Below are 56,212 nucleotides of genomic sequence, written 5' to 3'. Positions count from 1 at the left end.
CACGCTTTCCGGCAGTTCCAGCAATACCTGCCAGGGCGCGGCATCCGGGATTGGCGTGAACGGGTGGGCAACACGCAGCAGGCCATCGGCTAGCGCCTTGTCCATGGGCTCGCCGAGCTTGCTGTCGTCGCGGCTGTTGCCGGCCAGCAGGCCGGCCGCACTGGCGATACTGACCTGGCCCTGGCCATCGAACAGCTCCCGGCGGCCGTCCAGGCTCAACTGCTGCAGGTTGGCCAGGGCGATGTCCAGGCCGACCACGCCGACCACCTTGCCATGCTCCAGCAGCGGCAGGGCGATGCTGGTCATCAGTACCTGGCGGCCATTTACCTCGTCGAGGTATGGCTCGAGCATGCAGGTTCTGGCGGTGTCCTGCGGGCAGGTCAGCCAGCGGTTCTTTGCCGCGCCGTTGCTGCCGATACTGGCGTCACCGAGCATCGACTCCGGCATGGCTTCAAGCTCCAGGGTGCCGGGGCGGGGTTGTGACCAGTACAGCGAAAAACGCCCGCTTTCATTGCTGCCTAAGGCCTCCTGGCCGAGGTACTGGCTGTCCTGGTCCAGGGCGTTGGGCTGGAACACCAGGTACAGGCCGATCACATCCGGGTTGCCGGCCAGGCTGGCGCGGGCCTGGCGCGTCAGCTCGGCGCGCAGGTCGCTGCCGCCACGGGCCTTGAGCGCCTGGACCAGGCGGGCAAAGCCATTGCCGTATTGGTAGGCGTCCATGAAATAGCGCTGGATGCGCAGGGCCTGGGCTTCGGCATGGGCCTGAAGGCGCAGGCGTGCGCTGTTGTCGAGCATTTCGGTGTTGGCCTGGTTGACCAGTGTCGCGCTGCGCTGCGCCTGGGCCAGCGCCGTGGCCACCAGCAGGGCGACGATGGCCAGCAGGCACAAGCCGGCGAGCAAGGTGATCTTCCACTGGATGGAGAGGCGACGCAGCGGCATGAGGGCTTTCCTTTTCGATCAAATGCAACGCCCGCGATCAGGCGCGGGCGTTGTCGGCAGCGTGGGTCATTCAGCGATGTAGTTGGGCGGGGTGTCCCTGAAGGCTTTGGTCAGCCAGGCCAGGTACAGCAGGCCGAGCAGTGCCCAGACGCCACCGAACAGCAGTGAATGCGCGTTCAGGTCCAGCCACAGCGAGACGATGATGCAGAAGCCAATGGTGGGCGCCACCAGGTACGTCAGCTGGTTGGCCAGGCCCTGGCGCTTGCCTTCGCGCAGGTAGCAATGGTTGATCACCGACAGGTTGACGAAGCTGAACGCGACCAGCGCGCCAAAGTTGATGATCGAGGTGGCGGTGACCAGGTCGAAGAAGATCGCCGACAGCGAAATCAGCCCTACCACTGCAATGTTCAGCACCGGCGTCTTGTAGCGTGAATGCAGGCGGGCGAACAGGCTGGCCGGGATCACGTTGTCGCGGCCCATCACGTACAGCAGGCGCGACACGCTGGTCTGCGAGGCCAGCCCCGAGGCGATGGTGTTGATCACGGTGCAGGCAATGAAAATCGACTGGAACAACTTGCCGCCGACGTACAGAGCGATTTCCGGCAGTGCCGCTTCCTGGTCATGGAAGCGGGACATGGTCGGGAAGTAGGCCTGGATGAAGTACGACACGGTGATGAACACCATGCCGCCGATCAGTGCGGTGAGGAAGATCGCCCGGGGGATGGTCTTGCCCGGGTCGCGGGTTTCTTCGGACAGGCAGGTGACTGCGTCGAAGCCGAGGAACGAGAAACACAGGATGGTCGCACCGGCGGCCAGGGCGCTGAGCTGGGTCTGGTTGTCGGCGAACGGCAGCAGGCTCCAGGCGGTACCCAGCCCTTCGCCTTGGTCCAGGCCGCGCACGCACAGGTAGATGAACACCGCGATGATCGCCACCTGCACAGCCACGAACAGCAGGTTGAAGTGTGCCACCAGGTTTACGCTGCGCATGTTGATCAGGCTGATCAGGGTGACGAAGCCAGCCACCCACATCCACTCCGGTACTTCCGGGAACATGGCCGAAAGGTACAGCTTGGCCAGCAACGCGTTGACCATTGGCAGTAGCAGGTAGTCCAGCAACGATGACCAGCCGACCAGGAAGCCCACGTGCGGGTTGATCGCGCGTTGGGTGTAGGTGTAGGCCGAGCCCGACTGCGGGAAGCGCCTGACCAGGGTGCCGTAGCTCACGGCGGTGAACAGGATCCCGGCCAGCGCCAGGATGTAGGCGCTGGGTACGTGGCCGGCAGTAATCCCGGAAACGATGCCGAAGGTGTCGAACACGGTCATCGGGGTCAGGTAGGCCAGGCCGATGATGATCACGTGCCAGAGGCGCAGGGTTTTGCGGAGTTGGCCGTTGCCGGAGGCGCTGTGGTCAGGCTGCATGCTGGCAGGGCTCCTGCGGCTGGGCGTAAATGGCGGGCACGGGGTACTGCGCATGCGGCAAGGGCGAGCGGGTGGGCTCCATGTTGTTCACCTTTATTGTTGGAGCGGCGGGGGCGCGGGGGAGCGCGCAAAGTGGTGAAAATAAAAAACGATGGGTAGCTGGGTGTCAAGTTAAACATGACAGAATGTTGCTGAATTGAAATATTTATCGATTCAAGTGCGGCGGTATTCGGTTTTTACGCGTTTTTTTGCGGTTGTGATCAATTTCAGTGTTCGTAAAAATTAACGAGTGCCGGTCGCCCTTGGAAAGGGTTTCAGGCGTTACCCAGGAATGGGATTTCTCGACCCCGGCCAGCGCCAGGCCTGGGCTGCAGTGGTACTCTTGGCGTCCTGCGTGGCCCTTGGCCGCCTACGAAGCCCCTACGGACAGCAATCGGTTCTATTCATGAAGAAATCAGTTGGCATCCTTTCCGGCCTGGCTATCGCCATCGCCGTCGCAACCACCGCTGGCGCCTGGTACACCGGCAAGCAACTGCCTGCGGAGCTGGACAACGCCCTTGTGCGCAGTAACGCCGAACTCAAGAAGGCCCTGGTGAGCACCGGTGGCAGCATGAGCATCGAGCGGGTGTCGCTGGAGCAGCATTTCTTCAGCAGTACCGCCCGGTACCGGCTCAAGGCCCGCGATATCAACCTGGGTGAAGGCGAAGTGGTGAATTTCGACGTGGGCGTGACCGACCAGATCGAGCACGGCCCGTTCCCCTGGTCGCGGGTCAAGGCGCTGAAGCTGATGCCGGTCATGGCGGTCAGCAACAGCACACTGCAGAAGGACGACGCCACCGCGCCGTGGTTCGCCGCCGCAGGCGAGCAGGCCCCGGTCAGCGCCCAGACCAGCCTGGGTTACGACGGCAATGTGGTCAGCCAGATCCAGCTGGCGCCGGTCAAGCTCGCCGAGGCCGATGGCAACAGCCTCGACTTTTCGGGCATGCAGGTGCAAGTCAGTGGTGATCAGGAAGGCAAGGCCTCACGCTTTCACGGCCAGGCCGACCGTTTCGTGATGACACTGGTACGCGATGACCAGCCGCCAGCCACCTTCGAGCTCAACGGCCTGAAGGTCGGCGGCCAGCTGGCGGCCACCACGCACGAAGCCATCTATGTGGGCAACGTTGACCTGGCGCTGGGCGAAACCAAGGTCACCCTGGGGCCCAAACAGCAGGTACTGGTGGTCAAGGGCCTGGAGCAGAACGCCCTGCAAACCCTCGACGGCCCGGATACCGTGGGTGGCCGCGTGGAGTACAAGGTCGGGGATATCACCTGGGATGGTCGTGCGGTAGGCAAGGCGCAAATGGCGGTGAGCATCACCTCGGTCAACGCCCCGGCGCTACAGGCGCTGTCGACGTGGTACCAGGCGCACCTGCCGGAGTTCGAAGCCGCAGCTGCCGCCGGCCAGCCGGTGCCGGAAATCCAGATGGACGATGTGGAGAAGGCCAGGTTCCAGGGCGAGCTGCAGAAACTGCTGGCTGCCAAGCCCCGGGTGGCGGTGGAAAACCTGTCGTTCAAGACCGCCAATGGCGAAAGCCGCTTTGACCTGTCGATGGGCTTCGCCGCCCCGGCCAGCTTCGACCTGCCGCCCGATCAGTTGAGCAAGCAACTGATCACCGAGGTAAAGGGCAAGCTGTCGTTGTCCAAGCCGATGATCGGTGACCTGGCAACCTTGCAGGCGCTGCTGGATGGCCAGACCGACGCCCAGGCCATTGCCATGCAATCGAGCCAGGCCGGGGAAATGGTCGGCATGATGGCGCTGCAGAGCGGCATGGCCACCGTGCAGGGCAATGATGTGGTGAGCAGCCTGCACTATGCCGACGGCATGGTCGACTTCAACGGCAAGAAGATGACCGTGGAAGAGTTCGCCATGCTCATGGCGGCGCAGCTGGCGGCCCTGTCGCCGCAGGGTTGATCGAAAGCCTGTACCGGCCTCTTCGCGGGTGAACCCGCTCCCACAGGAGTTTGGCAGACCCTGTGGGAGCGGGTTCACCCGCGAAGAGGCCGGTACAGGCAACACAAAAACCGCTTTAGAAATCGCTGGATTGTCTGTAGCCTTCGGCCTCCGATAATAATCCGCGCCCGCAGAGGGCCGTGGCGGCCTGTGTGCCGTCCGGCGCCCTTGGCCGATCTGCCAGGGCCGGGTGATACACTCGATTTGACGCGCACAAGCGCCTGCAGGTCCAGCGATCATGACCCAGATTTCCGAACGCCTGTTGGTTCAGGCCCACCTCGACGCCAAGCAGCCCAACCCGCTGACAGCCGAGCAGGAGGCCGAATACCGTGCGGCCATCGCTGCCGAGCTCAAGGCCCAGAACGCCGTGCTGGTCGCCCACTATTACTGCGACCCGGTCATCCAGGCGTTGGCCGAAGAAACCGGCGGCTGCGTCTCCGACTCGCTGGAAATGGCCCGTTTCGGCAAGAACCACCCGGCCGAAACCGTGATCGTTGCCGGTGTGCGCTTCATGGGCGAAACAGCGAAAATCCTCACCCCGGAAAAACGCGTGCTGATGCCGACCCTGGAGGCCACCTGCTCGCTCGACCTGGGCTGCCCGGTGGAAGAGTTCTCGGCCTTCTGCGACCAGCACCCCGAGCGTACCGTGGTGGTCTACGCCAACACTTCCGCTGCCGTGAAGGCCCGTGCCGACTGGGTGGTGACCTCGAGCTGCGCACTGGAAATCGTCGAAAGCCTGATGGACAACGGCGAGACCATCATCTGGGGCCCGGACCAGCACCTGGGGCGTTACATCCAGAAGCAGACCGGTGCCGACATGCTGCTGTGGGACGGTGCCTGCATCGTTCACGAAGAGTTCAAGTCGCGCCAGTTGGCCGACATGAAGGCGCTGTACCCGGATGCAGCGATTCTGGTGCATCCCGAGTCGCCGGAGGCGGTGATCGAACTGGCCGACGCGGTGGGCTCCACCAGCCAGCTGATCAAGGCCGCCCAGACCCTGCCGAACAAGACCTTCATCGTCGCCACCGACCGCGGCATCTTCTACAAGATGCAGCAGCTGTGCCCGGACAAGGAGTTCGTCGAAGCCCCCACCGCCGGTAACGGCGCGGCATGCCGCAGCTGCGCGCACTGTCCGTGGATGGCGATGAACACCCTGGAGCGGGTGCTGGATTGCCTGCGTAATGGCACGAACGAGATTTTTGTCGACCCGGCGCTGGTGCCGAAGGCGATCAAGCCGTTGAACCGGATGCTGGACTTTACCCAAGCGGCGCGCCTGAAGTTGTCCGGTAACGCCTGACGTTATACCGCGTCGCTTTCTTCGCGGGTAAACCCGCCCACAGGTACAGCGCAGCGCTCACGGGCGGTGCGGTCCCTGTGGGAGCGGGTTTACCCGCGAAAGGGCCCTCAACGCCCCATCATTTCCTGAACCATGCGCTGCTGCTCCATCACCTCGCGCTGGCGCTGGTCAATCTGTGCTGCCAGCGGGAAGTTGCCGCCCGCCCGGCGCTTGGCGTAATCCAGCTGCTGGATGGCCTGGTCAAAATCGCCCACCAGAGTGAAGTACTCGGCCCGCGCCCGGTGCAAACCAATGGTATTGCCCGAAAGGCCCCGCACTTCGGCCATGTCGTACCACACGTCCGGGTCATCCGGCCGGCTCTTCACCAGCTCGTTCAACACCTTTTCCGCCTCGGCGGGCTTGTTCTGCTTCACCAGCAGATCGGCACGTACCTGTTTCAGCGGGTAGTTGCCCGGGTACAGGCCCTGCATGCGTTCGGCACGCTGCTGCGCGTCGGCCAGGCGGTTGTTGGTGATATCCAGGTCGATCTGCGCCAGGTTGTAGGTAATGTCGTTGGGCGCCTTGGCCAGCAGCGGCTTGAGCAGTTCACGCGCCTCGTTCAGCTGGCCGCCCTTGATCTGCGCCAGGGCCAGGCCGTAACGCGCGGCATCCAGCTTGGGGTCTTCGTCCAGCTGGGCGCGGAAGCGTTTGGCCGCCAGCCCCGGGGTGCCTTCGTAGGTCAGTGCCACACGAGCACGAATCAGCTGGTAGCGCATGCTGTCCTCGACGCCGCCCTTGGGGGCCTGCTCGGCACGGTTGCGGGTGTCGGCGATACGCGACTCGGTTACCGGGTGGGTCAGCAGAAATTCCGGCGGCTTGGCGTCGTAGCGGTACTGCCGGGCCAGGCGCTCGAACATGGTCGGCATGTTGCGCGGGTCGTAGCCGGCCTTTTCCAGGTTCTGGATGCCGATACGGTCGGCTTCCTGTTCGTTCTGCCGCGAGAAGCGCCGCTGTTCCTGGATTGCCGCCGCCTGGGTGCCGGCGATCACGCCGATACCGGCATCGCCGCCACCACCGGCTGCCAACACGATACCGGCCAGCAGCGCCGCCATCATCGGCAGCTGCATGCGCTGCTGGGCCTCGACGCCGCGGGCGAAGTGGCGCTGCGACAAGTGCGCCAGTTCGTGGGCCAGTACCGAGGCGTACTCGCCTTCGGTCTGGGCGTTGAGGAACAGCCCGCCGTTGACCCCGACGATGCCGCCCGGGGCCGCGAAGGCGTTCAGTTCGCGGCTGTCGATGAGGATGAATTCCAGGCGCCGGTCCTGCAACTGGCTGGTTTCGGCCAATCGGTACACGCTGGTTTCAACATAGTCCTTGAGCTGCGGATCGTTGAGCTGGTTGACCTGGCCACGCAACAGGCTCAGCCAGGCGCGGCCAAGCTGGTGTTCCTGTTGTGGCGAGACGATCGCGGAACTGGCGTCGCCCAGTGATGGCAGGTCGTCAGCATGGCCAGGTAGGGCCAACAGGCAGGCCAGCGTCAGCAGGGTAGGGCGCAGTAGATTCATGCATGAAGCTCGCGTCGGTCAAAGATACCTACTGTAGCGGGCTCACACGTTGGCGACCAGTGGCGCTATCCTAACCGGCCCATTCAAGATACAGCCCGGCAATGCCTTTGGAGAGCCCTGCAATGAGTGACACCCTGACCTGTGACGCCGAGCTGGACGCCAGCGGGCTGAATTGCCCTTTGCCGCTGCTCAAGGCAAAGATGGAGCTCAACCGTCTGGCCAGCGGCGCGGTGCTCAAGGTGATCGCCACGGACGCCGGCTCGCAGCGCGACTTCCGCACTTTCGCCCAGCTGGCAGGTCATACCCTGCTGCGGGAAACGGTCGAGGCCGGTACCTACACCTACTGGCTGCGCAAGGCCTGAGTCTTTCCAAGGATCATCAATGTTCAAAGTGCTTCGCGACTGGATGCAGCGTTACTTCTCCGATGAGGAAGCGGTGGTGCTGGCGGTCCTGTTGTTCCTGGCTTTTACTGCGGTACTCACCCTGGGTGGCATGCTGGCGCCGGTGCTGGCGGGCATGGTGCTGGCGTTTCTGATGCAGGGGCTGGTCAATGCCCTGGAGCGCGTGCGGGTACCGACCCGCTTGGCGGTGATGCTGGTGTTCGCCCTGTTCATGGGGGCGCTGGCGGTGTTCATGCTGGTGCTGGTGCCGCTGCTGTGGCACCAGTTGATCACTCTGTTCAACGAACTGCCGGGCATGCTCGGCAAGTGGCAGTCGCTGCTGTTGCTGTTGCCCGAGCGTTACCCGCACCTGGTGTCGGACGAGCAGGTGCTGCATGCCATCGAGTCGGTGCGCGGGGAAATCGGCAAGTTCGGCCAGTGGGCACTGACCTTCTCGCTATCGAGCCTGCCACTGCTGGTCAACGCCATGATTTACCTGGTGCTGGTGCCGATCCTGGTGTTTTTCTTTCTCAAGGACCGCGAACTGATCGGCCGTTGGGTCAGCGGCTACTTGCCACGCCAGCGCAGCCTGCTGAACCGGGTGGGCAACGAGATGAACCGGCAGATCGCCAACTACATCCGCGGCAAGGGCATCGAGATCCTGATCTGCGGCATTGCCACCTACATAGCCTTCATCAGCCTGGGGCTCAACTACGCCGCGTTGCTGGCGCTGTTGGTGGGGCTGTCGGTAGTGGTGCCTTACGTGGGTGCGGTGGTGGTGACCGTGCCGGTGACGCTGATCGCACTGTTCCAGTGGGGCTGGGGTGACCAGTTCATCTACCTGATGACGGTGTACGCGATCATCCAGGCGCTGGACGGTAACGTGCTGGTGCCGCTGCTGTTCTCCGAGGCGGTCAGCCTGCACCCGGTGGCGATCATTTGCGCGGTGTTGCTGTTTGGCGGGTTGTGGGGGTTCTGGGGGATTTTCTTCGCAATCCCGCTGGCGACCTTGATCAAGGCAGTGCTGGATGCCTGGCCCAGACAGGAGCCTAGCGTCTCGCCGATGCTTTAGGAGTTGTGTTGCCTTCTTCGCGGGTAAACCCGCTCCCACAGGTACACCACAGCCCTCAAGGGCAGTGCCGAGCCTGTGGGAGCGGGTTTACCCGCGAAGAAGCCCAAACCGCTCTCAAGCCTTGTTCAGGCCCTGAGCAGCAGCCAGCACGGCATCCACATGCCCCGGCACCTTCACCCCGCGCCATTCCTGGCGCAGCACACCGTCCTTGTCGATCAGGAAGGTGCTGCGGTCAACGCCCAGGTATTCCTTGCCATACAGCTTCTTCAGCTTGATCACGTCGAACAGCTGGCACAGGGCTTCGTCCTTGTCGCTGATCAGCTCGAACGGGAAGCCTTGCTTGGCCTTGAAGTTCTCATGCGACTTGATGCCATCGCGCGACACGCCGAACACCACGGTGTTGGCCGCGGCAAAGGCATCATGCTGGTCGCGGAAGCCCTGGCCTTCGGTAGTGCAGCCCGGAGTGCTGTCCTTCGGGTAGAAGTACACCACCACTTGCCGGCCCTTGAGCCCGGCCAGGCTGACGGTTTGCCCGCTGGTGGCCTGGGCCTGGAAGTCGGCAACGGGTTGGTCGAGTGCTACAGCCATGGTCGGTTTCCTTACATTGGGTTCTGTGGCCGCCATGGCTCGATCAGCGCATCGAGGTTCAGGGCATCGGCAAAGTCCAGGAACTGGTCACGCAGCCAGCTGATCTGGGTGCCGGCCGGCAGAATCACGGTGAACTGGGCGTTGAGCATGCTGCTGCCGGTCTGCGGCGCCAGGTAGGTGTCGCAGGTCATGGCTTCCAGCTCGACGCGGTGGTCGAGGAAGAACTGGCACAGCTCGTTGATGATGTCCGGGCGGTAGGCGGCGCTGACGTAGGCCACGTAGGGCAGGGCCTGCGGGCGCACTTCCTGGTCGGCGCTGCGCACCACGTCCAGGGTCAGACCGTGCTTCTTGCCCAGGCCCGGCAGCATGGCTTCGAGACGCGCCAGGGCGTCCCAGCTGCCGCCCACCTGCAGTACCAGGGCGCTGGTCTCGCCGTGGCGGCTCAGGCGCGAGGTGACCACCGCGCAGCGGTTTTCGAAGGCAGCGCGGCTGAGGACGTTGGCCAGCTCCATGGGGTTGGGGCCCAGGGCACTGATGACAAGGAATTGTTCGCGGACGGTGGGGGTGGACATGCAGCATTCCTAAAGCGATGAGCGGTCGGCACAGGACGGGCGAAAGCCTCCTGTCGGCAGGGCCCGGGGCTCGCATGCGAGGTCGTGGACGCTGGCGGGGAGCAAGGTCGACGGCCCGGCGGGCCGCGCTGCACCGATCAAAGCATCAAGGGTAGCGAAATAAGGCGCCGAGGGGAATGCTCCGCCTGCCTGCTTCGCTTGTGCAAGGCCGATGCCCCCAGTACCATTACCGCTCTCTTTTTCCGGCAGGAGCAGTTACATGATTGCGGGCAGTATGGTGGCATTGGTCACACCCATGGATGCACAAGGGCGTGTGGACTGGGGCAGCCTCGACAAACTTGTAGACTTCCACCTGGAAAACGGCACCCACGCGATTGTCGCTGTCGGCACAACCGGTGAGTCCGCCACGCTGGATGTCGAAGAACACATCCTGGTCATCAAGCATGTGGTCGAGCGCGTCAAGCGCAGCAACAAACCGGTCCCGGTCATCGCCGGCACCGGTGCCAACTCCACTGCCGAAGCCGTGCACCTGACCCAGAACGCCAAGAATGCCGGCGCCGACGCCTGCCTGCTGGTGGTGCCGTACTACAACAAGCCGACGCAAGAAGGCCTGTACCAGCACTTCAAGCACATCGCCGAAGCCGTCGACATCCCGCAGATCCTCTACAACGTACCCGGCCGCACCTCCTGCGACATGCAGGCCGAGACCGTGATCCGCCTGTCGAAAATCAAGAACATCATCGGTATCAAGGAAGCCACCGGCGACCTGGTACGTGCCAAGGCGATCCTCGATGGCGTCGACAGCGACTTCATCGTCCTGTCCGGCGACGACCCGACCGCCGTCGAGCTGATCCTGATGGGCGGCAAGGGCAACATCTCCGTCACCGCCAACGTCGCCCCGCGCGAAATGGCCGATCTGTGCGAGGCCGCCCTTGCGGGCAATGCCGAGAAGGCCCGCGCAATCAACGAAAAACTCATGCCGCTGCACAAAGACCTGTTCTGCGAGTCCAACCCGATCCCGGTGAAATGGGCACTCGTCGAAATGGGCTTGATGCAAAAGGGCATTCGCCTGCCGCTGACCTGGCTGAGCGAAGGCTGCCACGAAAAAGTCCGTACTGCCTTGCGCCAGTCCGGCGTACTGGTTTAAGAGGAAGTACACCGCATGAAGCGACTGGCTGGTCTTTCCGCCCTTGCCCTGATCATCTCCAGCACCAGTGGGTGTGGCTGGCTGTGGGGCGAGGATGGCTATTTCCGCGACCGCGGCAGCGATTACCTGCAGGCGCGCCCGACTGCGCCGATGCAGCTGCCGCCGGACGCCAGCAACGTCAAGCGCCTTGACCCGCTGCTGCCGATCCCGCGTAACGTCGCCGACGACAGCGCCACCGGCGAGTTCGAGGTGCCGCGCCCGCAACCGATGACCGGTGGCGCCGCCCAGGTTACCGACTACAGCTTGCAGCGCAGTGGCAGCAGCCGTTGGGTGCTGGCCCAGCATTCGCCGGCCGAAGTTTGGCCGGTAGCCCGCCAGTTCTTCGAGGACAACGGCTTCCGCATCGCCGAAGAGCGCCCGCAAACCGGCGAATTCAACACGACCTGGCAGCGTTTCGACGAACTGTCGGCATCGCTCGGCCAGCGCCTGGCCAGCACTGCCAGCAGCGCTGACAGCGAAGTGCGTGTGCGTGTGCGCATGGAGCCTGGCGTGCAGCGCAACACCTCCGAAGTGTATGTGGTCAGCGTCGAGCGCCCGGCCGGCAGCACCGCCGAGCCCGATTTCCCGTCCACCTCCAGCAACACCGGTGCCGATGCCCTGCTGGTCGACGAAATGCTTGCCAGCATGAACCGCAGCGCCGAGAAGGGCGGTTCGGTGTCGCTGCTGGCCGCGCGCGATTTCGACGCGCCAAGCCGCGTCAGCCTGAGCGAAGACGGCAGTGGCAACCCGGTGCTGTACCTGGGCGCCGACCTGGACCGCGCCTGGTCCAGCGTGGGCCGTGCCCTGGAGCAGGGTGGCGAGTGGCGTGTCGAGGACATCAACCGCAGCCTGGGCCTGTACTACATCAACCTGTCGGAAAAGCCTGAAGACAAGCAGAACCAGCCTGGCTTCTTCGGCCGCATGTTCGGCAGCGAGCCGACCAAGGAAGAGCGTGAAGCCCGTGCCGAGCGTTACCAGGTTCGCCTGAGCAAGGTAGGCGAGAGCGTGCAGGTCACGGTCGAGAAGAACATCAACACCGTGGCTCCGGCCGATGTCGCCCGCCGCGTGCTGAGCGCCATTCAGGACCACCTGGGTTAAGTGCGCTTCGCGGTACTCGGAAGCGGCAGCCAGGGAAACGGCACGCTGATCGCCAGTGGTGACACGTTCATCCTGGTCGATTGCGGGTTCTCCCTGCGCGAGACCGAGCGGCGCCTGGCGCTGCTCGGCGTGTCGGCGGCCCAGCTCAGTGCGGTACTGGTGACCCATGAACATGCCGACCACGTGCATGGGGTCGGCTTGCTGTCACGGCGCTACAATGTACCGGTCTACCTCAGCCAAGGGACCTTGCGCGGCATGCGCAAGCCGGTGGAGGTGGCCGGTTTTCTCGCTTGTGGCGACAGCCTGCGTATCGGTGCCCTGGAAGTGACCGCGGCGCGGGTCGAGCACGACGCCTACGAGCCGCTGCAGTACGTGGTCAGCGACGGCCAGCGGCGTTTCGGCATGCTGACCGACCTGGGCTCGTACGATGCGCTGCTGCTGGAGCGTTACCAGGGCCTGGATGCACTGCTGATCGAGGCCAACCACTGCCGCGACCTGCTGGCACGTGGTCACTACCCGGCCTTTTTGAAGCTGCGGGTGGGTGGCATGCAAGGGCATTTGAACAATCACCAGGCCGCGCGCCTGGTGCACGAGTTGGGCTGGAACAACCTGCAACACCTGGTGCTGGCCCACCTCAGCAGCAAGAACAACCTGCCACACTTGGCTCGCCAGTGCTTCGTCGACACCCTCGGGTGCGACCCGGACTGGCTCCAGGTGGCGAATCAGGAACACGGGCTCGACTGGCGTGAAATCGCCTAGCCCAACACCTCAAGCAAGCGGAGCCCAATCATGGAAAAACGCGACGAACTCTACCGCGGCAAGGCCAAATCGGTTTACAAGACCGACGACGCCGACCGCTTGATCCTGCTGTTCCGTAACGACACTTCGGCGTTCGACGGCAAGCGCATCGAACAGCTCGACCGCAAAGGCATGGTGAACAACAAGTTCAACGCCTTTATCATGCAGAAACTGGAAGAAGCCGGCGTGCCGACCCAGTTCGACAAGCTGCTGGGCGACAACGAGTGCCTGGTGAAGAAGCTGGACATGATCCCGGTCGAGTGCGTGGTGCGCAACTACGCGGCCGGCAGCCTGGTCAAGCGCCTGGGCGTGGAGGAGGGCATCAAGCTGGAGCCGTCCACCTTCGAGCTGTTCCTGAAGAACGACGAGAAGGGCGACCCCTTCATCAACGAATCGCACGTTGTCGCGTTCGGCTGGGGCACCGCCGAGCAACTGGTCGAAATGAAAAAGCTGTCGCTGAAAGTCAACGAAGTGCTGAGCAAGCTGTTCGATGACGCCGGCCTGCTGCTGGTCGACTTCAAGCTGGAGTTCGGCGTATTCCACGGCCAGATCGTGCTGGGCGACGAGTTCAGCCCGGACGGCTGCCGCCTGTGGGACAAAGAGACCCGCAAGAAGATGGACAAGGACCGCTTCCGCCAGGGCCTGGGCGACGTGATCGAAGCCTACGAAGAAGTTGCCAAGCGCCTGGGCGTGCCGCTGTAAGCGGCACGTTCACGCAAGCGCCTGATACCACGCGGTTTTTTTGAAAAAAGATTTGCGTTTCAAAATAACGCTGGTATGATGCGCGGCATTGGAGAGATGCCGGAGTGGTCGAACGGGACGGATTCGAAATCCGTTGTACTGGCAACAGTACCTAGGGTTCAAATCCCTATCTCTCCGCCATACAAGATGAAGCCCCTGGAAACGAAAGTTTTCAGGGGCTTTTTCGTTGTGCCTTATTTTTTCATCATCCCCAGTTCTGCATCATCCAGCAGCGCCTTGGCCATCGCGCTCAGGTAATGCGAGGCCCAGATCAGTTTCTGGTCGCCTTCCATCAGGCCGGTGATGATCAGGTCGCGGACGTAGCCCATCAGTTCGGATGCCTGTTCACGGGCGTCCTGGCAGGGGATGCCGGGTTCGATGCGGAACAGCGGGTGGCTGTTGTTTTCGCCTTGGTAGAAGCAGGTCTTGCCGACTGTGGTGGGTTGTTTTGTGTCGTCGGTATGCATTGGTGAATCTCCCTGGGATTTCGGGTGCCTGTACCGGCCTCTTCGCGGGTAAACCCGCTCCCACAGGTACGGCGCAGGACTTGAGGGCAATGATTACCCCTGTGGGAGCGGGTTTCCCCGCGAAGAGGCCAGACCTGCTTAGTGCAAGGTGCGCGGCTCAACCGGTAGGTGTGCCTGCATCTGCAATTGCATCAATGCCGACTCGACCAGGCCCTGTACCGCCTCCATTTCATGGATCACGGCCTGCATCACGATCGAACTTGGGGCTGTGGGTTTGAGTTGCACGGATTGGCGGGCCACGAACAGGGCGCAGAGTACGTACTCTGAGGACTGGACCAGGGTGTCTTGCAGCGCCTGGGTGGAGTCGAGGGAGTGGGGTGGATCGGGGACCATCTTGCGCATAGTTAGCTCCAGAGTCAGTCGAGCTGCTACGACTTGCTGTCAAACAAGAGGGTGGCAGCGGTACGCGGGTTGACAGACCGAGGACTCCGGAGACTCGGCGCACACGAGGTGCCCCACGTACTGCCGCCATAACGGGTGTACGTGCACGGAGAAGTTGTCGGCCTGTCAAAGCCGGTCGTTGATTTGCAACGACAAGCCGAGACTAGAGCGCGACCCAATCCGTCGCAACAGTTTGAGCGGTTTGGCAGTATGTTTGGGAAATTGCCTACATGGAAGGGGATTAATCTGAGTTTCAGTTGTAGGACCGGGGCCGCTTTGCGGCCCATCGCAACACAAGGCCGCTCCTGCAACTGCATCCCTGCAACTAGCCAATGCACGTTGCTGCTTGGATCCAATGCCCAGGTTCGGTATCATCCCGCCGCCATCAGACGATGGCCGAAGATGATTCATATAAAGGATTTAGTATGAAAAAGCTGTTCAAGGCTACCGTAGCCGTTGCTGTCGTTTCGGGTGTTGCCCTGCTGTCGGGTTGCACTGGCCAGGTTTACAACCAGCCGAAAAACTGCACCTACGACTACCTGTTCCACCCTTCGGTTTCCATCTCCAAGATCATCGGTGGCTGCGGCCCGATCGATAAACTGCCTCAGCAGCAGTAATCTTGGCGGTACCCTGATCGCGACGCTTGCGGCGTGATCCAAGGCCCCCGGTCATGTACGTGATCGGGGGTTTTTGTTTTTCGGCGTGACAATCTGCCACTGGGGCAACCCGTCGCCTTGACGCTCCGGGCGGTAATTTGTTTGTGCTGGCATTTAAGCTACAATCGGAAAAACGATTCAGCCTTGTCGGTCAATTCGACAAAAGGCCGAGTCGTTTTCTGGTTCTCTGGCTGCTGAATAACGATCAACAACAAGCCTGCGCTGCAGAACACGCTTTACCTGGGCCAGCCACAGGCCCACCCCTGTTCTCCTGACTGGAATCGATCAATGTTCAAGAAAGCTGGCAAGACCTTGCTGGGTCTGGCTGTCGCTGCAAGCGTCATGCAAGCGCACGCCGCAGAAACCAAGAAAGTAGATGTGCTGCTGGTCGGCGGCGGCATCATGAGCTCGACCCTGGCCGTGTGGCTGCATGAGCTGGAGCCAAGCTGGTCGATGGAAATGGTCGAGCGCCTGGACGGCGTGGCCGAAGAAAGCTCCAACGGCTGGAACAACGCCGGTACCGGCCACTCTGCGTTGGCCGAACTGAACTACACCCCGCAAGACAAAGACGGCAACGTCAACATCACCAAGGCGATCGAGATCAACGAAGCCTTCCAGATCTCTCGCCAGTTCTGGGCGTGGCAGGTGCGCCAGGGCGTGCTGAAGAACCCGCACTCGTTCATCAACACCACGCCGCACATGAGCTTCGTCTGGGGCGATGACAACATCAAGTTCCTGAAGAAGCGTTACGACGCGCTGCAGGCCAGCCCGCTGTTCCGCCCGATGCAGTACTCCGAGGACCACGCGCAGATCGCCAAGTGGGTCCCGCTGATGATGGAAGGCCGTGACCCGAACCAGAAGCTGGCCGTGACCTGGACGCCGATCGGCACCGACGTCAACTTCGGCGAAATCACCCGCCAGTTCGTCGGCCACCTGAAAACCCAGGAAAACTTCGACCTGAAGCTGTCCAGCGAAGTGCAGGACATCACCCGCAACAAGGACGGCTCGTGGCACGTCGAGTACAAGAACCTGAAGGACGGTAGCGAATCGGCCACCGACGCCAAGTTCCTGTTCATCGGTGCCGGCGGCGGCGCGCTGAAGCTGCTGCAGAAGTCGGGCATTCCTGAAGCCAAGGAATACGCAGGCTTCCCGGTAGGTGGCTCGTTCCTGGTGACCGAGAACCCGACCGTGGCCATGCAGCACATGGCCAAGGCCTACGGCATTGCCTCGACCGGCGCGCCACCCATGTCGGTACCGCACCTGGACACCCGCGTGCTGGACGGCAAGCGCGTGATCCTGTTTGGCCCATTCGCCACCTTCTCGACCAAGTTCCTGAAGAACGGCTCGTACCTCGACCTGCTGAGCAGCACCACTACCCACAACGTGTGGCCGATGACCAAGGTCGGCATCGACCAGTACCCGCTGGTGGAGTACCTCGCTGGCCAGCTGATGCTGTCTGACGACGACCGCTTCGAAGCCCTGCGCACCTACTTCCCGAACGCCAAGAAGGAAGACTGGCGCCTGTGGCAGGCCGGCCAGCGCGTGCAGATCATCAAGCGTGATGCCGAGAAGGGCGGCGTGCTGAAGCTGGGCACTGAAGTGGTCGCCTCCGAAGACCGCACCATTGCCGGCCTGCTGGGTGCATCGCCAGGTGCTTCGACTGCTGCACCGATCATGCTGAACGTGCTGGAAACCGTGTTCAAGGAGAAGGTCGCTAGCCCTGAGTGGCAGGCCAAGATCAAGCAGATCGTGCCGAGCTATGGCACCAAACTGAACGACTCGGCGGCGGCCACCCAGAAAGAGTGGAACTACACCGCTGAAGTGCTGCAACTGGAGAAACCACCGGTGATCGACGACAGCGTCGGCACCCCGGTTGCACCGAGCCAGCCGGTTGAAAGCAAGCCTGAGAATGACATGGCGCTGTAACTGGCCATTGTTGTGAAAGAAGCCACGGGGGAGACCTCGTGGCTTTTTTGTTGCCTGTTCTGGCCCTTTCGCGGGTAAACCCGCTCCCACAGGGATAGCAAAAAGCCTGAGGCAGCGCATGTCCCTGTGGGAGCGGGTTTACCCGCGAAGAGGCTCGAACAGGAAACCACTAATCGGAAAACCTACGCGGGGCCAATAAAAACATATTTTGATGCTTAAATTAATCTTGTCAGTCGATCCCCCTCCAGGAGGGTGCCGTCATGAACATCAAGATTGCCGCCTTACTGCTGCTCGCCCTGTGCGCCCAGCCGGCATGGAGCCAAAGCTACTCCTATTCCAGCGCAACCCCCGCCGCCAAACCCGCCGAAGCTGCGGCAATGACCACGCGCATGGCCCTGCGCGACCTGTGGGTCGAGCACATCTTCTGGGTGCGCAACTATGCCGTTGCCAACCAGGCCGGCAACGCCAGGCAGGCTGAAGTCGCCGCCAAGGAAGTGGTCACCGACGCCACCAGGATCGCCAACAGCATTGCCCCGCTGTACGGCCAGCCCGCCGCCGATCAGTTGCTGAAGCTGCTGGCCGGCCATTGGGGCGCGATCAAGCACTACAGCGATGCCACCGTGGCCAAGGACAACAAAGGCCAGCAAGCCGCCGTCGACGAGCTGACCAGCAATGCCAAGGCCATCGCCGCGTTCCTGGCCAAGGCCAATCCGAACCTGCCCGAGCCGACCCTGCTGACGTTGCTCAGCGCCCATGGCGGCCACCACGTGGCGCAGGTCGACCAGCTGGCAGCCGCTGACTACGTGGGCGAGGCGCGTACCTGGGCGATGATGCGCGAGCATATCCTGAGCCTGTCCGACGCCCTGGCTGCGGCGTTGGTCAAACAGTTCCCGGACAAATTCTGATGCTCGAAGGCCTGGGCCGTACCCAACAGGACCTGCTCCATGCATTGCTGCTCCAGCCGGCCGGCATGAGCATCGATGACCTGGCGCAGGCCTTGGCCATCACGCGCACGGCAGTGCGCCAGCACCTGGCCGCGCTGGAGCGCGACGGCCTGGTCAAGCGTGGCGCTACCCGGCCCACCGGGCGACGCCCGGAGCAGCTGCACGAGCTGACCGACCACGCCCGCGAACTGTTCCCGCGGCAGTACCCGTTGTTGGCCAACCTGCTGATTGCGGAAGTGGCCGGCTTGCTAGGGCAGGAGGCGTTGCTGGCGTTGATGCGCCAGCTGGGGCGCAAGCTGGCGGCGGACCTGGAGCACGAGGTGGTGGATGAAGCACGCATTGTCGAGCACATGAACAATGCCGGGTACGAGGCGCAGGTGTTCTTCCGCTCGGGGGGGGAGCCGCAGATTGTTGCGCACAATTGCGTGTTCCATCACCTGGCCAAGGCGCACCCGGTGGTGTGCGAGCTGGACCTGGCGCTGATCGGGGCCCTGGGCGGGGCCGAGGTCAGCCATGAGGAGTGCATGCTCAGGGGAGGGCAGGTGTGCCGGTTTGCCCTGGGCAAGAAAGAAGATTGATGTTGCCTGTTCCGGCCTTTTCGCGGGTAAACCCGCTCCCACAGAGATCGCACAGGTCTTGAAGGCAGTGATTATCCTGTGGGAGCGGGTTTACCCGCGAAGAGGCCGGCAAAGGAAAATCACTGCTGCCGCAAAATGCAGTCCAGCAACCCGGGAAACCGCTCGCCCAGCATCTCGCTACGCAACGAATTCATATGCGTAGTCCCCACATTGCGGGTATGCACCAACCCCGCATCACGCAGTACGCGAAAATGGTGGGACATGCTCGACTTCGGCCGGCCGCCGTCCAGCTCGCCGCAGCTGGCTTCGGCCACGCCCGCCAGGTGGCGCACGATATCCAGGCGCACCGGGTCGCTCAGGGCATAGAGCAGGCGTTCCAGGGTCAGGTCTTCAGAATTGGGATGTTGATAGGCTCGCATGGTCGTCATGATAACGGGGCTATCATTAATTGCCATAGTTCGATTATGATCGAACTATCGTAATCAGATAGCTCGGGAGCTTGCCCATGTCCGCCTTGTTCGAACCGTACACCCTCAAGGACGTTACCCTGCGCAACCGCATTGCCATCCCGCCGATGTGCCAGTACATGGCCGAGGACGGCATGATCAACGACTGGCACCACGTGCACCTGGCCGGCCTGGCCCGTGGCGGTGCCGGCCTGCTGGTGGTCGAGGCCACGGCAGTGGCACCGGAAGGGCGCATTACCCCCGGTTGCGCCGGTATCTGGAGCGATGCCCACGCCCAGGCTTTCGTGCCAGTGGTGCAGGCAATCAAGGCCGCCGGTTCCGTGCCGGGTATCCAGATTGCCCATGCCGGGCGCAAGGCCAGTGCCAACCGCCCGTGGGAAGGTGACGACCACATTGCCGCCGATGACCCCCGCGGCTGGGAAACCATCGCCCCGTCCGCCATCGCCTTCGGCGCGCACCTGCCACAAGTGCCGCGTGAGATGACCCTGGGCGACATCGCCCGGGTCAAGCAGGACTTCGTCGATGCCGCCCGCCGTGCGCGTGATGCCGGCTTCGAGTGGATCGAACTGCACTTTGCCCATGGCTACCTGGGCCAGAGCTTCTTCTCCGAACACTCCAACAAGCGTACCGACGCCTACGGTGGCAGCTTCGACAACCGTAGCCGCTTCTTGCTGGAAACCCTGGCAGCGGTGCGCGAGGTATGGCCGGAGAACCTGCCGCTGACCGCGCGTTTTGGGGTGCTGGAATACGATGGCCGCGATGAGCAGACCCTGGAAGAGTCGATCGAACTGGCGCGTCGCTTCAAGGCCGGTGGCCTTGACCTGCTGAGCGTGAGTGTCGGCTTCACCATTCCCGACACCAACATCCCGTGGGGCCCGGCGTTCATGGGGCCGATTGCCGAGCGCGTGCGCCGTGAGGCGAAGCTGCCGGTGACCTCGGCGTGGGGTTTTGGTACGCCGCAACTGGCGGAAGCGGCGCTGCAGGCCAACCAGCTGGATCTGGTGTCGGTAGGGCGTGCACATTTGGCCGACCCGCACTGGGCTTACTTCGCGGCCAAGGAGTTGGGGGTTGAGAAAGCCTCCTGGACCCTGCCGGCGCCGTATGCGCACTGGCTCGAGCGTTATCGCTGAGGCATGGAGGGGCTGCTTTGCAGCCCATTCGCGGGTAAACCCGCTCCCACAGGATCACCGCAGGGTTCAGGCCCTGTGCAATACCTGTGGGAGCGGGTTTACCCGCGAAGAGGCCAGCACAGGCTAGAACCGGTCCAACCGGTAAGCCGCCATATCAGCGCCACTGTCCCTGTCAGCCAACCGCCCCACCCATTCCGCCGTCACCGCCGCCTGGGTCAACCCCAGGTGCTGATGCCCGAACGCCAACAGCACCCGCCCATCACACACCCGGTCAATCACCGGCAACGAGTCCGGCAACGAAGGCCGCAAGCCCATCCACGGCGTCGCGCCCTCCACACTCAAGTCCCGCTGGAACAAGCCCTTGCTCAAGCGGTGCAGCTGCCACGCCCGCTGCATGCTCGGCGGCGCGTCCAGCCCGGCGAATTCCACCGTGCCGGCCAGGCGCAAGCCCTCGGCCATGGGCGTCATGATGAACTTGCGCTCCAGTGATGTGACTGCAAACGGCAAACGCTGATGCTCGCCAGGCAACATCAGGTGGTAGCCGCGTTCGGTGTCCAGTGGCACCTGCTTGCCGGTCAGCGCGCCGGTCAACCGCGCAGAGTGCGCGCCACAACTGATCAGCACCTGGCGGGCATCGAGCGTGCCCTGGTCGCTGGCCAGGCTGACCCCGCCGCTGTGCAGCCGCCCGCCATCGACCTGCGCCTGGACAAAACGTACGCCACTGGCCTTGGCCGCTTCGAACAGTTCGCACACCACCCGGTAGGGGTCGATGAAGTGCCCGGTGCGCGGGAAAAACAGCCCGCCCAGCAATGACGGGCTCAGTTGCGGCGCCGCCGCGCGCACGCTGTCGGCCGACCACAAGTCCACCGGCACCGCCTGCTGTTGCAGACGTGCGCGCAAGGCCTCCAGGGCCTGGCGCGACTCCGGTCGTTCGAACACCAGCAACGAGCCATCGTCCTGAAACAGCTCGCTGCGCCCGATCGAGCCCAGCAGCCGCTGCCAGGCGCCGAGGCTGCCTTCGTTCAGCGCGCGGATACCGGCCACGCTGCGCTGAAACGGGCCCGGGCGCAGGTTGAGCAGCAGGCGGGTGAACCAGGGCATGGCCTTGGGCAGGTACTTCCAGTCCAGGCGCAGCGGGCCCATCGGGTCCAGCAGCATACGCGGCAGGCGTTTGAGGATCGACAGGTCGGCAATCGGGAATACCTGCTCGGTGGCCAGGTGCCCGGCGTTGCCGTACGACGCGCCCTGGCCGGGTGCCTGGCGGTCGACCAGGGTTACCCGGCGGCCCTGGCGGGCCAGTTGCAGGGCGCAGGCGACACCGACAATGCCGGCGCCGACCACGGCGATATCGGTTTCACGGTTCTGGACCATGCTCAGCCTTCCCGTTTACCGTCGAGCAGGCGCCGCAGTTGCAGCGGGTTACTGTGCTTCAGCGCCTGCGGCAGCAGGGCATCGGGGAAGTCCTGATAGCACACCGGGCGCAGGAAGCGCAGGATCGCCGCTGTGCCCACCGAGGTGCTGCGGGCATCGGCGGTGGCCGGGAATGGCCCGCCGTGGACCATCGCATCGCACACCTCGACGCCGGTCGGCCAGCCATTTACCAGGAGGCGCCCGGCCTTGCGCTCAAGCGTCGGCAGCAGGCTGCGGGCGCTGTCGATGTCGGCATCGTCCAGGTGCAGGGTGGCGGTCAGTTGGCCTTCCAGGTGCTCGGCCACCTGGCGGATCTGCTCATCGTTGGCGCAGGCCACCACCAGCGACGCCGCGCCGAAGACTTCGGCTTGCAACGTCGGGTCGGCGAGGAATGCTTCGGCCTGGGTCACGAACAGCTGTGCCTGGCACTGGTTGGGGCCTTGCCCGGGCTGGCCACTGGCGGCGTTTTGAGCATTGGCGTTTGCGGCCAGGGCGCCGACACCGGCCTGGTAGGCACTGAAAATGCCCGGGGTGAGCATGGTCTGTGCAGCAGCCTGGCGCAGGTGTTCGCTGGCGGCGTTGATGAAACGCTGCAACGCCGGCCCCTGGCGGGCAATCACCAGGCCGGGGTTGGTGCAGAACTGGCCGGCGCCCTGGGTCAGCGAGGTGACGAAGCCTTGCGCCAGTGCCTCGGCGCGGGTTTGCAGGGCGGTGTCGAACAGGAACACCGGGTTGATCGAGCTCATTTCGGCGTACACCGGGATCGGCTCCGGGCGGGCCTGGGCCGCCTGGCACAGCGCAATGCCACCGCTGCGCGAGCCGGTAAAGCCAACGGCCTTGATGCGCGGGTCGCTGACCAGCGCAATGCCCACTTCACGACCGGAGCCGTACAACAGCGAAAACACGCCGGCCGGCAAGCCGCATTGCTTCACGGCCTTGGCCACCGCCTGGCCTACCAGCTCGCTGGTGCCCGGGTGGGCGCTGTGGGCCTTGACCACCACCGGGCAACCGGCGGCCAGCGCCGAGGCGGTGTCGCCACCGGCCACCGAGAAGGCCAAGGGGAAATTGCTGGCGCCGAATACGGCCACCGGCCCCAGGGCCACCTGGCGCTGGCGCAGGTCGGCACGCGGCAGCGGCTGGCGCTCGGGCAGGGCGTTGTCGACCCGCACGTCCAGCCATTCGCCGGCCCGCACCACGCGGGCGAAGGTGCGCAGTTGGGTGCAGGTGCGGCCACGTTCGCCCTGGATGCGCGCCCTGGGCAGGCCGCTTTCGGCCACGGCGCGCTCGATCAGGGCATCGCCCAGCGCTTCGATCTGCGTGGCGATGGTTTCGAGAAATTGTGCCCGTTGTGCGAGCGAGGTTTCGCGGTAGCTATCGAATGCCGCCCAGGCCAAGGCGCAGGCCTGGCTTACGTGCTCGCCGGTGCCACCGAGGTAGGCCGGCTCCAGCGTCTGGCCGGTGGCCGGGTCGATGGCACGGATGGCTTCGCGGCTGCCGGGTACCGGCGTATGGCCGATCAGCAGGTTGCCTGTGAGGGTCATGGAGCCTCCTTTGGAATTAATATCAAGGGAGACCGCAGCCCTTGTGGGAGCGGGTTTACCCGCGAAGCAGGCAACTCGGTGCCTGGCACCGGCTTCGCCGGTGTTCGCGGGTGAACCCGCTCCCACAGGGGCTGCGGCTCGGCCTGGAATCAGGCGATCAGGCGATGTTCTGCTCGACCGACCAGCTGGCGTACCAGCTGCGGAACAGCGCGTACTGCTGCTCGGCATAGTTGCGCTGGGCGTCGGTCAGCACGTCGGTTTCGTTGAAGTGCAGGCTGTATTCGCTGTCGCCGTTCAGCACCATCAGGTGCTTGTAGTACAGCACCAGGTCGCAGCCTTCATCGAACGACGACAGCACCGCCAGCGCCGCTTCCAGTTCCCGTGCCAGGCGGCGGGCCTTGGCGTCACCCTTGGCCGCCTGCTTGCTCAGGCTCACCAGGTGCAGCACCTCACGTGGCAGGGCGTTGCCGATGCCGGTGATGGCGCCGGTGGCGTTGCAGTTGACGAAGCCATGCACCACCTGGGTGTCGACGCCGACCATCAGGGTCACGTCGTCATCCTTGGAGGTGATGTGCTCGGCGGCGTAGCGCAGGTCGGCGCCACCGCCGAACTCCTTGAAGCCGATCAGGTTGGGGAACTCGCGGCGCAGTTCGAAGAACAGGTCGGCGCGGGTGGCAAAGCCGTAGTACGGGCTGTTGTAGATCACCGCCGGCAGCTTTGGCGCGGCGGCGAGGATGGCCGAGAAATGGTGCTTCTGGGCAATCAGCGAGGCACCGCGGCTGAGTACGCGGGGGATGACCATCAGGCCGGCGGCGCCGACCTTGGCCGCGTGGGCGGCGTGCGATACCGCTTCACGGGTGTTTACCGCGCCGGTACCGACGATGGTCGGGATGCCGGCGGCCACCAGGCGGGCCACGCCTTCCTGGCGCTCGGCTTCGGTCAGCAGCGGCCAGTCGCCCATCGAGCCACAGTACACCACGGCGCTCATGCCGGCCTCGATCAGCTCGCGGCCCTTGCGCACCAGGGCGTCGAAGTCCGGCTTGCGCTCGGCGGTGCAGGGGGTCATCAGGGCGGGCATGGTGCCGGTGAAGATGTTATTGGTCATTGTTGTCACTCCTCGCGATATTCGATTTTCTGGAAAAAAAGCCGGGGTTAGATGCCCCAGGCGAACGGGTCCTGTTCGTCGATCAGCAGGGTGCTGTCGGCGGTCATGCAGGCGCGGCCGGTGATGAACGGGCGAATGCGTTCGCCGTCGCGCTCATAGCGGCCCTGGAACTGGCTGCCGGTGATGCTGGCTTGTACCCAGGTCTGGCCTTCGTCGAGCTTGCCGTCGGCCGCCAGGCAGGCCAGCTTGGCGCTGGTGCCGGTGCCGCAAGGCGAGCGGTCGTAGGCCTTGCCGGGACACATCACGAAATTGCGGCTGTCGGCGTTGGCGTCGTCGGCGAACAGTTCGACGTGGTCGATGGGGGCGCCGTTTTCACCGGTGATGCCCTGGGTTTGGAGGGCCTTGAGCATCGCCCAGGTGTACTCGGTCAACGCCTCACGGTTGTCCAGTTCGATGCGCTGGCTGTGTTCGCAGACGAGGAAAAACCAGTTGCCACCCCAGGCGATGTCGCCGCGCACCGGGCCATGGCCGGGCACGTCCACCAGCACCTGCTCGCGGTAGCGGTAGGACGGCACGTTGCCGACGGTGACGGCGCCGTCTTCATGCAGGGTGGCACTGACCTGGCCGACCGGGGTGTCGATCTTGTGCACGCCCGGTGCGATCAGGCCCAGGTGCTGCAGCGAGGCGACCAGGCCGATGGTGCCGTGGCCGCACATGTTCAGGTAGCCAGCGTTGTTGAAGAAGATCACCCCGCAAGTGGCGTCGGCCGATACCGGTGGGCAGTACAGCGCACCGACCAGCACATCGTTGCCGCGAGGCTCCAGCAGGCAGGCGCGGCGCCACTGGTCGTGCAGTTCGCGCAGCTCGTCACGTTGCTCGGCCATGCTACGGCCGTGCAGTTGCGGGAACCCTTTGATCACCAGGCGGGTGGGTTCGCCGCCGGTGTGCGAGTCGATGACATGAACGTGTTTCATGGGCATATCCATTGGAGAGTGGGTCAGGAGGCAACGGTGACAGGACGCTGGCCTGGGTGGCTTTCGGCGGAGGCTTCGCTTTCATCCTCACCCTCCAGGCGCACCAGGTGGGCAGGCACGCCGGTGGTCGCGCCCCAGTAGTAGATGCCCAGCGCACAAGCGGCCACGACCGCGGTGTCGAACGGGTGGCCGAGCACGCCCAGGCCACCGAAGCTGCCCAGCCACGACAGCAGGATGGTCACCGCGTAGAAGCCGATCAGCCACGCCGACGAGCGCACTTGCTGGGCCAGCGACAGGTGCTGGGTCGGCACGAAGCGGCCGCACAGCAGGTACAGCACGAACATCACGATCTGCAGGGCCAGCAGCCACGACACGGTCTTCCAGCCCGACCAGTACACGATCAGCGCGGCGATGATGAACGACAGCGGGCCGAGCACGCCCATGCCCTTGACCCGGAACGGGCGCGGCATGTCGGGGGCGTTGCGGCGCAGGGCGGCGACGGTGACCGGGGCCACGGCGTAGCTCAGTACCAGGGCGGCGGAAACCACGTTGATCAGTGCTTCCCACGACGGGAACGGCAGGGTCCAGAACACCGACAGGGCAAAGGTCAGCCACAGCGCCGGGCGCGGGATGCCGGATTCGGCGTCGATGCGGGTGAAGTACTTGAAGAAGGTGCCGGTCTGCGCCCAGCCATAGACCACGCGCGGGGTGGCGTTCATGTAGATGTTGCCGCAGCCACTGGGCGAGATCACTGCGTCGGCCACCACCAGGTAGGCCAGCCAGCCCACACCCAGGGCCAGGGCGATGTCACGGTAGGGTAGGGCCAGTTCCTTGGTCACTGCGGCCCAGCCGTTGCTCAGCATTTCGGTCGGCACACTGCCGAGGAAGGCCAGTTGCAGCAGGGCGTAGATTGCGGTGGACAGCAGTACCGAGAGGATCAGCGCGATCGGGATGGTGCGTTGCGGGTTCTTCACCTCGCTGGCCACCGAAATGATCGGCGTCAGGCCCAGGTAGGCGAAGATGATGCCGCCGGCCGATACCGCCATTTCAACGCCGGATAGGCCGAACGGGGCAAAGCCCTGGACCTCGAAGTTTTCTGGTTTGAAGAAGGTGAACAGTACGCCGATCACCAGCAGCGGCACGATGAACTTGAACACGCTGACCAGGTTGTTGGCCTTGGCGAAGGTTTTCACGCTGCGGTAGTTGAGGAAGAAGAACAGCCCCAGCAGGGCGAACTGCACCAGCCAGCCGAGCACGGTCGGGTCGCTGGAGCCGGCCTTGGTCAGCCCGGGGAACCAGGCCGCGGCGTACTGGCGCGAGGCGACCACTTCGATGGCGATCAGGCTGGAAAAGGCGATCAGGGTGATGAAGCCCATCAGGTAGCCGAGCAGCGGGCCGTGGGAGTAAACCGGGTAGCGCACCACGCCCCCGGCACGCGGCAGGGCAGCGCCCAGTTCGCAATAGACGATGCCCAGCAACAGCACGGCGAAGCCGCCGAGGAACCAGGAGAGGATGCCGGCCGGGCCGGCGATGGCCGAGACGTGGCTGGCGGCGAACAGCCAGCCGGAGCCGAAGATGGCGCCTAGGCCGATGAAGGTGAGGTCCAGCAATGACAACTGTTTTTTGAATTTGCCTGACATGGGTTCGCCTTTTTGTTGGTTATTGGATAGGCAGGTCTGATGTCACCAGATGCGGCTTTTGGGGCCGCGCTCTTGTAGGACTTGGGCGGCTTGCGTGGGGCATAGAGTGGACCGATCGGGGCGGCGGTTCTTGATGGTTTTCTGCAGGAGGGATGACGAAATCGGCACAGTTGCAGAAAAAACTGGCGGTTTGGTGGGGGCGGTGGATAGGCTGTAAGCCATACCGCATAAGGGCTCTAGAGATCCACTCGCTGTGCCGGCCTCTTCGCGGGTAAACCCGCTCCCACAGGTACGGCACAAGGTTGGAAATCTGTGGGCTCTCCGTGGGAGCGGGTTTACCCGCGAAGAGGCCGGCAAAGCCAACAGAGAACCGACAGATGACCGACAACCCCCTGGCAACCCTGTTCCAGTCCCTCGACCAGCATCGCCCCGCCACCCTCGAGGCCCTGCTCGCCGGTGTATCCCTGCTGCTGCCGATTCTCGACGCCATCCCCAACGCCGCGATCTTCATCAAGGACCCGGGCGCCCGCTACGTGCTGGCCAACAACACCCTGGTCCAGCGCTGTGGTCTCAAGCGCCTGCAACCGCTACTAGGCAAGACCAGCGCCGAAGTGTTCCCGGCACAGCTGGGCCCCGGTTACACCGAGCAGGACCGTCGCGTTCTCAAGGACGGCCTGGTGCTGGAAGACCAGCTGGAGCTGCACCTGTACGGCAGCCGCGAGCCTGGTTGGTGCCTGACCCACAAACGCCCGCTGTACAACCAGGCTGGCGAGATCATCGGCCTGGTCGGCATCTCGGTCGATTTGCAATCAGCCGCCGACAGCCACCCCGCGTACCAGCGCCTGGCGGCGGTGGACGAGTACATTCGCCGGCATTTCCACCAGCCTATAAGCATGGGCGAGCTGACCCGTATCGCCGGCATTTCCGTGGCCCAGCTGGAGCGCTATTGCAAGCGGGTGTTCCACCTCACGCCACGGCAGATGATCCACAAGGCGCGCCTGGAGCACGCTCACCGCCTGCTGCACTCGGAACTGCCGATCACTGAAGTGGCGATGTGCTGCGGCTATACCGACCACAGCGCCTTCAGCCGCCAGTTCAAGCAACTGACCGGCTTCACCCCGCGCCAGTACCGTCAGGCGACCAGCGATCAGCTGGCCTGAAACAGCGCCCGCGCCTCATTGAAGCACTGCTCGGCAATGGCCGAACGCGGCTCGCTGCGGCGCAGCAGCAGGCCGACCGGGCTGAGGATGGCGGCGTCGGCCACCGGCAGGATGCGCAGGTGCTCGCTCAGGTCTTCCAGGCCGCAATCCAGCGGCATGACCGCGCAGCACATGCCGGTGTTGATGGCCTGGATCAGCTGGAAGCTCGAGTCGCTTTCCAGCACTGCATTCGGCTCCAGGCCACGGCTGCGGAAACTCAGGTCCAGCGACTGGCGGTAGTGCATGCCCTTGCTCAGCAGGCCCAGCGGGATGTCGCCCAGCTCGTCCCAGCGCAGGATGTCGCTGGTGAACTGGAAGTGCCGGGTATCGTGCAGCAGGCCCATGGTGGTGGTGCCCAGCTCGATCACTTCGAAGAAGCTGGTGTTCACCTGGTCCAGGTAGCAGATGCCCAGGTCGAGCTGGTTGCGGCTGAGCCCGTCGATGATCTGCTCCGAGCTGAGCGAGCTGAGCTGGAAGTGCAGTTCGGGGTACTTTTCACGCAGCGGCAGCAACAGGTGCATGGGGTTGAAACTGGCCAGCGGTACCGTGCCCAGGCGCAGGCTGCCGACTACCTGGCCACGGCAACTGGCGGCCTCGGCCTGCAGGCCGTCGTGGGCGGCGAGCAGGGTGCGGGCCCAGGCCAGGATGCGCTCGCCGGCCTCGGTGAAACCTTCGAAGCGCTGGCCGCGCTTGACCAGAACCAGGTCCAGTTCGTCCTCCAGGTTGCGCAGGCGCATGGACAGCGTCGGCTGGGTGATATGGCACAGCGCCGCCGCCTGGCCGAAGTGGCGGGTCTGGTCGAGGGCGATGAGGAATTTGAGCTGCTTGATGTCCATGGAAGTGCCTGGTATCGGGTTATGCAGACCTTAACCCACGTCTGCGATAGATGTCATTGATCACTCGGTATGCCATATCGATTGGACGCCCCCGGGCCTTGCCTCTAGCGTGGCGGCACTGCCACTCGAGGAGCCCCACCGTGCGCGTCCAGCTCGACGCGGTCTTCGTACCGCTCAATATCGCTGTGCTGACTGTCAGCGACACCCGTACCTACGACAACGACACCTCCGGTGAGCTGCTGGCCAGCCGCGCGGTGGAGATCGGCCACCGCCTGGTGGCGCGGGCGTTGCTCAAGGACGACCTGTACAAGATCCGCGCCCAGGTCGCTACCTGGATTGCCGACGAGCAGGTGCAGGTGGTGCTGATCACTGGCGGCACCGGCTTTACCGGCCGCGACAGCACGCCGGAAGCGGTCGAGTGCCTGCTGGACAAGCGCATCGATGGCTTTGGCGAACTGTTCCGGGCCTTGTCGATTCTCGATATCGGTACCTCGACCGTGCAGAGCCGGGCGCTGGCCGGGCTGTCCAACCGCACGTTGGTGTGCTGCCTGCCGGGCTCAACCGGGGCTTGCCGTACGGCGTGGGAGGGCATCCTGGCGGAGCAACTGGATGCGCGGCACCGGCCGTGCAACTTCGTCAAGCACCTGAAACCGATCGAGGCCTGCGCAAGCCGGGGCTGAGTTTTCACCTGCCCTGGCCCTTTCGCGGGTAAACCCGCTCCCACAGGGACCGCACAGGTTTTAAGGCTGTGGGAGCGGGTTTACCCGCGAAGAGGCCGGCACAGGCAGTAACCAAGGTTCAGTTCAACACATACCCGACCGGCAACAATGCCGGCGGCAACTGCTTTTCTCCCAACCCCGCCAGCACATCGCGCTCCACGGTCCGTACCATGGCATCGGTCGGCAGGTCGTTCTCATCGCGCCCGAACGGGTCTTCCAGTTCGTTGCCAATCGCATCCAGCCCGAAGAACGTGTACCCCACGATGGTGGTGAACAGCGGCGCCAGCCAGCCCAGCGGTTCGGCCAGGGCAAACGGCAGCAGCAGGCAGAAGATGTAGATGGTACGGTGCAGCAACAGCGTATAGGGGAACGGCAACGGTGTGCCCTTGATCCGCTCGCAGGTGGCCTGCACTTCGGTCAGGCCTGCCAGCCGTTGCTCCAGCAGGCTGTAACGCCAATCACTGATCTGCTGCTGTTCAGCCAGCCGCGAGCAGTGCCCGCCGATTTCGCGCAGGATGGCGTCGCACACATTGTGCGGGCTGATCGCCTCGGGCCTGGCCAGCCAGGGCCGGGCGGCGGCCTGTTCGTCTTCGTTGCGCAGATGCGCATTCAGCGCATGGGCAAAGCCGCACAGGTTGCGTAACAGTTCGGCACGCAGGCCTGGGTCGGCAATCACCAGGCTTTCGCGCACGAACGAGCGGGTTTCGATGATCAGCTTGCCCCAGGCCTTGCGCGCTTCCCACCAACGGTCATAGCAGGCGTTGTTGCGAAAGCTCATGAAAATCGACAGCGACAGGCCCAGCAAGGTGAACGGCGTGGCGCTGACCGGGTAGAAAAACGCCGGGAAATGCCGCTCGACCAACACGATCAACGCGGCCAGCAGGGTGATCGCCAGGCAGCGCAGGGCAATGCGCTTTACGATCGAACCCTTGAGGGTGAACAGCACACGCAGCACATCGGGGGTGGGGTGGACGATCATGGAAATCCAGAGACGGCTGGCTAGCCGCCGGTCATGTTCATGAAACGCAGGATCTGCACGTCGCCACCGACTTCGAAGTGATGGCGGTAGGGCTTGAGGTGCAACGAGTCCCGAATGGCCTTTTCCAGGCGTTCGGGGTTGCCGGGGTGGGCGCGCAGCACCTGCTTGAGGTCCACCGAGTGTTCATTGCCCAGGCATAGCAGCAGGCGGCCTTCGACGGTGAGGCGCACGCGGTTGCAGGTGGCGCAGAAGTTGTGGCTGTGTGGCGAAATGAAACCAACCCGAGTGTTGGTGGCTTCGGCCAGGCGCCAGTAGCGGGCCGGGCCCTGGGACGACTCGGTCGACTCGACCAGGGTGAACTGCTCGGCCAGCAGCGCGCGTACTTCGTCGCTGGAGCAGAACGACTCGCCGCGTTCATGTTCGCTGATCACGCCCAAGGGCATTTCTTCGATGAAGGTGATGTCCAGCTCGCGGTCGATGGCAAAGCGCACCAGGTCGACCAGCTCATGGTCGTTGCGGCCCTTGAGGACCACGCAGTTGAGCTTGGTGCGCTTGAAGCCGGCCTGGCGGGCAGCGTCGATGCCGGCGATCACCTGGCGCAGGTCGCCGGTGCGGGTCAGTTGCCTGAAGCGCTCGGCGTCCAGGCTGTCGAGGCTGATGTTCAGGCGCGTGACACCAGCGTCGAACAGCGGCTGGGCCAGGCGCCCGAGTTGCGAGCCGTTGCTGGTCAGGCACAACTCGCGCAGGCCGGGCAGGCCAGCGATGCGCCCGCACAGGTCGACGATGCCCTGGCGCACCAGCGGCTCGCCGCCGGTCAGGCGGATCTTGCGGGTGCCGAGGGCGACGAAGCGCTCGGCAACCGCGAACAGTTCTTCGAGGCTGAGGATTTGCTGGCGCGGCAGGAACTGCATGTCTTCGGCCATGCAGTACACGCAACGGAAGTCGCAGCGGTCGGTGACCGACATCCGCAGGTAGTCGATTTTCCGGTTGAAGCCGTCGATCAGGGCCCGGCTGTTCTGTTCCACGTTCGCGCTCGAATGGTTTGGGACTCAGTCCAAGCTATAACCTGGGCGCAGGGCCGTCAAATTGCTTTGTCCGACCGTTTGATCGATGGCCTCTATCACGGCAGCAGGCCGCGTGTTTCGAAGTGTTGAGCGTGTCGCCCAATTCGCGGGTAAACCCGCTCCCACTGGTGTAGCGCAGGGCTCAAAACCTGTGGGAGCGGGTTCACCCGCGAAGGCCGTGACGCGGTCTCAGCCCATGATCGAAACCGCCTATCACGCTGTAAGATCTTTCGATTGGACGGCTCTACCTCACGCTCCATAGGCTGAAAAAAAGCATCGAAGCGTGAGGATTCATCGCATGAGCCAGGACCAACACATCAGGGACTACAAAGGCGCCGCCGCCGGCTGGGGTGCGCTCAAGAGCGTGACCAAGAGCTGGCTGGGCAGTGACAATGCCTTCAAGAACCTGCGGGCCATGCTCAAGACCAACCAGAATGGCGGCTTCGACTGCCCCGGCTGCGCCTGGGGCGAGTCGCCGGAAAACGACATGGTCAAGTTCTGCGAAAACGGCGCCAAAGCGGTCAACTGGGAGGCCACCGGCCGCTCGGTGGACCCGGCGTTCTTCGCCAGGTACAGCGTCAGTGCGCTGGCCGAGCAGACCGACTACTGGCTGGAGTACCAGGGCCGTCTGACCCACCCGATGCGCTACGACGCGGCCACCGACCACTATGTCGAAACCAGCTGGGAAGAAGCCTTTGCGCTGATTGCCCAGCACTTGCGCGCACTCGCTTCGCCCGATGAGGCCGAGTTCTACACCTCGGGCCGGGCCAGCAACGAAGCGGCGTTCCTCTATCAGCTGTTCGTCCGCGCCTACGGCACCAACAACTTCCCTGACTGCTCGAACATGTGCCATGAGGCCAGCGGCGTGGGCATGTCGGAAACCCTCGGCGTAGGCAAGGGCACCGTGGTGTTCCACGACCTGGAGCTGGCCGACGCCATCTTCGTCATCGGCCAGAACCCCGGTACCAACCACCCGCGCATGCTCGAACCGCTGCGTGAAGCGGTGAAGCGTGGTGCCCAGGTGGTCTGCTTCAACCCGCTCAAAGAACGCGGCCTGGAGCGCTTCCAGCACCCGCAGCACCCGTTCGAGATGCTCAGCAATGGCTCCGAGCCCACCAACACTGCCTACTTCCGCCCGGCCCTGGGCGGCGACATGGCAGTGATGCGCGGCATCGCCAAGTACCTGCTGCAGTGGGAACGCGAGGCTCAAGCCAACGGCGAGCCGGCAGTGTTCGACCATGCCTTCATCGCCGAGCATACCAGTGGCATCGACGCTTACCTGGAATCCGTGGATGCCACGCCTTGGGGGCACATCGTCGAGCAATCGGGCCTGACCCAGGCCGAGATCGAACTGGCCGCGCGCATGTACCGCAAGGCCGAACGGGTAATCATGTGCTGGGCCATGGGCGTCACCCAGCATCGCCACTCGGTGCCGACCGTTCAGGAGATCGTCAACCTGCAGCTGCTGCGCGGTAACGTCGGCAAGCCCGGCGCCGGCCTGTCACCGGTGCGTGGCCACAGCAACGTGCAGGGCGACCGCACCATGGGCATTGACGAGAAGCCCGGGGCGGCACTGCTCGATGCCATTGAAAAACGCTTCAAGTTCCGCGTGCCGCGCGCCCATGGGCACAACGCGGTGCTGGCGATCAAGGCCATGGAGGAGGGGCGGGCCAAGGTGTTCATCGGCCTGGGCGGCAACTTTGCCCAGGCCACGCCGGATACGCCGCGCACCCATGCGGCCATGCGCAATTGCGCGCTGACCGTGCAGATTTCCACCAAGCTCAACCGCTCGCACCTGGTCACCGGCCGCGACGCGTTGATCCTGCCGTGCCTGGGCCGTACCGAAATCGACATGCAGGCCAGCGGGCCGCAAGGCGTGACCGTGGAGGACACCTTCAGCATGGTGCACATTTCCCACGGCCAGCTGCGCCCGCGCTCGCCGCACCTGCGCTCGGAACCGTGGATCATCGCCGGCATGGCCCAGGCGACCCTGGGCAAGCAGCCGATCGACTGGGAATACGCTGTTGCCGACTACGGCCGCATCCGCAGCATGATTGCCGACGTGATCCCCGGCTTTAGCGATTTCAACGAGCGCCTGCAGCACCCGGGCGGCTTCCACCTGGGCAACAACGCCGCCGACCGAACCTGGCGCACGGCCACTGGCAAGGCGCGCTTCAGCCCGCACCTGTTGCCGGAGCAACTGGTGAATGCCAAGGTACTGGCGCGTGGGGACAAGCCCGACCTGATCCTGCAGACCCTGCGTTCGCACGACCAGTACAACACCACCCTGTATGGCCTGGACGACCGCTATCGCGGGGTGTTCGGCCTGCGTGAAGTAGTGTTTGTCAACGAAGTCGACATCCGCCGGATGGGCTTCGAGCCGGGCGAGCATGTGGACCTGGTGTCGCTGTGGGAAGATGGCGTGGAGCGGCGGGTGTCTGGCTTCCGCCTGGTGGCATATGACGTGCCCGAGGGGCAGGCGGCGGCGTACTACCCGGAGACCAACCCGCTGGTGCCGCTGGAAAGCTATGGTGAGGGGACCTATACGCCGACCTCGAAGTTCGTGGCGATCAAGGTCGAGAAGGCCAAGGCGGGGAACCGGATTGCGGCGGTGTTGGCCGCGGATTGACAGGTTGCCTGCGCAAGCCTCTTCGCGGGTGAACCCGCTCCCACAGGGACCTCACAGGCCTTGAGGGCAGCGGTCCATTCAGTGGGGGGGTTTACCCGCGAAGAAGCCAGCACCGATCAGGAGCGATGCACCGGGTAGGCCGTGGTGTATTTCATCTGCTCCATGGCAAAACTGGACGTGATGTTCGACAGCCCGTCAGTACTGGTAATCAGCTTTTTGTAAAACCGGTCATACGCCGCAATATCCGCCACCACCACCCGCAGCATGTAGTCCCAGTCCCCCGACATGCGGTAGAACTCCATCACTTCCTCGAACCCGGTCACGGTCGCGGCAAACTGCTCCAGCCAGGCGCTGTCGTGGCGCTGGGTCTTGAGCTGGACGAACACTGTCAGCCCCAACCCCAGCCGTGCCGGGTCGAGCAGGGCGACACGGCCGACAATGTAGCCATCTTCCTCCAGGCGCTTGACCCGCTTCCAGCACGGCGTGGTAGACAGGTTGACGGCCTCGGCCAGGTCCTTTAGCGAGATCGAGGCGTCGCGCTGAAGCAGGGTGAGAATGTGCTGGTCGAAGCTGTCCATATCGCGCGTGGGCCGTGGAGAAAAATATTTCACAGATTACCCCAAGGCTGGAAGATTTGGGTTGTGCGATAGTGGCTGCTTTCACTCTGCCAATGGGCCTGACCATGTCCGACAAACCGCGCAATTTCGCCACCCGTACCATCCATGCCGGTGAGCAGTTCAGCGTCGCCGATAACGCTATTTTCCCGGCGATCGTCACCGCCAGCTCGTTCACCAAGCGCAGCCTGGACGACAAGCCGGAATACTCCTACAGCCGCGTCGGCAACCCCACCCGGCATGCCTACGAAACCTGTGTCGCCGTCCTGGAAGAAGGGGTTGGCGCGGTCGCCTGTGCCTCGGGCGTGAACGCCACCGCCACCGTGCTGGAGCTGCTACCCAAGGATGCCCATGTGGTGGTGATGAACGGTGTGTACGGTGGTACCTTCCGCATTCTGGAAGACTACCGTAGCCGCAGCTCTGGCCTGACCACCACCTACGTCGATCTCAACGACCTCGAGGCCGTGGCCGCCGCCATCAAGCCGCAAACCCAGCTGATCTGGATCGAATCGCCGACCAACCCCCTGCTGCACCTGGTCGACATCAAGGCGGTGTGCGACCTGGCCAAGGCACGGGGCATTCTCACCTGCATCGACAATACGTTCTGCTCGCCGTGGAACCAGCGCCCGATCACCCTGGGGGTGGACCTGGTGATGCACTCGGCGAGCAAGTACATCGGCGGCCACTCCGACCTGACCGGCGGTGTGGTGGTGGCTGCCAATGAGGCACTGCTGGCGCGTCTGCGTCGTATCAGCATGGCGATTGGTGGGGTGCAGGGACCGTTCGACTGCTACCTGGCTCTGCGCGGTCTGAAGACCCTGGACGTGCGCATGGAGCGCCAGTGTGCCAATGCCCTGCAAGTGGCGCGCTTCCTCGAAAGCCACGCGCAGATCGAGCAGGTGTTTTATCCGGGGCTGGAAAGCCACCCGCAGCATGAGCTGTGCAAACGGCAGATGCGCAGTGGCGGGGCGGTGGTGGCGATGAAGGTCAAAGGTGACCGTGCCGCCCTCAACCGCCTGGTGGAGGCGCTGCAGATCTTCGTGCTGGCCGACTCGCTGGGCGGGGTGGAGAGCATGATCAACCACTCCTGGAGCATGTCGCACTGCTCGCTGAGCCCGGAGCAGAAGGGGGTGATGGGAATCAGCGAGAACCTGCTGCGGCTGTCGGTAGGCATCGAGGATTACCGCGACCTGATCGAAGACCTGAATACCGCGCTCGCGGCCCTGGCTGCGGTGTAAGGCCAAAGACTCCGGCAAGTCCAGCCCCAACGCGACCCGTGTTGGGGCTGCTGGTGCCTGGATAATTGCTCGCCACAACAAACGTATATTTCAGTTTTAATTCGCCATTGGCAGGGATGTCGGTGCGTGTCTCTGTGCGTGTGCAATAGCGTGGAGATTCAATGCAACAAAAATAGTGGCTTGAATAGTGTGGGTTCTCCGTTTAGTATCGCGTTCGTTATAAGTTAATGACTCTATTTCTCTCGGTCGCGCCAGGCAGTGGACTTGGCCGCGCCCGGGAGAACATATGCCTGTCCGGAAGCGGTTGGGCCGCTGTATTTGTCAGGTTCAGCTTCTTGTTGGCTAAGCCGTTGATATTTAAGCGCTTTTTCTGTGTTTTTTTTGGCTATGACGCCAGCTGTGTGGGCTGTTTGCAGCGGGTCTGCGAGTGCTTTTTTACGCGCTAGTTAAACTTGCCAGTTTAAGAATATATGAGCAGGTGCTCGGTTCTGAACGTTCAAGTTTAATAATGCGAATAATGAACTGATCGTTTTATTAATACGGGTTCGGCAGCTGCGCTACGGGCTGAACTTGTATGGCGGGTGAGTTGTGTCTGGAATTCGGGTGCTTAATTGACTCGTTAGTTTAATTATGTGGCAGACAAGGCTCCGGGTAATTGGCCGGAGCGAAACAAGTTGCGTCACTCACCCTTGCGCAGGATGGCAAGGCGGGATCGGACGTCTGCGGGATGCCGGGCACGCCTTCGGCAGTCTCGAGGCGAAGATTTACATAGGTGGAAACAAGGAGTCTCAAGATGAGCAACGACAATATGCTGAACCGCTCGCTTGCGCTGTTGACCGAGGCAGGCATCGACAGGCTGGCTTCCAGCTGCGTGGTCATAGCCGGCTGCGGGGGAGTGGGTGGGGCCATGGCGCTCACGCTGTGTCGCATGGGGGTACAGACATTCAAGCTGGCGGATCCGGGGGTTTTCGATCCGCCTGACATGAACCGCCAGTGGGCGGCGACCGGCGCTACCCTGGGGCGCAACAAGGCGCTGGTCTATCGCGAGCTCATCCTCGACCTGAACCCGCAGGCGAAGGTGGAGATTTTCGTGGAAGGTATCACGGCCGATAACCAGGACGAGTTCCTGAGCGGTGCAGATATCCTGGTTGACTGCCTGGATGCCAATGTCACCCATGCGCTACGCGAATCCATCCATGCCAAGGCACGGCGAAACGGTGTATTCAGCGTTGCGGGGCCGATCATGGGCTTTGGCTGCTTTGCACTATGCTCCTCGCCCGATGGATTGGCCATGGACTACTGGACCGAGACGCTCAAGGGGGCCAAGGAGCAGGGCTCGCTACCGCGGGTTTTCGACGAGATCTTCGTGCCGCAGCATATGCAGGCCATCGTGCGCAGCCTGGAGGTCGGCAAAGTGCCGACAGTGGCTGTTGGCGTATTGATCGCGACTTCGTTGCTGGCAACCGAGTGCGTCAACTACCTGCTGCATGACCTTGTACCGGGGTTCCGCGAGCCGATCGTGCTGCCGAAGGTGATGTTCTTCGATCTCAACCGCATGAATCACAAGGTAATCGACGTAACTGAGGGGGCGTTGGCATGACGGTGCAGGCAGAAAGCGCCGAAGGCCGTGCGCAGATCCTTGCCCGTCATGGTTTCAACCTCGACCTTGTACCGTCACGCCTGGTGCTGGATGACTACCAGACGGATAGCCTGATGCACCGGGCCTATCCGAGCTTCCCCGCCCAGCAGGACGCTGGCCGTGAGCTGGACGAGCAGCTGTCCAATGCCTTTGAAGGGCTTTTCAACCTGCCGCAAGTCATTGCCGTGGCTCAGGGGCGACTGGCCGAAGCATTACTGGTCAATGCCATGGTTTCACCGGGGGACTGCGTCCTGGGCAGTGCCCCCTTTCCGACGCTCGAAGCCCACGTTCGGCTCAAGGGCGCTTCGCTGTGCAGCGTGACCGCGAGTGACGGCAACGGGGCTTTCGCTGCCGACCTCGACAGTGCCGCGCTTGAGCGCGCCATCCGCCGCGTGGGGCGTCAGCGGGTGCCGTTCATCCTGCTGGAGCCTTGCACCAACGCCGTCGGCGGTGCTCCGATGTCGGTCGAGAACCTGCAGGCAATCAAGGCAGTGGCTGCACATCATGGCATTGCGCTGGTACTCGATGCGACTCGAATCATCAGCAATGCCTGCCTTGTCCGCGAACACGCCAGCGGCTGGCAGGGCAGTGACGAGTTGCACATCGTCAAGGCCATGTGCGACTTGGCCGACGGCGTGTTGATGAGTGCGACCAAGGAAATGCCGACGACCATTGGCGGGTTCCTGGCGCTGCGTGACCGCGCGTTGTTCGAGCGTTGTCTTGACCAGGCGCTGATCTTCGGCAGCGGTCTGGATCTGATGGGCAAACGCCGGCTGCTGGCCGCCATGCACGAGCCGTCCGGTCTGGTGGAGCGCGTACGCGCGCGCATCGACCAGGTGCGCCGTTTGCACGGCCTTGTCGGTGCGGGTCGCGGGCTGAGTGCCGGTGCGCATGGGCTGTTCCTGCATGGCAGCGCGGTGTTCGCCGGCATGCCGGCGCACCTGCGCCCAGCGCGCGCCTTCCTCAATCACCTGTACGTCAGGCACGGCGTACGCGGTGCGCTCAACCCTGGTGCGTCGACCGAACATGGTGATGCCCAGGTGCGCTTCGCGATTGCGGTGCCCGGCAAAAGCCAGCGCGCACTGGAGGCGGCGGCTGCAGCTATCCGCGCGGCCCTGGCAGAAACCGACCAGTTTGTCGGTCTGGAGGAGGTGTACCGCCCCAAAGGCATGGCCGGTGGCTTGATGGCGACCTATCGACAGGCAGGAGGCATGCACGCATGAAGCGGATTTTCCTGCTTGCCTGGCTGTGTTGCCCAACGCTGGCGCTGGCTGGCGCCACGGTGCAGGCCGAGGAGCCCAGGGCCGTCATCGAACGCTCCGAAGGCCGTTCAATTGGCAAGGACTCGGTGTCGATGCTGATGGTGACCCTGACCGACCAGGCAGGCGTCCGCCGCCAGCGGGGCTTGCTCTGGTACCACCTGGCGGGCCAGCAGGGCGATCTCGACCTGCAGAAGTTCTTCTACCCGCGCAGCATCCGCAACATTGCCACTTTCAACGAGGAAGTGCGTGATGCCGAGGATTTGCAATATCTCTACCTGCCGGCCGCCAGCCGGGTAAGGCGGGTTTCTTCGAAGCACCAGACATGGGTGGGTTCGGACCTGATCTATGAGGACCTGCAGAAGCTCAACCTCGAAGACTGGACATACCGTTACGTGGAGCAGGCCAGCGAGGATGGCTTTGCCGTGCATGTCATCGACTGCGTGGCCAAGCCTTCGTCGAACTCCGCCTATGCCAAGCGCCGCTATTACATTCGCGCGGATGGCAGCTACTTCCCCAGCCGGATCGACTTCTTCGACACCGCGGGTGCCCTGATCAAGCAAGTCCGGCGCAGCGATGTACGTGCCTACGGCGATGCGCTTTACGAGCGCCTGGTCCAGGTGAAGGATTTTCGCAATGGCCACCAGACAGAACTGGAGCGACGTTGGGTCCAGGTGAATGTCGGGCTGCCCGCTGCACTGGTATCGGTGCGGCAGATGGAGAAAGGCATCGAGCACTTTGCCCACCCGGCAGACATCCAGCGGGTGGTCGATGAGGCAACCAACGGGATGGTGGAGTGAATGGGCTGCTACTTCCACAGGCTGGCTGCTGCCCTGCTGGTTGCCAATATGCCGCTTTCGAGCAGCCAGGCATGGGCAGGCCCGGAAGGGCAAAGCACGGTCACCGGCTTTCTCGACTTGCGTTCGGCCGCCGGGCTTGGCAGCGGTGGTGAAGTGGGCTCCAGCGCGTTGAAGTCCAACCTGGACAGCGGCCATCGCGGGCGTGCCCGGGTGGAGCTGGACCATCAGGGCGAGGGCCTGCGCACGGTGCTGTCGGCGGATATGGAACTGGAGCACAAGGACATGCGCAGGACTGCCGACGAGAATGAAAGCCAGGCCCGGCTCTGGGAGGCATTCGTGGAATGGGATGGCGAGAGCACCAGCTGGCGCATTGGCCGCCAGGTGATCCAGTGGGGCGTGGCCGATGAAGTCAGTGTGATCGACAGCTTCACCCCGCAGGATTTTCGCAGTTTTCTGGTGCATACCCGTTTTGAACGCAAGTGGCCGGTGACGGCGGTGAGTGGCCGGTACTTCCTCGACGATGGAGGTTTCGTAGAGATGGTCTGGCAGCCGCAGTTTCGCCAGGACCTGCTGGCGCAGCCAGGGGAAGAGTGGAGCTTGTTCGTGGAGAACAACTATGTCCGCGGCCTGGGCCTGCGCGAGCGTTCCACCGCCATCGAATCAGGCGGTCTGGGTGAAAGCGTGCTTGCGCTGCGCAGAGTGTTGCGCGGTGACGATTACGACTTGTCGTTCAACTACGCGTATCAGTTCGAGCAACTGGCGGCGTTTCGTGCCGATATCCAGGGGTTCGACCAGCGTGGCAAGGCGATCGGCACGGTGCAGCCATACCACGCCCGCCAGCACACCAGCTCGGTCGCGTTCGAATCGGGGCGGGACGGGATCGGCCTGCGCGGTGAACTGGCATACGTGACCGACGCCGGATACGTCTCCTATGACCTCAGCGTACCCGGCTTGGTGGAACGCCGGGACACGATCAGGGGGGTGGCGGGTATGGACTACACCTTCGCTTCGCGTACCTACATCAACCTGCAGTACACCCTGGATTACATCCGCAACCACAACGGCCAGATGCAACCAGACAAATACCGGCCCAGTGTCACCTGGCGGGTCAATGTCCCATTGAAAGGGGAGGATGTATGGCTGGAGTTCCAAGGGCGCGAGTTCATGAACATGACGGACCGGTTCATGCGCTTGCAACTGCGTTGGCGCGTCACCGACGACTGGGAACTGCGGGCCGGTGGCATGCACTTTGCCGGGCATGACGAAGGCATATTCGGCGAGTTTCGAGATAACGACCAACTGTATGCGGGGGTTCATTACTACTTCTGACTGAGCATGTTGCTGCACATCGATTGGCGGTAAAGGTGAACGCTGAAGAAGAACCGACAAGTTTGTTCTTGCGCACGCGTGCACCCGGAATCTGGACAAAGAAGGTTTTAATTGATCCTACAAAGGAGCGTAAAAAATGAATGTTGAACTCAACCCGGAAGTGATCAACGAGTACCAGGCGCGCATGGCCGTGGCCCGCGAAAGGTTTGCCGCCCGTGACGACGTGCAGGCCCTGTTCAATGCCCCGATGGAACCTCGGTTGCTGAACCTCTTCATGATCTACTGGAGCGCCATGAGCGCTGCGCTGACAACGCCTATCCCCGAGTATCTGGCCACCGCCGGCATGCGCTGCGAGGCATTGGGCCTGCATGACCTGGCCGAGTTCTTCAAGGAACATACCGAAGAAGAAGATGGCCATCACGAGTGGGCGGCTGCGGATGTCAGGAAACTGGTGGACCTGTGGAACTTGAATAACCCGGGCATGCCCTTCAATGCGGATGATTTGCTGGTTTCCAACTTGACGCCGTCGGTGCGTCGTTATCATCAGTTGCACAAGGATGTGGTGGCCGGCGATGCGCCATGGGCGGAACTTGCAATCGATGTCGAGATTGAATTGATCACCACCCAATATGGCCCCCCCCTGATGAAAGCCTGCAGCGCGGCGTTGTGTGAGCGTGGACAGCAAAGCATTTCCTTCCTCGCCGAACATGTAAGGTTCGATTTTGGCCATACCGATATCAACTTCCGCGTTGTTGCGGACTTGATCAAGGCCAAGCCTGAATTCACCGACCATCTCGTTGCCATTGGCGAGCGGGCGTTGACTGCCTATGGCGATTTCCTGGGTGAGGCCTTGCAGCTGGCCAGGCAGGCGTACGGGCGCCTGCAGCACGACCGGGCAACTGTCGGCGCGTGACCTGACACGGACTGTTATTCGAATACGACAAGGATAGAAAGGAGCTGGTCGGTATGTTCAAGAAAGTATGCGTCACCTGCTTGCTGACCGATGCCGTCGAAGGGGTGGCACTCGATTCTGACGGTATCTGCAACCTGTGCCGCGTATCGCAGGGCGGTGGCAAATTGCGCCAGGAGGCGCAGCGCATGCAGTTTCAGCACGATCTGGAGTCGACGCTACGCGCCGCCAAGGGCAGTGGCAGGAAGTACGACTGCATCGTTTCCTTCAGCGGCGGCAAGGACAGCTGCTACCTCTTGCATCGGCTGGTGGTGGACTACGGGCTGAAAGTGCTGGCGTATACCAGCGACTACGACATACCGGCCAGAACCTGGGACAACATTCGCCGTACCATCAAGGCCCTGGGGGTGGACCATCACGTGCACCGCCCGATGCAGAGTGTCTACCGCCGCTTCATTCGCCACCTGCTGATGAATCAGGGCCCCAAGGGGGCGGTGCACACCGTTTGCTATTTCTGGCTGGATATCCGTGAAGGAGACCTGCTGCGGTTTGCCCTCGAGAAAGACATTCCGCTGATTTTCACCGGCTACTCCCCTGGTCAGCCGGAACCCGAGCGCATGCTCTACGAAATGGCGCCACAACGTATTGCCCAGGACTGGACCCCTCATGCCTTGTTCGAGAGCGGGGTGTTCAAGGAACACGAGCGGGCGCTGTTCTGGAACCCGCAGCAATACGCTGATCAGACCAGGCTGCCGCGCATTCTTGCCCCGTTCCATGCCTGGGAGTACGACCAGGCAGGCGTCACCAGGGCGGTCATCGAGCTGGGGCTGGTACAGGACAAGGTGCACGCCAACCCGGTACTGAGCAACTTCACCTTGAACTGGCTGCTGATGTATTCGGACCTCAAGCACCTTGGTTACAACCCATACAAACCAGAGTTCGCCAAGCTGGTGCGCGAAGGCAAGGCGGGACGTACGCGATGGCGGATCATTTTCGCGCTGATGGACTTCATGGTGCGCCGGCGGATTTTCATGGGCCGGCATATCGATCGTTCGCTGCGCGAACTGGACCTGCGCCTTGAAGACTTGCGCATGGCGCCACCCCAGGAGGCGCCATGCCCGGTGGGCCAGCCACACAAGGCAGGCCAGGCACACGACTTCGCCTGACCGCTGGCGGTGCTGCGAGCGCCGCCCTTCCCAATGTCTCAACCAAGGATGGTATCGATGAGCGATACAGCATTCTCCAGCGGACTGTTCGCAGGTTTTACCGACTTGCGCTTCTCTCATGAAGGCGTGTCGCGCCAGGTCTTTCGCCTGGGCGAAGGGCCGGCAGTGTTGCTGATGCACGAGGTCCCCGGGCTCCATGAGGGGGTTGTGCGCCTGGCCCGTCGGCTGGCAGAAGCCGGCCTGAGCGTGTGGCTGCCAGTGTTGTTCGGTGAGCCAGGGGTGCGGGTTTCGGCATTGTCCGTGGCCAGATGCATGGGCAAGGTCTGCATCTCGCGGGAGTTCAAGGTGCTGGCCAGCCGGCGCCGCAGCCCCATCACCGACTGGCTGCGAGCGTTGGCCCGTTGCGCCCATGAGACCTGTGCCGGACCTGGCGTGGGCGTGATCGGGATGTGCCTGACGGGTGGCTTCGGCCTGGCCATGATGGCGGACGCCGCGGTGATTGCCCCGGTGCTTGCCAACCCGTCGCTGCCCTTTGCCCTGTCTGCCGGCAAAGCCGGGGCACTGGGCCTCGAACAGGTTGTACTGGAAACCATCAGCCGTCGCGCCAGCGAGCAGGACATCACCGTGCTCGGGCTGCGATTCACTGGCGATCCTGCAGTGCCTGACGCGCGTTTCGAAAGCCTGAAACAGGCCTTCGGCGACCGCTTCGTTGCGTGCGAAATCGACTCCAGTGCCAGCAACCCGCATGGAATCGGCCGCTGGGCCCATTCGGTGCTGGGGGTGAGTTATGTCGACGACCCAAGCCATCCCACTTACCAGGCCCAGGAACAGGTCGTGGCCTTTCTCCAGGCCCGACTGGCCGCGGACACCTCAGGGGCATGTGCATGGAAACCATAGAACTGGCCAGAACGATGGCGCCGGTCATCCTGTTCGTGATGATGATCGGGATGGGGCTGGGCCTCGAGGTCGCGGATTTTGCAAACCTGCTCAGGGCGCCTGCGGGTGTCGTGATCGGTACCCTGGGCCAGGTGGTGGTCCTGCCGTTGGTGGGCGTGTGGGTTACCTGGCTGTTCGCTCTGGAAGGCGCCTTGGCACTTGGCGTGATCATCCTGGCGCTGTGCCCTGGAGGCGTGGCATCCAACACCATCACCTACCTGGTCAAGGGCGATGTGGCACTGTCGATCTCTCTTACCGTGATTTCCAGCTGCGTGGCGTTTGTCAGTGTGCCGTTGCTGGCCTCGCTGGCACTGGCGCACTTTGGCCTGTTCAGCCACGAGGTGCGCCTGCCGATGGGCGAAACGGTATGGCGTCTGTTTCTGCTCACCCTGCTGCCGCTGGCCTTGGGCATGCTGATCGCCCGTCAATGGCCGAACGCCAGCGTTCGGCTGCAGAAGCCCCTACGCCTGCTGGGCTTCGCCTTCCTGATGTTGATGATCCTGACCGTGGTGGTCAGGGAATACGCGTTGATCGAAGACTACGCCTCGCGCCTGGGGGGCAGCCTGCTGGTGTTGTTCGGCGCGACCATGGGCCTGGCCTGGCTGGTGGCGTGGCTGGCCGGGCTGGGCCGCGCGCAGCGGCGCTCGATCACTGTCGAGATCGGCATCCAGAACAGTGCGCTGGCGATGGTCATCGCCAGCCTGATTGGCAGTGTCGACATGGCCATCGCCGCGATCATCTACAGCGTCATTGTCTGCCTGGTCGCGCTGCTGGGCGTTTCAGTGCATGCCTTGTGTTCCGGGCAACGTCGCGTACCGGACCCGGTGCGGCTTCATGGGCAGCACGCATGCAACTCGGTACACAAGGACTGAATGGCCATGAACACAGCAAGTATTTTCCTGCAGTTACTGGTGATCCTCGGGATCTCTCATTGCCTGGGGCGCATCAGCTACTGGCTGGGGCAACCAGCGGTCATCGGTTACCTGCTGACAGGCGTGGTTGTCGGGCCAATGGTACTGGGTGCATTCGACCCGGCCCTGAGCAGTGCACTGTTCGCCAACCTCACCGGGCTGATGGTACTGGGCAAGGTCGGTCTGATCTTCATCATGTTCGGCCTGGGCCTTGAGGCCGGGACGACAGAACCTGGCCCGTCGCACGCCAAGGCAGGCAAGGCCTTGCCGATTGCCCTGTGCGGCTTCATTGGCGCGGGCCTTGCGGGCATGCTGCTTGGGCATATCAGCCATGGCGTGTTTTCAGGGCATGTGGAGCGGCTGCCTTACATGCTGTTCTTCGGCGTCGTCATGGGCGCCACGGCCGTTCCGGTGCTGGCCGGGATCCTGGCCGATCCGCGGTTCCCCCATCGTTCGTTGTCGCCGTTGGTGATGAATGCGGCGGTGATCACCGACATCCTGGCCTGGTTTGCCCTGTCGCTGGTGCTGGTACTGCTGTCGAGCAAAGGCACGTCGGGCATTTTCTATTCCGCCATTACCCTGGTGGTGCTGGTGGCGGTGGCCGAATTCGTGGTGAGCCGCCGCCTGGTAGGGGTTGCGGGGGCGACTGCGGCTGCGGGTTCCGACCCGTCCAGGCCCTTGATCGCTGCCTTGATCGTGTTGTTCGCCTTCTGCGTCATCACCGACCTGGCCAACGCCCACGTCACCATCGGCGCGTTCGTCGCCGGTATCGCCTTCCGCAAGCACAAGGGGTTGCGGGAGTTCTGGGAAAAAGGGCCACAGACACTGGTGAACCTGTTCTTCGCGCCGCTGTTTTTCGGCACGGCCGCCATGAATGTGCAGATCGATGCCGGCAGCTGGCCAGGGCTGCTTGCCTGGGGCGGGTTGTTTTTCCTGGTAGGGGCGGTGGGCAAGGCTGGAAGTTCCTACCTGGCTGCGCGCTTCACGGGGCTCGAGCGGCCCGACGCATTCGTGCTTGCCACCTTGATGCACACCAAAGGCGTGATGGAAATCATCTTGCTCACCGTAGGCCTGGAAATCGGGGTCATCACGGCAGACCTCTACGCCATTCTCATGGTGGTCGCACTGGCGGCGACGGTGATCACCCTGCCAGTGGTGCGGCTGGTTCCGCCTCGTTGCCAGGCCCCGGCAACGCAGCACCAGGTGTTGTTCAGCCAAGGAGAAAAACCACTTGGATGATGCTTGAGGGTTCAGAAAGTACCGATAGGGATGTTCACGTTAAAAAAATGGGAAGTGATGCTGATGAGACCTATGTTGAGTACCGACTTGGAAAGACGCGGCGTTGACGCGGGCGCAATGGCCTGGACCGTGAACCTGCGCGGCGCTGATGGCGAAGGCGTGCCGGTTACCGCGCATTTGCGCGAGCTGGGCGAGAGCACATTGACGCTGGAACTCGAACTGGCCGTGGAACCTGGCCAGGTGCTGGCACTGGCGGGAAGGGATGAGATTGCGCGGCGCGACATTGCCTTCGAGGCCCAGGTCGTGCAGGTGCAGGCAAACGGGCCGGGCGAGGTTGCTTCGGTGCGTTGCAGCCCCTGCGCGACGCAGGTGTCACGGCAGTGGCCGCGCGATGTGAAGCAGCTCTGCCAGCGCCTGCGCGTCGACCAGGCAGTTGCCGAAGCCGGGCGTGTTGCCGGGTTCCAGCCGGTCTGCCCGGCCACTGACAAGCGTGCGGCGGTGCAGGTGTCGCTAACCCAGGCCAAGTCCGTCGACGAGCGCGAGGCCGCCTATCGCCTGGTGTATGACGCCTACTTCTCCAAAGGCCTGGCCGAGCCAGCCGAGAATAGGCTGTACACCAACAGTTTTCTGCTCAACCCACAGACGGTGACGTTCGTTGGCAAGGTGGTCCAGGACGTGGCCATGACCCTGACGTCGATTCCCGATTCGGACCAGGGGCTGCCCATGGACGCGGTATTTGCCGACTGTCTGGAACCTTTGCGCAAGCAAGGTCGGCGCCTTGTCGAGTTCGGCATGCTGGCCGTCGGCACCGAGCATTTCGGCGCGATGAACTACAGCATTCACGACCCTGACCGGATGCTGTGCGTGTACTCGCTGTTCCGTATTGCTCTGCAGCACGCAAAGTTCAGCCGTGACTGCACCGATGTGGTGTTCGCCGTGCCACCGAAGCACCAGGCGCTGTATCGCTTCATGGGCGTCGGTGCCATATCCGAGGTGCGCTATTACAGCAAGTACAACACACCCGCCGTGGCCATCCGCATCGACCTGCTGGCGCTCGAACTGCGCCCGCACGTCAGGCAGTTCCTGTTCGGCGAAGTGATGGCCGAACTCCAGCATGTCGGCCTGACCGAGTGGGGTGTACAGGCCTTGGCCAGGTTGTTCGGTAGCCGATCCGCGCCCAGCGTGGCGCGGGATGCCGAGTCGCAGTTCAACAGTCAATCTCAATGACACAGCAGGGAGTAGCAAGGCAATGGACAAAGCAATGAGGTCGCACAACAGCTTCGCACAGGCGGATTTCCCGACAATCGATCTTACCCACGATCCGAAGATCGACTGGCTCACGCGCAGCCGGTACTGGGCTGACTTCCTGCGTCGATACTACCTGGTCGGTCGCAAGGAACATGGCCCCTATGGTACCCCCGCATGCATCGAGCGCACCCGCCGTATCGAGGCTCGTATCCAGGAGCAGTCCAGGGCGTATGGCGACGGCCCGACCTTGCCTGTGCCCGAGGTCGACATCAATGAGCTGTCAGCCGAGAACTTCCACAAGATCTACCTGGAACCCAACACCCCGGTAGTGTTCCGTGGAGCGGCCAAACACTGGGAGTCGGTACGCAAATGGACGCCTGAATACCTGGCGCAACACTACGGCGAGGTGAAGGTGGCCACCCGTGTGCGCGGCAACGAGCTGAACGAGAAGGCGTTGCAGTACATCGACCTGCCCATCGCAGAGGTGGTCGAGAACATTCTCGGTGGCGGCACCTACTATCCAGGCCACACCGAGGACCTGTTCAACAAGCACCCCGAGTTGCGCCAGGAACTCGACCTGGCAACCCTGGGCAAGTACCTGAGCACCCGCGACAAACGCATCATGTCGACGCAGATGTTCCTCTCGGCCGGCGGTGTGATCTCTGGTTGGCACTGCACCGGTGGGCCGAACCTGTTCACCATGATCAATGGCGTGAAGAAATGGACATTCGTCCATCCCAAGCATTCGATGTGGATGCACCCGATCACGCGCAAGGACATGTTCTACGCCGCCACCATGCTCGACTGGCGCAAAAGCCATGACGAGATCGAGGCTGACGGCTACCCGTTGTATCGCTACATCCCCAAGTACACCACCACGCTTGAGGCGGGGGACGTTTTGTTTTCCCCGCATTGGTGGTGGCACTGCGTCGAGACACCGGTCCCCTCGCTTGCGATTGCATCGCGGGCCATCAACAAGATGATCATGGGCAACAAGATGTTCTCGCTCATGTGGGTCACTTCGCCGCGCTTCCGTCAGACGGTGATGACTGTGCTCAAGGAAGGCTGGGGCTCGGACAAGGCAACCGGCGCGAAGCTGGCGTTCGAGTTCGACACCGAGGAGTTCGTCCGTCGAGTATCGCTCTAGGTGCCGCTTGACCTGGCTATGACCCTATACTGAGTCGCGCCCCGGGGCACCCCCCCGGGACGTCCACGTCATAGACCGGAAAGTCCATCTAAAGGAGTAGATATGAGCGTCGTTCTTTACAGCTATACCCTGTGCGTTCTGGTGTTGTTCGCCAAGATGTTCGCGATTTCGTGTTACCAGGGCTTCCACCGGATTGGCCGCATGACATTCAAGAATGCCGAAGACGCAGGCTTCGTCGGGCGCGTTGCCAGCGCCGAAGAACTGCCCCAGGTATCGCGCGCATCGCAAGCCTGGATGAACGACCTGGAGAACATCCCTTTGTTCTTCGTGCTCGGCGGCATCTATGTATTGCTTGACGGGCCGGCAGGGCCAGCGGTGTGGCTGTTTTCCATATTTACCGTTGCGCGGGTTCTGCACACCGTGACCTACCTGGCGCGCTGGCAGCCATGGCGCACGCTGTCCTATGCGGTGGGCATCATCTGCCTGTTCGCGCTGGCAGGCATCATCATCGCCCAATTGGTCGCCAGGACCAGTTGAGGCTCGACCAATAACAACAGAATCGCCGGCGTGCGAGGTAATACCATGGGCATGGATGCAATTATTCGCTTCTTGATCAATTGGCGCCGGTTCAATGCGCTATGGGTGGTACTGGCCGTATTGGCAGTTGCTCCCGGCGTCTTGGAAATGCGCTTCGATGCATCGATCGATTCCTTCCTGCCTGAGGGCAATCTCGAGCGCCAGCGGTACGAAACATTCAAGCAACGCTTCGGCGATGACCGCATGATCGTCGTCGCCCTGCCACATCAGGCGCTTTCAAGCGATCAGCAGATGGCCAGGCTGCAAGCGGTTACCCAGAGGCTGGAAGACTTGCCCGATGTGGCCAAGGCAACCAGCATCGCGTCGGTGAACATCATCCTTGGCCAGGACCAGGCGCTGGATATTCTGCCTGCCGCACAGGCACTGGCCGAGTCTTCCAGCCATGACCGGCAGCGGGTGCTCGACAAGCTGCTGGGCAGCCCACTGTATCTGCGCGAGCTGGTATCGCCGGATGGGCAGGTCACGGCGATCCTCATCGAGGCTGGCCCAGGCAACCCTGAAGGGAAGTTCGAGCGGGTTCTGTCGGGCGTGCAACGCATCATGGCCGACAGTGGTTACGAGCAGTTTCACGTTGCTGGTGAACCCGTGGTCGAACAGCAGGTCACGCGTGACATGTGGAACGACCTGCAGACCTTCATTCCGCTGACGTCGCTGGTGCTGCTGTTACTGTTGGCGGTCTTCCTGCGCAACGTAGGCGATGTTCTGGTGGTGCTGGCCGTGGTAACCCTCTGCACATTGCTGTTGCTGGGTAGCATGGGCAGGCTGGGGTTGCCCATGAATGCGGTCACTGTCGGGCTGCCATCGATCATGATGTGCATCGCCGTGCTGGACTGCCTGCACTTGCTGGATACCTATCGCCAGGGTTTGAACCAAGGTATGCCGGTGCTTGAGGCCATGCGCTTCTCCCTGCGCCAGAACCTGATGCCTTGCTTCCTGACGTCCTTTACCACGGCGATCGGCTTTCTCACCCTTGCCGTCAGCGAGGTTGCCCCCATACGCGCGTTCGGGGTGATCGCCGCAGTGGCAGCGATCATTGCCTATGTGCTGTCCTGCCTGCTCATGCCGTTCATGCTGGCGTGTGCACCAGCGGGCAAGGCGCGGCGGGTCGACCATAAGCTCCATGCCAGATGGGTACAATGGCTTGCACCGTTGTACCGCTCACGCCGGGTATTGCCATTGCTGACCGTTGTACTGGTTGGCCTGGCTGTTCTACCCATCGGGCGGTTGCATGTGGAGGCGGCGTTCCTGAATTTCATCGACAAGTCTGCGCCGATCAAGGTCTCCACAGACTTCATCGAGAAAGAGTTGGGTGGGGTATCCAGCCTGGAGATCTGTCTCTGGACCAAGGAAAAGGGCGGAGTGCTGGAACCGCAGGCCCTGCGTGAGATCGCAGCGCTCCAGGCTTTCGTCAGTAGTATCCCCGGGGTGGACAAGAGCCTCTCGGTGGTTGATTTCCTCAAGGACATTCACCGTGAAATGAACGGTGGAAGCATCCAGTACCAAGTGTTGCCCGACACCCGGGAGGCCGCCGAGCAATATATCTTCACGTATTCACTGGCCGGGCCGGACCATGAACTGAAGCGTTTCGTCGACTACGACAACCAGTTCACCCGAGTGCGGATACGCCTGCAACAAATGCCCCAGGCGCAGCTGCAGCAAGTGCTCGACCAGGTAGCCGAATACCTTGACCGGCACCCCTCTGTGTTCGAGCACCACCTGACGTCCTATTCGGTCATGCAAACGGTGATGGTCAAGCTGCTGTTGGATGGCATGGCATGGAGCATCCTGTTCGCTGTTGCCTCGATGGCAGTGGCGTTCTACATGCTTGCACGATCCTGGTCGGTGGCAATCATTGCCGTGGTCGTCAACATCATGCCACTGGTTGCCGTATTCGGTGTGATGGGCGCGTTGGGGCTATCGATCAATGTCGGCACCTCGATGATCGGGTGCATCATGTTCGGCTTGGTGGTGGATGCGACGCTGCATTGCTTCTATCACGCCCGGCACGCTCCGACGCACCTCACGGCGCAGCAACTGGTGATGCGGATCTTCGAGGATATTGGCGAAGCACTGTGGATTGGCGCACTGGTGCTGTGTGTCGGCTTCCTCGTCCTGGGGCTGGGGGAATCCTACTTCACGCGTTTGTTCGGTTTGTTCTGCGCGTTGGCCATCCTTGTCTCCCTGTTATGTAACGCGGTGGGGATTCCCTACCTCATCCACCACTTCCTCAAGCGTGCCGAGCCGGGACCGGGCATGGCAGCCGTGGTGGTTCCCAGGCGTTGACAGGTTGACGAGCGGAAGCTGCCGATGCCTTGAACCTTTCCTGCCTGGTGACGCGACCAGGTAGCCAGAAACCGCAAAAAATGCGACCAGGCCGGCTTGCCTTGAGCAAGCTGGAAGGGCTGGTCGTCTCCAAGAAAACCAAACGGTAGGGAAATCATATGACCAAGCAAACGGTACTGGTGAGCAAATCTGGGCGCCCGAAGGACCAGGCTAAACGCAGGGCAGTCCTCGAGGCGGCGAAAAGTCTTTTCCTGAGCAAGGGGTACGAGGGGTCCAGCATGGACGCGATCGCGGCCGAGGCCGGGGTGTCGAAACTGACCGTCTACAACCACTACAGGGACAAGGCCACGCTGTTCTCCGCGGCGATTACGGCCAAGTGCGATGAGCAATTGCCTGAACGGCTTTTTGACTTCTCTCCGCATGCCAGTATCGAGACGGTGCTGCTCAATATCGGCATCAAGTACCTGGAGTTGATCTGCAGTAGCGAGGCGGTGGCCCTGCAGAGAGTAATCGTCGCCATGGCCAACCAGGAACCCAAGCTGGCGTGCATGTTCTACGAGGCAGGAGCGCGACACATGCTCAGGGAAATGACCAACCTGCTGATGCGTGCGTCGCTGGCAGGCCGCTTGCGCATCGAAGACCCGCAGAAGGCGGCGGAACGCTTCTTCTGCCTGCTCAAGGGCGATGATTATTTCCGCGTGTTGATCGGTATCTGCGAACCCTTGCAAGGGGAACGGGCCGAGCGGCACGTGCACGAAGTCGTCACGGTGTTCATGGGCCTGCACAGTTGCGAACCGCCTCAGGTTCGTTCGTTGATGCCTTTCAACACCATGGCCAACCCTGCCATGGCGCAGGTGACCAGCGTTGCGAGAACGCCGGGGCGCTGAAAGTGGGTTGACCCCCCGGCCGGATCGCCGGCAAGCCAGCTGATCACGAGGCCTTCGCAAGGCGCTTGTGAGTGATGGCTTGCCGGCGCACGGCCGGGAAAGCGAGGAACGGGACGATCAGGATCTGGGCGGATGAATGATTCGTTCGATCTTGTCCTTGATCAGCAACCGCTCCTTGCGCAGGCGGTTGACGGCCTCGTCGTTGGTACCGTTGCCTTCGGCGGCGACCACCTCCTTGTCCTTGGCGTTGTATTCCTTGTGCAGTGAGTGCAGCGTCTGGTCCTTGTCCATGAGCGCCTGGAATGCATCAGCGGTAACGTGCAGGTCAGCGAGCAGATCATGCGGAACTGGCATTTCTTCACCTCTGTAGGGGTTGGCGAATGGTCCTGATCTTTGAGGATAGCCGTCTTTGCGCAGGTAGGGGACTGGGGGTAGGCTGTCGCATCTTCCCGTGACCCGGAACCTGCGCCATGCCTCACCTGAACCTGGAATACAGCGACAACCTGCATGAGCTTGATGTCGACGTGCTGCTGCTGCGCCTGAACCACGCCCTGGTCGGCAGCGGCCAGTTCGCCGATGAAGCCGATATCAAAAGCCGCGCCGAAGCCTTCAAACATTACCGGGTGGGCACCGCGCCCGGCGAGCGTGCCTTTGCCCATGTGCGCCTGGCCATCCTCAGCGGGCGCTCGCCCGAGGTGAAGACGCAGCTGTCCGCCAGCCTGCTGGAGGTACTGCGTGTAGCCATTCCCGAGCAACCCGGGCTGGACATTCAGCTGTGCGTGGAAGTGCTGGACATCGACCGCGAGCCCTACGCCAAGGCACGCCTGCCAGGCTGAACGGCAGCTGTATGAACTTCTTTTAATGTAGAAAGACGCCGGCTCACGAATTTGTTGGCGTCTTTTTCACAAAATATTGATGGTGCGCTTTCTAGAGTTCAGCCAAGTTTCCCCGGTGCCGCGCAGGCCCTTGGGCTGATAATCACTCTTGATTGCGAACACTGATGCTCAACTTCAAATCCCTGCGGACTGAATGGGTCACGCTGCTGGCCAGTCTTTACCTGCTGATCGGCTTCAATGTCTTCCTCTGGCAGCACCTTGAACAGATCGTGCCGCCCGGTTTGCCGGGGCTTTGGCTGAGCCTGGCGTTTGCCGTGCTGATGCTGTTCGCGTTCAACCTGATCCTGACGTTGTTCGCCTTCCGTTATGTCTTGAAACCGATACTTATCGTGTTGTTCTTGAGTGGCGCGGGCGTGGCTTACTTCATGAACCAATACGGTGTCCTTATCGACGCGGGTATGTTCCGTAATATGGCGGAAACCAACGTGGCGGAAGTACGTGACTTGCTCTCGCTGAAGTTTGCCTTGTATATCCTGGGCCTCGGTGTAGTGCCTTCGGTACTGTTGTGGAAGGCGCCGATCGCCTACCGCGCCTGGCACCGTGAACTGCTCGGCAAACTGGTGGTTGGCGGTGCCTGCGTGGTGGCCCTGGGTTCGGTGGCCCTGGTCAACTACCAGGGCCTGTCATCGCTGTTTCGCAACCACCACGAACTGCGTCTGATGCTCACCCCCAGCAATATCGTGGGTGCCTCCATCGGTTATGTCGGCGAGCGCGTCGGTACCGCATCGCGGCCCTTCCAGCAGTATGGCGAAGATGCCAAGCGTGATGCCGCCTGGCAAAAACATGAACGCAAGTCGCTGACCGTGCTGGTGGTGGGCGAAAGTGCGCGGGCAGACCACTTCGGCGTGCTCGGCTACAACCGCGATACCACACCGAACCTTGCCAGGGAGCAAGGCCTGCTGGCGTTCTCCGATGTGCACTCCTGCGGCACGGAAACCGCCGTCTCGGTGCCGTGCATGTTCTCTGGCATGCAGCGCAAGGACTACGATGCCCGCGTGGCGAAGAACCGCGAAGGGCTGCTGGACATCCTCCAGCGTACCGGCCTGGTGGTGCAGTGGCGTGACAACCAGTCGGGCTGCAAGGGCACCTGCGACCGCGTGCAGTTCATCGATGTCAGCAACCTCAAGGACCCGCAGCTGTGCGCTGATGGAGAATGCCATGACCAGATCCTGCTGCAGGGCCTGGGTGAGCTGATCGACAACCTCGACAAGGACACCGTGCTGGTGTTGCACCAGATGGGCAGCCACGGGCCTGAATATTTCAAACGCTACCCCGATGGCGACCAGCGTTTTGCCCCGGTGTGCCAGAGCAACGCGCTGGACCAGTGCAGCGAGCAGCAAATCGTCAACGGCTACGACAACACCCTGGCCTATACCGACAAGGTGCTGGCCTCGTTGATCGACACCCTGCGCAGCAAGCAGGACAAGGTCGACACGGCGATGATCTACCTGTCCGACCATGGCGAGTCGCTGGGTGAGTACAACCTGTTCCTGCACGGCACACCTTACGCCATCGCCCCCGAGCAGCAGAAGCACGTGCCGCTGCTGACCTGGTTCTCCGACAGTTACAAGGAGGACTTCGGTGTCGATACCGACTGCCTGGCCAAGCTCAGCGATGCGCCGCTGTCGCAGGACAACCTGTTCCATTCGATGCTCGGCCTGTTGCAGGTGCATACCGAGGTCTACCGACAGTCGCTGGACATGTTCGCCAGTTGCCGGCCGTGGCTGGCGGCCAAGCGCTGAGGTGCCGCAAGGCCACTCCTACACACACAACAGCACCATTGATCGATATCAAGGATGGCCCGGGTTTCACCAGCAGTGCCCGCGCCGTATATACTGCGCGCCAATGTTAGTGGGAGAGCCTCGTGGCCATCGAAATACACTGGATCCGTGACGACCAGAGCCTGGCCGAACACTGCCGGAACTGGCACGAACTGCCCTTCGTCGCCGTCGACACCGAATTCATGCGGGTCGACACCTTCTACCCGAAAGCCGGGCTGATCCAGATCGGCGACGGCCAGCGTGCCTTCCTGATCGACCCGCTGCTGATCGGCAACTGGCAACCCTTGGCCGAACTGCTGGAGTACAGCGGCGTGGTCAAGGTGCTGCACGCCTGCAGCGAAGATCTCGAAGTGCTGCTGCGCCTGACCGGCAAGCTGCCACAGCCGCTGTTCGACACCCAGCTGGCCGCCGCCTACCTCAACCTGGGCTTCTCCATGGGCTATTCGCGCCTGGTGCAGGAAGTGCTGGGTATCGAGCTGCCCAAGGGTGAAACCCGCTCCGACTGGCTGCAGCGCCCGCTGTCCGACACCCAGGTCAGCTATGCCGCCGAGGATGCCGTGCACCTGGCCGAGCTGTTCACCGTGTTGCGCCCACGCCTGTCCGACGACAAATACGCCTGGGTGCTGGAGGACGGCGCCGAGCTGGTCGCCCAGCTACGCCGCGAAGTCGAGCCCGAGAGCCTGTACCGCGACGTCAAGCTGGCCTGGAAGCTGGCCCCCCAGCAACTGGCAGTGCTGCGCGAACTGTGCGCCTGGCGCGAGCGTGAAGCGCGCAACCGCGACGTGCCGCGCAACCGCATCCTCAAGGAACACTCGCTGTGGCCCATGGCCAAGAGCCAGCCGAACAACCTGTCGGCGCTGGCCAAGATCGACGAGATGCATCCGCGCACCATTCGTCAGGACGGTGAGTTCCTCATCCAGCTGATCAAGCGTGCCGCCAGCCTGCCAGCCGAGCAGTGGCCCCAGGCTTTGCCCGAGCCTTTGCCGATCGAGGCCGCCGG

At 62.8% G+C, this 56,212-nt stretch carries 50 protein-coding genes, 1 tRNA gene and 2 pseudogenes (2 of these 53 running past the window's edge); 35 read left to right on the top strand and 18 right to left on the bottom strand.

The annotated features are described in order from the left end of the window. Both FQ664_RS28330 and FQ664_RS21625 read right to left on the bottom strand, forming a co-directional pair. Positions 1-720 (bottom strand): annotated as a pseudogene (locus FQ664_RS28330) (methyl-accepting chemotaxis protein) (its annotated part extends 267 nt beyond the left edge of the window); the annotation flags it as partial. Positions 721-1,005: 285 nt separating this feature from the next. After that, positions 1,006-2,358 (bottom strand): APC family permease, encoded by a 1,353-nt coding sequence (locus FQ664_RS21625; protein ID WP_144174766.1) that lies wholly within the window; start codon positions 2,356-2,358, stop codon positions 1,006-1,008. 445 nt (positions 2,359-2,803) lie between these two features. Between FQ664_RS21625 and FQ664_RS21620 the strand changes: the two genes are divergently transcribed. Beyond that, entirely contained in the window at positions 2,804-4,312 is a 1,509-nt protein-coding gene (locus tag FQ664_RS21620; RefSeq protein ID WP_144174765.1) for a YdgA family protein, read from the top strand. Positions 4,313-4,589: 277 nt separating this feature from the next. Next, the gene (gene nadA / locus FQ664_RS21610; protein WP_003254747.1) at positions 4,590-5,648 is read left to right on the top strand and encodes a quinolinate synthase NadA; all 1,059 of its coding nucleotides are present in this window, start codon (positions 4,590-4,592) and stop codon (positions 5,646-5,648) included. 107 nt (positions 5,649-5,755) lie between these two features. Here the strand turns inward: nadA and FQ664_RS21605 are convergent, their stop codons facing one another. Further along, positions 5,756-7,192: a M48 family metalloprotease gene (locus FQ664_RS21605; protein WP_063913009.1), complete on the bottom strand. Its 1,437-nt coding sequence runs from the start codon at positions 7,190-7,192 to the stop codon at positions 5,756-5,758. 122 nt (positions 7,193-7,314) lie between these two features. Here FQ664_RS21605 and FQ664_RS21600 point away from each other — a divergent pair, with 122 nt between their 5' ends. Next, positions 7,315-7,554, top strand: coding sequence for a sulfurtransferase TusA family protein (locus FQ664_RS21600; protein WP_144174763.1), 240 nt, complete (start codon positions 7,315-7,317; stop codon positions 7,552-7,554). A 19-nt stretch (positions 7,555-7,573) separates the two neighbouring features. After that, positions 7,574-8,644, top strand: a complete 1,071-nt coding sequence (locus tag FQ664_RS21595; RefSeq protein WP_144174761.1) for an AI-2E family transporter — start codon at positions 7,574-7,576, stop codon at positions 8,642-8,644. A gap of 114 nt (positions 8,645-8,758) precedes the next feature. On the opposite strand, the gene FQ664_RS21590 is transcribed toward FQ664_RS21595, so the two are convergent. Both FQ664_RS21590 and FQ664_RS21585 read right to left on the bottom strand, forming a co-directional pair. Beyond that, on the bottom strand, positions 8,759-9,232 hold the full coding sequence (locus FQ664_RS21590) for a peroxiredoxin (protein WP_144174759.1): 474 nt from the start codon (positions 9,230-9,232) through the stop codon (positions 8,759-8,761). An 11-nt stretch (positions 9,233-9,243) separates the two neighbouring features. Next, the gene (locus tag FQ664_RS21585; RefSeq protein WP_013973793.1) at positions 9,244-9,804 is read right to left on the bottom strand and encodes a glycine cleavage system transcriptional repressor; all 561 of its coding nucleotides are present in this window, start codon (positions 9,802-9,804) and stop codon (positions 9,244-9,246) included. 259 nt (positions 9,805-10,063) lie between these two features. Here FQ664_RS21585 and dapA point away from each other — a divergent pair, with 259 nt between their 5' ends. The 5 genes from dapA to FQ664_RS21560 all read left to right on the top strand — a co-directional run bounded on the left by dapA (position 10,064) and on the right by FQ664_RS21560 (position 13,768). After that, positions 10,064-10,951 (top strand): 4-hydroxy-tetrahydrodipicolinate synthase, encoded by an 888-nt coding sequence (gene dapA, locus FQ664_RS21580; RefSeq protein WP_144174757.1) that lies wholly within the window; start codon positions 10,064-10,066, stop codon positions 10,949-10,951. Between the two features lie 15 nt (positions 10,952-10,966). Beyond that, on the top strand, positions 10,967-12,088 hold the full coding sequence (gene bamC / locus FQ664_RS21575) for an outer membrane protein assembly factor BamC (RefSeq protein WP_004375223.1): 1,122 nt from the start codon (positions 10,967-10,969) through the stop codon (positions 12,086-12,088). Beyond that, positions 12,089-12,847: an MBL fold metallo-hydrolase gene (locus FQ664_RS21570; RefSeq protein ID WP_144174755.1), complete on the top strand. Its 759-nt coding sequence runs from the start codon at positions 12,089-12,091 to the stop codon at positions 12,845-12,847. It abuts the gene before it with no gap. 30 nt (positions 12,848-12,877) lie between these two features. Beyond that, complete coding sequence (purC, locus tag FQ664_RS21565) at positions 12,878-13,588, top strand: phosphoribosylaminoimidazolesuccinocarboxamide synthase (protein ID WP_011535129.1); 711 nt, start codon at positions 12,878-12,880, stop codon at positions 13,586-13,588. 90 nt (positions 13,589-13,678) lie between these two features. After that, positions 13,679-13,768, top strand: a tRNA-Ser gene (locus FQ664_RS21560). A 53-nt stretch (positions 13,769-13,821) separates the two neighbouring features. Here the strand turns inward: FQ664_RS21560 and FQ664_RS21555 are convergent. After that, positions 13,822-14,094, bottom strand: a complete 273-nt coding sequence (locus FQ664_RS21555; RefSeq protein WP_144174753.1) for a DUF3077 domain-containing protein — start codon at positions 14,092-14,094, stop codon at positions 13,822-13,824. 138 nt (positions 14,095-14,232) lie between these two features. Next, a complete protein-coding gene (locus FQ664_RS21550; protein ID WP_144174751.1) occupies positions 14,233-14,496 on the bottom strand; it encodes a hypothetical protein in 264 nt (87 codons plus the stop codon). 464 nt (positions 14,497-14,960) lie between these two features. On the opposite strand from FQ664_RS21550, the gene FQ664_RS21545 reads away from it, so the two are divergent. From FQ664_RS21545 to FQ664_RS21530, 4 genes are all read left to right on the top strand, one after another. Next, positions 14,961-15,152 (top strand): YhfL family protein, encoded by a 192-nt coding sequence (locus FQ664_RS21545; protein ID WP_003254720.1) that lies wholly within the window; start codon positions 14,961-14,963, stop codon positions 15,150-15,152. A gap of 327 nt (positions 15,153-15,479) precedes the next feature. Continuing rightward, the gene (mqo, locus tag FQ664_RS21540; RefSeq protein ID WP_144174749.1) at positions 15,480-17,117 is read left to right on the top strand and encodes a malate dehydrogenase (quinone); all 1,638 of its coding nucleotides are present in this window, start codon (positions 15,480-15,482) and stop codon (positions 17,115-17,117) included. A 260-nt stretch (positions 17,118-17,377) separates the two neighbouring features. Continuing rightward, a complete protein-coding gene (locus FQ664_RS21535; protein ID WP_144174747.1) occupies positions 17,378-18,022 on the top strand; it encodes a hypothetical protein in 645 nt (214 codons plus the stop codon). Further along, a complete protein-coding gene (locus FQ664_RS21530) occupies positions 18,022-18,639 on the top strand; it encodes a helix-turn-helix transcriptional regulator (protein ID WP_144174746.1) in 618 nt (205 codons plus the stop codon). The genes FQ664_RS21535 and FQ664_RS21530 overlap by 1 nt, the downstream gene beginning before the upstream one ends. A 119-nt stretch (positions 18,640-18,758) precedes the next feature. On the opposite strand, the gene FQ664_RS21520 is transcribed toward FQ664_RS21530, so the two are convergent. Further along, positions 18,759-19,094, bottom strand: coding sequence for an ArsR/SmtB family transcription factor (locus FQ664_RS21520; RefSeq protein ID WP_144174745.1), 336 nt, complete (start codon positions 19,092-19,094; stop codon positions 18,759-18,761). Between the two features lie 50 nt (positions 19,095-19,144). Here FQ664_RS21520 and xenA point away from each other — a divergent pair, with 50 nt between their 5' ends. Continuing rightward, positions 19,145-20,236: a xenobiotic reductase XenA gene (xenA, locus tag FQ664_RS21515; RefSeq protein WP_144174744.1), complete on the top strand. Its 1,092-nt coding sequence runs from the start codon at positions 19,145-19,147 to the stop codon at positions 20,234-20,236. Positions 20,237-20,359: 123 nt separating this feature from the next. Here the strand turns inward: xenA and FQ664_RS21510 are convergent, their stop codons facing one another. From FQ664_RS21510 to FQ664_RS21490, 5 genes are all read right to left on the bottom strand, one after another. Further along, complete coding sequence (locus tag FQ664_RS21510; protein WP_144174742.1) at positions 20,360-21,607, bottom strand: NAD(P)/FAD-dependent oxidoreductase; 1,248 nt, start codon at positions 21,605-21,607, stop codon at positions 20,360-20,362. A 2-nt stretch (positions 21,608-21,609) separates the two neighbouring features. Further along, positions 21,610-23,187 (bottom strand): aldehyde dehydrogenase (NADP(+)), encoded by a 1,578-nt coding sequence (locus FQ664_RS21505; RefSeq protein ID WP_144174741.1) that lies wholly within the window; start codon positions 23,185-23,187, stop codon positions 21,610-21,612. A 157-nt stretch (positions 23,188-23,344) separates the two neighbouring features. Further along, positions 23,345-24,292, bottom strand: a complete 948-nt coding sequence (locus tag FQ664_RS21500; protein WP_144174740.1) for a dihydrodipicolinate synthase family protein — start codon at positions 24,290-24,292, stop codon at positions 23,345-23,347. A gap of 47 nt (positions 24,293-24,339) precedes the next feature. Continuing rightward, positions 24,340-25,266, bottom strand: a complete 927-nt coding sequence (locus tag FQ664_RS21495) for a 4-hydroxyproline epimerase (RefSeq protein WP_144174739.1) — start codon at positions 25,264-25,266, stop codon at positions 24,340-24,342. Positions 25,267-25,289: 23 nt separating this feature from the next. Further along, the gene (locus FQ664_RS21490) at positions 25,290-26,906 is read right to left on the bottom strand and encodes an APC family permease (protein WP_144174738.1); all 1,617 of its coding nucleotides are present in this window, start codon (positions 26,904-26,906) and stop codon (positions 25,290-25,292) included. 377 nt (positions 26,907-27,283) lie between these two features. Here FQ664_RS21490 and FQ664_RS21485 point away from each other — a divergent pair, with 377 nt between their 5' ends. Further along, positions 27,284-28,066, top strand: coding sequence for an AraC family transcriptional regulator (locus FQ664_RS21485; RefSeq protein WP_144174737.1), 783 nt, complete (start codon positions 27,284-27,286; stop codon positions 28,064-28,066). On the opposite strand, the gene FQ664_RS21480 is transcribed toward FQ664_RS21485, so the two are convergent. After that, the gene (locus tag FQ664_RS21480) at positions 28,054-28,941 is read right to left on the bottom strand and encodes a LysR family transcriptional regulator (RefSeq protein ID WP_144174736.1); all 888 of its coding nucleotides are present in this window, start codon (positions 28,939-28,941) and stop codon (positions 28,054-28,056) included. The two genes, FQ664_RS21485 and FQ664_RS21480, sit on opposite strands and share 13 nt — an antisense overlap. A gap of 140 nt (positions 28,942-29,081) precedes the next feature. On the opposite strand from FQ664_RS21480, the gene moaB reads away from it, so the two are divergent. Beyond that, entirely contained in the window at positions 29,082-29,621 is a 540-nt protein-coding gene (moaB, locus tag FQ664_RS21475) for a molybdenum cofactor biosynthesis protein B (RefSeq protein WP_144174734.1), read from the top strand. A 118-nt stretch (positions 29,622-29,739) separates the two neighbouring features. Here moaB and FQ664_RS21470 read toward each other — a convergent pair whose 3' ends face one another. Further along, positions 29,740-30,639, bottom strand: coding sequence for a bestrophin family protein (locus tag FQ664_RS21470; protein WP_144174732.1), 900 nt, complete (start codon positions 30,637-30,639; stop codon positions 29,740-29,742). A gap of 20 nt (positions 30,640-30,659) precedes the next feature. Further along, positions 30,660-31,664 (bottom strand): GTP 3',8-cyclase MoaA, encoded by a 1,005-nt coding sequence (moaA, locus tag FQ664_RS21465; RefSeq protein WP_144174730.1) that lies wholly within the window; start codon positions 31,662-31,664, stop codon positions 30,660-30,662. A gap of 337 nt (positions 31,665-32,001) precedes the next feature. Here moaA and FQ664_RS21460 point away from each other — a divergent pair, with 337 nt between their 5' ends. After that, a complete protein-coding gene (locus tag FQ664_RS21460; protein ID WP_144174729.1) occupies positions 32,002-34,332 on the top strand; it encodes an FdhF/YdeP family oxidoreductase in 2,331 nt (776 codons plus the stop codon). A 116-nt stretch (positions 34,333-34,448) separates the two neighbouring features. Here the strand turns inward: FQ664_RS21460 and FQ664_RS21455 are convergent, their stop codons facing one another. Next, on the bottom strand, positions 34,449-34,910 hold the full coding sequence (locus FQ664_RS21455) for an Lrp/AsnC family transcriptional regulator (protein ID WP_144174728.1): 462 nt from the start codon (positions 34,908-34,910) through the stop codon (positions 34,449-34,451). A 92-nt stretch (positions 34,911-35,002) separates the two neighbouring features. Here FQ664_RS21455 and FQ664_RS21450 point away from each other — a divergent pair, with 92 nt between their 5' ends. The 15 genes and pseudogenes from FQ664_RS21450 to FQ664_RS21380 all read left to right on the top strand — a co-directional run. After that, the gene (locus FQ664_RS21450) at positions 35,003-36,184 is read left to right on the top strand and encodes a trans-sulfuration enzyme family protein (protein WP_144174807.1); all 1,182 of its coding nucleotides are present in this window, start codon (positions 35,003-35,005) and stop codon (positions 36,182-36,184) included. A 793-nt stretch (positions 36,185-36,977) separates the two neighbouring features. Beyond that, positions 36,978-37,784, top strand: a complete 807-nt coding sequence (locus tag FQ664_RS21445; protein ID WP_144174727.1) for a ThiF family adenylyltransferase — start codon at positions 36,978-36,980, stop codon at positions 37,782-37,784. Then, the gene (locus FQ664_RS21440) at positions 37,781-39,046 is read left to right on the top strand and encodes a beta-eliminating lyase-related protein (RefSeq protein WP_144174726.1); all 1,266 of its coding nucleotides are present in this window, start codon (positions 37,781-37,783) and stop codon (positions 39,044-39,046) included. The genes FQ664_RS21445 and FQ664_RS21440 overlap by 4 nt, the downstream gene beginning before the upstream one ends. Then, positions 39,043-39,882 carry an outer membrane lipoprotein-sorting protein gene (locus FQ664_RS21435; protein ID WP_144174725.1) on the top strand — a complete coding sequence of 280 codons (840 nt, stop codon included), beginning with the start codon at positions 39,043-39,045 and terminating at the stop codon, positions 39,880-39,882. The genes FQ664_RS21440 and FQ664_RS21435 overlap by 4 nt, the downstream gene beginning before the upstream one ends. Next, positions 39,883-41,211, top strand: coding sequence for a DUF1302 family protein (locus tag FQ664_RS21430; RefSeq protein ID WP_144174724.1), 1,329 nt, complete (start codon positions 39,883-39,885; stop codon positions 41,209-41,211). A 136-nt stretch (positions 41,212-41,347) separates the two neighbouring features. Next, positions 41,348-42,124 carry a hypothetical protein gene (locus tag FQ664_RS21425; RefSeq protein WP_144174722.1) on the top strand — a complete coding sequence of 259 codons (777 nt, stop codon included), beginning with the start codon at positions 41,348-41,350 and terminating at the stop codon, positions 42,122-42,124. A 53-nt stretch (positions 42,125-42,177) separates the two neighbouring features. Then, positions 42,178-43,287 carry an adenine nucleotide alpha hydrolase family protein gene (locus FQ664_RS21420; RefSeq protein ID WP_144174719.1) on the top strand — a complete coding sequence of 370 codons (1,110 nt, stop codon included), beginning with the start codon at positions 42,178-42,180 and terminating at the stop codon, positions 43,285-43,287. A 57-nt stretch (positions 43,288-43,344) separates the two neighbouring features. Beyond that, positions 43,345-44,184 carry a dienelactone hydrolase family protein gene (locus FQ664_RS21415; protein ID WP_144174717.1) on the top strand — a complete coding sequence of 280 codons (840 nt, stop codon included), beginning with the start codon at positions 43,345-43,347 and terminating at the stop codon, positions 44,182-44,184. After that, positions 44,172-45,095, top strand: coding sequence for a bile acid:sodium symporter family protein (locus tag FQ664_RS21410; protein ID WP_178091032.1), 924 nt, complete (start codon positions 44,172-44,174; stop codon positions 45,093-45,095). Before FQ664_RS21415 ends, FQ664_RS21410 begins: the two co-directional genes overlap by 13 nt. Positions 45,096-45,101: 6 nt before the next feature. Then, positions 45,102-46,373 (top strand): cation:proton antiporter, encoded by a 1,272-nt coding sequence (locus FQ664_RS21405; protein ID WP_178091031.1) that lies wholly within the window; start codon positions 45,102-45,104, stop codon positions 46,371-46,373. Between the two features lie 117 nt (positions 46,374-46,490). Next, positions 46,491-47,600: an N-acyl amino acid synthase FeeM domain-containing protein gene (locus tag FQ664_RS21400; protein ID WP_144174713.1), complete on the top strand. Its 1,110-nt coding sequence runs from the start codon at positions 46,491-46,493 to the stop codon at positions 47,598-47,600. A gap of 34 nt (positions 47,601-47,634) precedes the next feature. After that, positions 47,635-48,768 (top strand): cupin-like domain-containing protein, encoded by a 1,134-nt coding sequence (locus tag FQ664_RS21395; RefSeq protein ID WP_178091030.1) that lies wholly within the window; start codon positions 47,635-47,637, stop codon positions 48,766-48,768. Positions 48,769-48,870: 102 nt separating this feature from the next. Then, the gene (locus tag FQ664_RS21390; RefSeq protein ID WP_144174711.1) at positions 48,871-49,305 is read left to right on the top strand and encodes an MAPEG family protein; all 435 of its coding nucleotides are present in this window, start codon (positions 48,871-48,873) and stop codon (positions 49,303-49,305) included. Between the two features lie 147 nt (positions 49,306-49,452). Next, positions 49,453-51,648 carry an efflux RND transporter permease subunit gene (locus tag FQ664_RS21385; RefSeq protein ID WP_178091029.1) on the top strand — a complete coding sequence of 732 codons (2,196 nt, stop codon included), beginning with the start codon at positions 49,453-49,455 and terminating at the stop codon, positions 51,646-51,648. A 158-nt stretch (positions 51,649-51,806) separates the two neighbouring features. Next, positions 51,807-52,424, top strand: a pseudogene (locus FQ664_RS21380) (TetR/AcrR family transcriptional regulator); the annotation flags it as partial. A gap of 228 nt (positions 52,425-52,652) precedes the next feature. Here the strand turns inward: FQ664_RS21380 and FQ664_RS21375 are convergent. Then, positions 52,653-52,889, bottom strand: a complete 237-nt coding sequence (locus FQ664_RS21375; protein WP_144174708.1) for an HP1242/YdcH family protein — start codon at positions 52,887-52,889, stop codon at positions 52,653-52,655. Positions 52,890-53,005: 116 nt separating this feature from the next. Here FQ664_RS21375 and FQ664_RS21370 point away from each other — a divergent pair, with 116 nt between their 5' ends. The 3 genes from FQ664_RS21370 to rnd all read left to right on the top strand — a co-directional run. Continuing rightward, the gene (locus tag FQ664_RS21370) at positions 53,006-53,371 is read left to right on the top strand and encodes a 5-carboxymethyl-2-hydroxymuconate Delta-isomerase (RefSeq protein ID WP_144174706.1); all 366 of its coding nucleotides are present in this window, start codon (positions 53,006-53,008) and stop codon (positions 53,369-53,371) included. Between the two features lie 164 nt (positions 53,372-53,535). Then, positions 53,536-55,173, top strand: a complete 1,638-nt coding sequence (locus FQ664_RS21365) for a phosphoethanolamine transferase (protein WP_144174705.1) — start codon at positions 53,536-53,538, stop codon at positions 55,171-55,173. Positions 55,174-55,295: 122 nt separating this feature from the next. After that, on the top strand, positions 55,296-56,212 hold the 5' portion of the coding sequence (gene rnd / locus FQ664_RS21360; RefSeq protein WP_144174704.1) for a ribonuclease D. Its footprint extends 217 nt past the window's final position; the window shows 917 of its 1,134 coding nt (coding positions 1-917); it begins with the start codon at positions 55,296-55,298; its stop codon lies off the right edge, out of view.

This window comes from Pseudomonas persica (assembly GCF_900291015.1).
GTDB lineage: Bacteria > Pseudomonadota > Gammaproteobacteria > Pseudomonadales > Pseudomonadaceae > Aquipseudomonas.
The sequence above is the reverse complement of the archived record's forward strand: the minus strand, read 5'-3'. Positions and strand labels throughout refer to the sequence as shown.

What these genes read in the sequence shown, in the direction of transcription:
- FQ664_RS21625 (WP_144174766.1), bottom strand. Translation starts at nt 2,358, where the DNA reads ATGCAGCCTGACCACAGCGCCTCCGGCAACGGCCAACTCCGCAAAACC.
- FQ664_RS21620 (WP_144174765.1), top strand. Translation starts at nt 2,804, where the DNA reads ATGAAGAAATCAGTTGGCATCCTTTCCGGCCTGGCTATCGCCATCGCC.
- nadA (WP_003254747.1), top strand. Translation starts at nt 4,590, where the DNA reads ATGACCCAGATTTCCGAACGCCTGTTGGTTCAGGCCCACCTCGACGCC.
- FQ664_RS21605 (WP_063913009.1), bottom strand. Translation starts at nt 7,192, where the DNA reads ATGAATCTACTGCGCCCTACCCTGCTGACGCTGGCCTGCCTGTTGGCC.
- FQ664_RS21600 (WP_144174763.1), top strand. Translation starts at nt 7,315, where the DNA reads ATGAGTGACACCCTGACCTGTGACGCCGAGCTGGACGCCAGCGGGCTG.
- FQ664_RS21595 (WP_144174761.1), top strand. Translation starts at nt 7,574, where the DNA reads ATGTTCAAAGTGCTTCGCGACTGGATGCAGCGTTACTTCTCCGATGAG.
- FQ664_RS21590 (WP_144174759.1), bottom strand. Translation starts at nt 9,232, where the DNA reads ATGGCTGTAGCACTCGACCAACCCGTTGCCGACTTCCAGGCCCAGGCC.
- FQ664_RS21585 (WP_013973793.1), bottom strand. Translation starts at nt 9,804, where the DNA reads ATGTCCACCCCCACCGTCCGCGAACAATTCCTTGTCATCAGTGCCCTG.
- dapA (WP_144174757.1), top strand. Translation starts at nt 10,064, where the DNA reads ATGATTGCGGGCAGTATGGTGGCATTGGTCACACCCATGGATGCACAA.
- bamC (WP_004375223.1), top strand. Translation starts at nt 10,967, where the DNA reads ATGAAGCGACTGGCTGGTCTTTCCGCCCTTGCCCTGATCATCTCCAGC.
- purC (WP_011535129.1), top strand. Translation starts at nt 12,878, where the DNA reads ATGGAAAAACGCGACGAACTCTACCGCGGCAAGGCCAAATCGGTTTAC.
- FQ664_RS21555 (WP_144174753.1), bottom strand. Translation starts at nt 14,094, where the DNA reads ATGCATACCGACGACACAAAACAACCCACCACAGTCGGCAAGACCTGC.
- FQ664_RS21550 (WP_144174751.1), bottom strand. Translation starts at nt 14,496, where the DNA reads ATGCGCAAGATGGTCCCCGATCCACCCCACTCCCTCGACTCCACCCAG.
- FQ664_RS21545 (WP_003254720.1), top strand. Translation starts at nt 14,961, where the DNA reads ATGAAAAAGCTGTTCAAGGCTACCGTAGCCGTTGCTGTCGTTTCGGGT.
- mqo (WP_144174749.1), top strand. Translation starts at nt 15,480, where the DNA reads ATGTTCAAGAAAGCTGGCAAGACCTTGCTGGGTCTGGCTGTCGCTGCA.
- FQ664_RS21535 (WP_144174747.1), top strand. Translation starts at nt 17,378, where the DNA reads ATGAACATCAAGATTGCCGCCTTACTGCTGCTCGCCCTGTGCGCCCAG.
- FQ664_RS21530 (WP_144174746.1), top strand. Translation starts at nt 18,022, where the DNA reads ATGCTCGAAGGCCTGGGCCGTACCCAACAGGACCTGCTCCATGCATTG.
- FQ664_RS21520 (WP_144174745.1), bottom strand. Translation starts at nt 19,094, where the DNA reads ATGGCAATTAATGATAGCCCCGTTATCATGACGACCATGCGAGCCTAT.
- xenA (WP_144174744.1), top strand. Translation starts at nt 19,145, where the DNA reads ATGTCCGCCTTGTTCGAACCGTACACCCTCAAGGACGTTACCCTGCGC.
- FQ664_RS21510 (WP_144174742.1), bottom strand. Translation starts at nt 21,607, where the DNA reads ATGGTCCAGAACCGTGAAACCGATATCGCCGTGGTCGGCGCCGGCATT.
- FQ664_RS21505 (WP_144174741.1), bottom strand. Translation starts at nt 23,187, where the DNA reads ATGACCCTCACAGGCAACCTGCTGATCGGCCATACGCCGGTACCCGGC.
- FQ664_RS21500 (WP_144174740.1), bottom strand. Translation starts at nt 24,292, where the DNA reads ATGACCAATAACATCTTCACCGGCACCATGCCCGCCCTGATGACCCCC.
- FQ664_RS21495 (WP_144174739.1), bottom strand. Translation starts at nt 25,266, where the DNA reads ATGAAACACGTTCATGTCATCGACTCGCACACCGGCGGCGAACCCACC.
- FQ664_RS21490 (WP_144174738.1), bottom strand. Translation starts at nt 26,906, where the DNA reads ATGTCAGGCAAATTCAAAAAACAGTTGTCATTGCTGGACCTCACCTTC.
- FQ664_RS21485 (WP_144174737.1), top strand. Translation starts at nt 27,284, where the DNA reads ATGACCGACAACCCCCTGGCAACCCTGTTCCAGTCCCTCGACCAGCAT.
- FQ664_RS21480 (WP_144174736.1), bottom strand. Translation starts at nt 28,941, where the DNA reads ATGGACATCAAGCAGCTCAAATTCCTCATCGCCCTCGACCAGACCCGC.
- FQ664_RS21470 (WP_144174732.1), bottom strand. Translation starts at nt 30,639, where the DNA reads ATGATCGTCCACCCCACCCCCGATGTGCTGCGTGTGCTGTTCACCCTC.
- FQ664_RS21460 (WP_144174729.1), top strand. Translation starts at nt 32,002, where the DNA reads ATGAGCCAGGACCAACACATCAGGGACTACAAAGGCGCCGCCGCCGGC.
- FQ664_RS21455 (WP_144174728.1), bottom strand. Translation starts at nt 34,910, where the DNA reads ATGGACAGCTTCGACCAGCACATTCTCACCCTGCTTCAGCGCGACGCC.
- FQ664_RS21450 (WP_144174807.1), top strand. Translation starts at nt 35,003, where the DNA reads ATGGGCCTGACCATGTCCGACAAACCGCGCAATTTCGCCACCCGTACC.
- FQ664_RS21445 (WP_144174727.1), top strand. Translation starts at nt 36,978, where the DNA reads ATGAGCAACGACAATATGCTGAACCGCTCGCTTGCGCTGTTGACCGAG.
- FQ664_RS21440 (WP_144174726.1), top strand. Translation starts at nt 37,781, where the DNA reads ATGACGGTGCAGGCAGAAAGCGCCGAAGGCCGTGCGCAGATCCTTGCC.
- FQ664_RS21435 (WP_144174725.1), top strand. Translation starts at nt 39,043, where the DNA reads ATGAAGCGGATTTTCCTGCTTGCCTGGCTGTGTTGCCCAACGCTGGCG.
- FQ664_RS21430 (WP_144174724.1), top strand. Translation starts at nt 39,883, where the DNA reads ATGGGCTGCTACTTCCACAGGCTGGCTGCTGCCCTGCTGGTTGCCAAT.
- FQ664_RS21425 (WP_144174722.1), top strand. Translation starts at nt 41,348, where the DNA reads ATGAATGTTGAACTCAACCCGGAAGTGATCAACGAGTACCAGGCGCGC.
- FQ664_RS21420 (WP_144174719.1), top strand. Translation starts at nt 42,178, where the DNA reads ATGTTCAAGAAAGTATGCGTCACCTGCTTGCTGACCGATGCCGTCGAA.
- FQ664_RS21415 (WP_144174717.1), top strand. Translation starts at nt 43,345, where the DNA reads ATGAGCGATACAGCATTCTCCAGCGGACTGTTCGCAGGTTTTACCGAC.
- FQ664_RS21410 (WP_178091032.1), top strand. Translation starts at nt 44,172, where the DNA reads ATGGAAACCATAGAACTGGCCAGAACGATGGCGCCGGTCATCCTGTTC.
- FQ664_RS21405 (WP_178091031.1), top strand. Translation starts at nt 45,102, where the DNA reads ATGAACACAGCAAGTATTTTCCTGCAGTTACTGGTGATCCTCGGGATC.
- FQ664_RS21400 (WP_144174713.1), top strand. Translation starts at nt 46,491, where the DNA reads ATGGCCTGGACCGTGAACCTGCGCGGCGCTGATGGCGAAGGCGTGCCG.
- FQ664_RS21395 (WP_178091030.1), top strand. Translation starts at nt 47,635, where the DNA reads ATGAGGTCGCACAACAGCTTCGCACAGGCGGATTTCCCGACAATCGAT.
- FQ664_RS21390 (WP_144174711.1), top strand. Translation starts at nt 48,871, where the DNA reads ATGAGCGTCGTTCTTTACAGCTATACCCTGTGCGTTCTGGTGTTGTTC.
- FQ664_RS21385 (WP_178091029.1), top strand. Translation starts at nt 49,453, where the DNA reads ATGCGCTTCGATGCATCGATCGATTCCTTCCTGCCTGAGGGCAATCTC.
- FQ664_RS21375 (WP_144174708.1), bottom strand. Translation starts at nt 52,889, where the DNA reads ATGCCAGTTCCGCATGATCTGCTCGCTGACCTGCACGTTACCGCTGAT.
- FQ664_RS21370 (WP_144174706.1), top strand. Translation starts at nt 53,006, where the DNA reads ATGCCTCACCTGAACCTGGAATACAGCGACAACCTGCATGAGCTTGAT.
- FQ664_RS21365 (WP_144174705.1), top strand. Translation starts at nt 53,536, where the DNA reads ATGCTCAACTTCAAATCCCTGCGGACTGAATGGGTCACGCTGCTGGCC.